The sequence below is a fragment of the Pedobacter aquatilis genome (genome assembly GCF_030409415.1).
In the GTDB taxonomy this organism is placed as follows: Bacteria; Bacteroidota; Bacteroidia; order Sphingobacteriales; family Sphingobacteriaceae; genus Pedobacter; species Pedobacter aquatilis.
In genome coordinates this window covers 1-57,671 of sequence record NZ_JAUFPW010000015.1, presented here as the reverse complement: position 1 = coordinate 57,671, position 57,671 = coordinate 1, and the positions used below count along the sequence as shown (strand labels likewise).

The 57,671-nt window shown below is 35.6% G+C and carries 47 protein-coding genes (1 of these 47 running past the window's edge); 26 read left to right on the top strand and 21 right to left on the bottom strand.

All coding sequences use genetic code 11. From position 1 onward, the window contains the following. The 4 genes from QWY86_RS08885 to QWY86_RS08870 all read left to right on the top strand — a co-directional run. A protein-coding gene (locus QWY86_RS08885; protein ID WP_290241030.1) for an OmpH/Skp family outer membrane protein crosses the window boundary here: on the top strand, positions 1 to 218 show its 3' portion. 313 nt of this gene lie to the left of the window's left edge; 218 of the gene's 531 nt are visible here — the last part of the coding sequence; the start codon falls outside the window, past its left edge; the stop codon is at positions 216 to 218. Positions 219 to 276: 58 nt separating this feature from the next. Next, positions 277 to 855 carry an OmpH/Skp family outer membrane protein gene (locus tag QWY86_RS08880; RefSeq protein ID WP_290241028.1) on the top strand — a complete coding sequence of 193 codons (579 nt, stop codon included), beginning with the start codon at positions 277 to 279 and terminating at the stop codon, positions 853 to 855. A 207-nt stretch (positions 856 to 1,062) separates the two neighbouring features. Then, positions 1,063 to 1,881 carry a glutamate racemase gene (murI, locus tag QWY86_RS08875; protein ID WP_290241026.1) on the top strand — a complete coding sequence of 273 codons (819 nt, stop codon included), beginning with the start codon at positions 1,063 to 1,065 and terminating at the stop codon, positions 1,879 to 1,881. 130 nt (positions 1,882 to 2,011) lie between these two features. Continuing rightward, positions 2,012 to 3,913: an amidophosphoribosyltransferase gene (locus tag QWY86_RS08870; protein WP_290241024.1), complete on the top strand. Its 1,902-nt coding sequence runs from the start codon at positions 2,012 to 2,014 to the stop codon at positions 3,911 to 3,913. 536 nt (positions 3,914 to 4,449) lie between these two features. Here the strand turns inward: QWY86_RS08870 and QWY86_RS08865 are convergent. After that, the gene (locus QWY86_RS08865) at positions 4,450 to 5,085 is read right to left on the bottom strand and encodes a LysE family translocator (RefSeq protein ID WP_290241022.1); all 636 of its coding nucleotides are present in this window, start codon (positions 5,083 to 5,085) and stop codon (positions 4,450 to 4,452) included. Positions 5,086 to 5,228: 143 nt separating this feature from the next. Here QWY86_RS08865 and QWY86_RS08860 point away from each other — a divergent pair, with 143 nt between their 5' ends. The 5 genes from QWY86_RS08860 (at position 5,229) to QWY86_RS08840 (ending at position 11,336) form a co-directional block, all read left to right on the top strand. Further along, the gene (locus QWY86_RS08860; RefSeq protein WP_290241020.1) at positions 5,229 to 6,662 is read left to right on the top strand and encodes an MFS transporter; all 1,434 of its coding nucleotides are present in this window, start codon (positions 5,229 to 5,231) and stop codon (positions 6,660 to 6,662) included. Positions 6,663 to 6,724: 62 nt separating this feature from the next. Continuing rightward, complete coding sequence (locus QWY86_RS08855; protein WP_290241017.1) at positions 6,725 to 7,183, top strand: deoxycytidylate deaminase; 459 nt, start codon at positions 6,725 to 6,727, stop codon at positions 7,181 to 7,183. 75 nt (positions 7,184 to 7,258) lie between these two features. After that, the gene (guaA, locus tag QWY86_RS08850) at positions 7,259 to 8,791 is read left to right on the top strand and encodes a glutamine-hydrolyzing GMP synthase (protein ID WP_290241015.1); all 1,533 of its coding nucleotides are present in this window, start codon (positions 7,259 to 7,261) and stop codon (positions 8,789 to 8,791) included. A 145-nt stretch (positions 8,792 to 8,936) separates the two neighbouring features. Continuing rightward, positions 8,937 to 10,154, top strand: a complete 1,218-nt coding sequence (locus QWY86_RS08845; RefSeq protein WP_290241013.1) for an ABC transporter substrate-binding protein — start codon at positions 8,937 to 8,939, stop codon at positions 10,152 to 10,154. An 18-nt stretch (positions 10,155 to 10,172) separates the two neighbouring features. Next, positions 10,173 to 11,336, top strand: coding sequence for an RsmB/NOP family class I SAM-dependent RNA methyltransferase (locus QWY86_RS08840; RefSeq protein ID WP_290241011.1), 1,164 nt, complete (start codon positions 10,173 to 10,175; stop codon positions 11,334 to 11,336). A 204-nt stretch (positions 11,337 to 11,540) separates the two neighbouring features. On the opposite strand, the gene QWY86_RS08835 is transcribed toward QWY86_RS08840, so the two are convergent. The 4 genes from QWY86_RS08835 to QWY86_RS08820 all read right to left on the bottom strand — a co-directional run bounded on the left by QWY86_RS08835 (position 11,541) and on the right by QWY86_RS08820 (position 17,453). Then, positions 11,541 to 12,107: a MarC family protein gene (locus QWY86_RS08835; protein WP_290241223.1), complete on the bottom strand. Its 567-nt coding sequence runs from the start codon at positions 12,105 to 12,107 to the stop codon at positions 11,541 to 11,543. A gap of 70 nt (positions 12,108 to 12,177) precedes the next feature. Continuing rightward, complete coding sequence (locus QWY86_RS08830; protein WP_290241010.1) at positions 12,178 to 13,512, bottom strand: putative porin; 1,335 nt, start codon at positions 13,510 to 13,512, stop codon at positions 12,178 to 12,180. Between the two features lie 97 nt (positions 13,513 to 13,609). Further along, positions 13,610 to 15,067, bottom strand: a complete 1,458-nt coding sequence (locus QWY86_RS08825) for an amino acid permease (protein WP_290241007.1) — start codon at positions 15,065 to 15,067, stop codon at positions 13,610 to 13,612. A 127-nt stretch (positions 15,068 to 15,194) separates the two neighbouring features. Then, a complete protein-coding gene (locus QWY86_RS08820) occupies positions 15,195 to 17,453 on the bottom strand; it encodes a sodium-translocating pyrophosphatase (protein ID WP_290241005.1) in 2,259 nt (752 codons plus the stop codon). 274 nt (positions 17,454 to 17,727) lie between these two features. On the opposite strand from QWY86_RS08820, the gene QWY86_RS08815 reads away from it, so the two are divergent. The 5 genes from QWY86_RS08815 (at position 17,728) to QWY86_RS08795 (ending at position 24,408) form a co-directional block, all read left to right on the top strand. Beyond that, positions 17,728 to 19,164: an APC family permease gene (locus tag QWY86_RS08815; RefSeq protein ID WP_290241003.1), complete on the top strand. Its 1,437-nt coding sequence runs from the start codon at positions 17,728 to 17,730 to the stop codon at positions 19,162 to 19,164. 846 nt (positions 19,165 to 20,010) lie between these two features. Next, complete coding sequence (mnmL, locus tag QWY86_RS08810) at positions 20,011 to 20,958, top strand: tRNA modification radical SAM protein MnmL/YtqA (RefSeq protein WP_290241001.1); 948 nt, start codon at positions 20,011 to 20,013, stop codon at positions 20,956 to 20,958. A 344-nt stretch (positions 20,959 to 21,302) separates the two neighbouring features. Next, complete coding sequence (locus QWY86_RS08805) at positions 21,303 to 22,706, top strand: ammonium transporter (protein ID WP_290240999.1); 1,404 nt, start codon at positions 21,303 to 21,305, stop codon at positions 22,704 to 22,706. A gap of 41 nt (positions 22,707 to 22,747) precedes the next feature. Beyond that, positions 22,748 to 23,764: a porin gene (locus QWY86_RS08800; protein WP_290240997.1), complete on the top strand. Its 1,017-nt coding sequence runs from the start codon at positions 22,748 to 22,750 to the stop codon at positions 23,762 to 23,764. A 68-nt stretch (positions 23,765 to 23,832) separates the two neighbouring features. Next, on the top strand, positions 23,833 to 24,408 hold the full coding sequence (locus QWY86_RS08795; protein WP_290240996.1) for a DUF4468 domain-containing protein: 576 nt from the start codon (positions 23,833 to 23,835) through the stop codon (positions 24,406 to 24,408). Here QWY86_RS08795 and QWY86_RS08790 read toward each other — a convergent pair. The 3 genes from QWY86_RS08790 to QWY86_RS08780 are packed head-to-tail and all read right to left on the bottom strand — an operon-like array spanning position 24,395 to position 25,963. Continuing rightward, positions 24,395 to 24,880, bottom strand: coding sequence for an SRPBCC family protein (locus QWY86_RS08790; protein ID WP_290240994.1), 486 nt, complete (start codon positions 24,878 to 24,880; stop codon positions 24,395 to 24,397). The two genes, QWY86_RS08795 and QWY86_RS08790, sit on opposite strands and share 14 nt — an antisense overlap. Positions 24,881 to 24,910: 30 nt before the next feature. Then, on the bottom strand, positions 24,911 to 25,441 hold the full coding sequence (locus QWY86_RS08785; RefSeq protein WP_290240993.1) for a TlpA family protein disulfide reductase: 531 nt from the start codon (positions 25,439 to 25,441) through the stop codon (positions 24,911 to 24,913). 48 nt (positions 25,442 to 25,489) lie between these two features. Further along, positions 25,490 to 25,963 carry a ribonuclease H-like YkuK family protein gene (locus QWY86_RS08780; protein WP_290240991.1) on the bottom strand — a complete coding sequence of 158 codons (474 nt, stop codon included), beginning with the start codon at positions 25,961 to 25,963 and terminating at the stop codon, positions 25,490 to 25,492. A gap of 217 nt (positions 25,964 to 26,180) precedes the next feature. Here QWY86_RS08780 and QWY86_RS08775 point away from each other — a divergent pair, with 217 nt between their 5' ends. The 6 genes from QWY86_RS08775 (at position 26,181) to QWY86_RS08750 (ending at position 30,101) form a co-directional block, all read left to right on the top strand. Then, positions 26,181 to 26,390, top strand: a complete 210-nt coding sequence (locus QWY86_RS08775) for a hypothetical protein (protein WP_290240989.1) — start codon at positions 26,181 to 26,183, stop codon at positions 26,388 to 26,390. Positions 26,391 to 26,420: 30 nt separating this feature from the next. Further along, complete coding sequence (locus QWY86_RS08770; protein ID WP_435406631.1) at positions 26,421 to 27,875, top strand: DEAD/DEAH box helicase; 1,455 nt, start codon at positions 26,421 to 26,423, stop codon at positions 27,873 to 27,875. A 60-nt stretch (positions 27,876 to 27,935) separates the two neighbouring features. Next, positions 27,936 to 28,166: a DUF1456 family protein gene (locus QWY86_RS08765; RefSeq protein WP_123205800.1), complete on the top strand. Its 231-nt coding sequence runs from the start codon at positions 27,936 to 27,938 to the stop codon at positions 28,164 to 28,166. A gap of 79 nt (positions 28,167 to 28,245) precedes the next feature. Then, positions 28,246 to 28,950 carry a GDSL-type esterase/lipase family protein gene (locus tag QWY86_RS08760; protein ID WP_290240979.1) on the top strand — a complete coding sequence of 235 codons (705 nt, stop codon included), beginning with the start codon at positions 28,246 to 28,248 and terminating at the stop codon, positions 28,948 to 28,950. Between the two features lie 399 nt (positions 28,951 to 29,349). Further along, positions 29,350 to 29,697 carry a hypothetical protein gene (locus QWY86_RS08755; protein ID WP_290240977.1) on the top strand — a complete coding sequence of 116 codons (348 nt, stop codon included), beginning with the start codon at positions 29,350 to 29,352 and terminating at the stop codon, positions 29,695 to 29,697. 20 nt (positions 29,698 to 29,717) lie between these two features. Next, positions 29,718 to 30,101 carry a hypothetical protein gene (locus QWY86_RS08750; protein WP_290240975.1) on the top strand — a complete coding sequence of 128 codons (384 nt, stop codon included), beginning with the start codon at positions 29,718 to 29,720 and terminating at the stop codon, positions 30,099 to 30,101. 44 nt (positions 30,102 to 30,145) lie between these two features. On the opposite strand, the gene ettA is transcribed toward QWY86_RS08750, so the two are convergent. The 3 genes from ettA to QWY86_RS08735 form a co-directional block, all read right to left on the bottom strand. Beyond that, on the bottom strand, positions 30,146 to 31,825 hold the full coding sequence (gene ettA, locus QWY86_RS08745) for an energy-dependent translational throttle protein EttA (protein WP_290240973.1): 1,680 nt from the start codon (positions 31,823 to 31,825) through the stop codon (positions 30,146 to 30,148). Positions 31,826 to 31,970: 145 nt separating this feature from the next. Continuing rightward, positions 31,971 to 33,398, bottom strand: coding sequence for a fimbrillin family protein (locus tag QWY86_RS08740; RefSeq protein WP_290240972.1), 1,428 nt, complete (start codon positions 33,396 to 33,398; stop codon positions 31,971 to 31,973). A 26-nt stretch (positions 33,399 to 33,424) separates the two neighbouring features. Then, a complete protein-coding gene (locus QWY86_RS08735) occupies positions 33,425 to 35,074 on the bottom strand; it encodes a fimbrillin family protein (RefSeq protein WP_290240970.1) in 1,650 nt (549 codons plus the stop codon). Between the two features lie 514 nt (positions 35,075 to 35,588). Between QWY86_RS08735 and QWY86_RS08730 the strand changes: the two genes are divergently transcribed. The 6 genes from QWY86_RS08730 (at position 35,589) to QWY86_RS08705 (ending at position 44,408) form a co-directional block, all read left to right on the top strand. Continuing rightward, positions 35,589 to 36,716: a clostripain-related cysteine peptidase gene (locus tag QWY86_RS08730; RefSeq protein WP_290240969.1), complete on the top strand. Its 1,128-nt coding sequence runs from the start codon at positions 35,589 to 35,591 to the stop codon at positions 36,714 to 36,716. Positions 36,717 to 36,804: 88 nt separating this feature from the next. Continuing rightward, positions 36,805 to 39,465: a glycoside hydrolase family 78 protein gene (locus QWY86_RS08725; protein WP_290240966.1), complete on the top strand. Its 2,661-nt coding sequence runs from the start codon at positions 36,805 to 36,807 to the stop codon at positions 39,463 to 39,465. A 279-nt stretch (positions 39,466 to 39,744) separates the two neighbouring features. Then, complete coding sequence (locus QWY86_RS08720) at positions 39,745 to 40,239, top strand: EamA family transporter (RefSeq protein ID WP_290240964.1); 495 nt, start codon at positions 39,745 to 39,747, stop codon at positions 40,237 to 40,239. Beyond that, entirely contained in the window at positions 40,229 to 40,618 is a 390-nt protein-coding gene (locus QWY86_RS08715; protein WP_290240961.1) for an EamA family transporter, read from the top strand. Before QWY86_RS08720 ends, QWY86_RS08715 begins: the two co-directional genes overlap by 11 nt. Positions 40,619 to 41,214: 596 nt before the next feature. Beyond that, positions 41,215 to 43,761, top strand: coding sequence for an ATP-dependent Clp protease ATP-binding subunit (locus QWY86_RS08710; protein ID WP_290240959.1), 2,547 nt, complete (start codon positions 41,215 to 41,217; stop codon positions 43,759 to 43,761). A 125-nt stretch (positions 43,762 to 43,886) separates the two neighbouring features. Next, entirely contained in the window at positions 43,887 to 44,408 is a 522-nt protein-coding gene (locus QWY86_RS08705; protein ID WP_290240957.1) for a CAP domain-containing protein, read from the top strand. On the opposite strand, the gene QWY86_RS08700 is transcribed toward QWY86_RS08705, so the two are convergent. The 10 genes from QWY86_RS08700 to QWY86_RS08655 form a co-directional block, all read right to left on the bottom strand. After that, a complete protein-coding gene (locus tag QWY86_RS08700; protein WP_290240955.1) occupies positions 44,409 to 45,473 on the bottom strand; it encodes a PA0069 family radical SAM protein in 1,065 nt (354 codons plus the stop codon). It lies immediately after the preceding gene. 60 nt (positions 45,474 to 45,533) lie between these two features. Further along, a complete protein-coding gene (locus QWY86_RS08695; RefSeq protein WP_290240952.1) occupies positions 45,534 to 46,787 on the bottom strand; it encodes a carboxypeptidase-like regulatory domain-containing protein in 1,254 nt (417 codons plus the stop codon). 63 nt (positions 46,788 to 46,850) lie between these two features. After that, positions 46,851 to 48,086, bottom strand: a complete 1,236-nt coding sequence (locus tag QWY86_RS08690; protein ID WP_290240951.1) for a carboxypeptidase-like regulatory domain-containing protein — start codon at positions 48,084 to 48,086, stop codon at positions 46,851 to 46,853. Between the two features lie 57 nt (positions 48,087 to 48,143). Continuing rightward, positions 48,144 to 49,796: a DNA repair protein RecN gene (recN, locus tag QWY86_RS08685; RefSeq protein ID WP_290240949.1), complete on the bottom strand. Its 1,653-nt coding sequence runs from the start codon at positions 49,794 to 49,796 to the stop codon at positions 48,144 to 48,146. Between the two features lie 100 nt (positions 49,797 to 49,896). Further along, positions 49,897 to 51,789 (bottom strand): M56 family metallopeptidase, encoded by a 1,893-nt coding sequence (locus QWY86_RS08680; RefSeq protein ID WP_290240947.1) that lies wholly within the window; start codon positions 51,787 to 51,789, stop codon positions 49,897 to 49,899. Between the two features lie 87 nt (positions 51,790 to 51,876). Further along, entirely contained in the window at positions 51,877 to 52,248 is a 372-nt protein-coding gene (locus QWY86_RS08675; protein WP_290240945.1) for a BlaI/MecI/CopY family transcriptional regulator, read from the bottom strand. Between the two features lie 300 nt (positions 52,249 to 52,548). Continuing rightward, the gene (gene porD, locus QWY86_RS08670) at positions 52,549 to 53,442 is read right to left on the bottom strand and encodes a type IX secretion system protein PorD (RefSeq protein ID WP_290240943.1); all 894 of its coding nucleotides are present in this window, start codon (positions 53,440 to 53,442) and stop codon (positions 52,549 to 52,551) included. After that, positions 53,439 to 54,635, bottom strand: a complete 1,197-nt coding sequence (coaBC, locus tag QWY86_RS08665) for a bifunctional phosphopantothenoylcysteine decarboxylase/phosphopantothenate--cysteine ligase CoaBC (RefSeq protein WP_290240941.1) — start codon at positions 54,633 to 54,635, stop codon at positions 53,439 to 53,441. The genes porD and coaBC overlap by 4 nt, the downstream gene beginning before the upstream one ends. Positions 54,636 to 54,736: 101 nt before the next feature. Beyond that, a complete protein-coding gene (locus QWY86_RS08660) occupies positions 54,737 to 55,063 on the bottom strand; it encodes a DNA-directed RNA polymerase subunit omega (protein ID WP_290240939.1) in 327 nt (108 codons plus the stop codon). Positions 55,064 to 55,066: 3 nt separating this feature from the next. Continuing rightward, complete coding sequence (locus QWY86_RS08655) at positions 55,067 to 56,014, bottom strand: outer membrane protein assembly factor BamD (RefSeq protein WP_290240937.1); 948 nt, start codon at positions 56,012 to 56,014, stop codon at positions 55,067 to 55,069. Between the last annotated feature and the right edge of the window lie 1,657 nt (positions 56,015 to 57,671).

The following is a 57,671-nucleotide window of genomic DNA, read 5'->3' as shown; positions in this document are numbered from 1 at the left end:
CTGACGGAGATTTGTTTCAAAGTCGCATTAAGTTAATCAAACCTATTCAGGATAAAGTAGCTGATGTGATTAAGCAAATTGCCAAAGCAAAATTTTTAGATTTCATTTTCGACAAAAGCAGTGAAGCTACTATGATGATTTATGCAAGTAGCAGTTATGATGTAAGTAATGATGTAATTGTAAAATTGGGCTACAAACCAGGGGCTGTAAAAAATTAGTATATTCGCCCTCGAAAAAAAAGGAAAAACAATTAAAAAAATAAAAAGTAAAATAGAAATGAGAAAGTTAATTAACGTATTCTTTGTAGCAGCAGGTTTATTGTTTACAGCGAATATGGCAAATGCACAGCAAAAGATTGGTCACGTAAATTCAGAAGAGGTATTTGCAAACTTACCTGAATCTAAAACAGCAGAAACTACTTTACAAAACTTAAGTAAAACTAAGCAAGCTGAAATAGATGTGATGATTAAAGAATATCAATCTAAATTGACAGCTGCACAAGCTAAAGAAAAAACACGTAGCGAGGCTAACAAAGAAACAGTAGATAAAGAATTACAAACTGCTGCAACAGAATTGCAAGATTTACAAAAACGTATTGGTGATGCTCAAACTAAAGCTCAACAAGATTTAGGTACTAAACAAGCAGAATTAATTCAGCCAATTAATACTAAAGTAGCTAGTGCAGTAAATTCTGTAGCTAAAGAAAAAGGTTTAGCTTATGTATTTGATACAGCAAATGGACAAGGTGGTAACAACTTAATTTTCTGGGATGGTGGCGAAGATATTACTGCTGCTGTAAAAACTAAATTAGGTATTTCTGCAACTGCAGCAAAACCAGCTGCTCCCAAAAAATAATCTTTAGTGAAGAGCCATTAGTCTCTTAGCTTAAAGTATCGAACGGAACTAGGTTTAACTTAGTTCCGTTTTTTTGTTTAAGTTGGGATGTTTAAATGTTAAAAGTCTGAAAGTTCATGATTTCAACCTTCAAACCTTTTAACTTTACAACTGCTAAATTTTAAAAAACCTTTTAACTTTACAGTTTTCCAACATTTAAACTTTATCATGCAGCAATCATCACCAATAGGTATTTTCGATTCAGGATATGGGGGTTTAACGGTCTTTCGTTCGATAGCAGAAAAGCTACCAGAATACGATTATATTTATTTAGGTGATAATGCCCGTTCCCCTTACGGCGACCATTCTTTTGATACAATCTATCGGTATACTCTAGAGTGCGTTGAATGGTTATTTGCCAAGGGTTGTAAACTGGTTATTTTGGCATGTAATACAGCTTCTGCTAAAGCTTTAAGAACGATTCAGCAAAAGGATTTGCCTGCAAAATATCCAGATAGGAGAGTATTAGGTGTAATTCGTCCCACGGCAGAGGTTATTGACGCATATACAACAAGTAAGAACGTTGGTGTAATGGGTACTCGAGGAACAATAAATTCAGAATCTTACCTGTTAGAAATTAATAAATTTTTTCCAGATGTAAAGGTTTTTCAGCAAGCCTGCCCAATGTGGGTTCCATTAATCGAGAATAATGAACACTTGCAAACCGGAGCAGATTTTTTTGTAAAAGAATATGCAGATGCTTTGATGGCGCAATCTAGCGAGATTGATTGTGTTTTATTGGCCTGTACACATTATCCGTTACTTATGCCAAAGCTAAGGGCTATTTTTCCTGATTATATTAATATTTTAACACAGGGTGAAATTGTAGCTGAAAGCCTTGCAGATTATTTGAGTAGGCATCCTGAAATGGAAGAGAGACTTGGGAGAAGCAAACAAAGGCAATTTTACACCAGCGGTGATTGTACTGTATTCAATAAAAATGCTTCAATATTTTTTGGTGAGGAATTGAAATCAGATAAAATGTAGCATAAAGTGATTTCTATAAATCGTAGTATTAAATAGTTAATCCAAATTAACTCCTTTGTGACAAAAGAAAACATTTTTGTTTAGGTTGTGAGTATTTAAAAGGATAACTTTGCGGCTTCAAACCCACACAATGAGTGATCAGATAAAACACGAATGCGGAATCGCTTTTATTCGCCTGTTAAAACCACTTTCTTACTACCAGCAAAAGTACGGTACAGCACTTTACGGCCTTAACAAATTATACCTTTTAATGGAAAAACAGCATAACCGAGGCCAGGATGGCGCAGGTATTGCAACCATTAAACTGGATATGAAACCCGGCAGTAGATACATCAGCCGATATCGGAGCATGGCTTCGAACGCGGTTGCAGATATTTTTGAATATGTACAAAACAAGTTTGTTGATATTCAGGAAAATACACCCGAACTAATGCAGGATACAGAGTGGCTCAAAAACAACGTTAGCTTTATTGGCGAGGTGTTATTGGGCCATTTGCGTTATGGTACACATGGTAAAAACAGTATCGAAAATTGCCATCCTTTTTTAAGGCAAAACAACTGGATGACACGTAACCTTGTTATTGCCGGTAACTTCAACATGACTAATGTTGATGAATTACTGGAGCAATTGTACGAGTTGGGTCAGCATCCAAAAGAAAAAGCAGATACCGTAACGGTTTTAGAAAAAATCGGTCACTTCCTTGATGATGAAAATCAAGACCTTTTTGATAAATATAAAAAAGAAGGACACGATAACATTGCCATCACGCATAAAATTTCTGATAATTTAGATGTAGCCAATATTCTTCGTCGCTCGGCTAAAACCTGGGATGGCGGCTATTCTATTTGTGGTATGGTTGGTAACGGCGATTCTTTCATTATGAGAGACCCGGCTGGTATTCGTCCGGCTTATTATTACTACGATGATGAGATTGTAGTAGCAGCTTCTGAAAGACCGGCATTACAAACTGCTTTCAACATTCAGTTTAAAGATGTTAAGGAAATTGACCCGGGTCATGCTTTAATCATCAAGAAAAACGGCGAGGTAAGTATGGAGCAATTCCGTGAACCTACTGAGCGTTTATCTTGTTCTTTCGAACGTATTTACTTTTCAAAAGGTAGCGATGTAGAAATTTACCGCGAACGCAAGCAACTTGGTCGTTTATTAAGCGATAAAATTCTTCAGGCCGTAAACTACGATTTAAAAAATACAGTGTTTTCTTTCATACCCAATACGGCAGAAGTTGCCTTTTTTGGTATGGTAGATGGTGTTCAGCAATATGTTCGCAGACATCAGAAAGATATTCTTTTGCATAAAAAGGAAGAATTATCAGATGAGCAGCTTGAAGAATTATTATCGTTAGCACCAAGGGTTGAGAAGCTTGCGGTTAAAGATGTTAAGCTTCGTACTTTTATTACGCAAGATGCGGATAGAAGTGAAATGGTTGCCCACGTTTATGATACTACTTACGGAATTATCAATAATCATCAGGATACTTTAGTAGCGCTCGATGATTCAATCGTAAGAGGTACTACGCTTAAGCAAAGCATCATCAAAATCGTTGATAGGTTGCATCCTAAGAAAATTATTATTGTTTCTTCTGCTCCTCAAATCCGTTACCCGGATTGTTATGGTATAGATATGAGTAGGATGGGGCAGTTTGTGGCTTTTGATGCAGCAATACAATTGCTAACCGAACGTGGCATGTGGCAGGTAATAGAAGATGTTTACGCAAAATGTAAAGCTTCCTTATTGTTGCCTAAAGAAGAAATTGTAAACCATGTAAAGGAAATCTATAAGCCTTTTACACCTGAAGAAATTTCTGCAAAAATTGCCCAGATTATTACGCCCAAAGGCACGGTTGCTGAGGTTGAAGTGATTTACCAAAGCTTGGAAAACCTGCACGAGGCTTGTCCGAAAAATAAAGGCGATTGGTATTTCTCTGGTAATTATCCAACACCGGGCGGTAATAAAGTTGTAAACAAGGCTTTTATCAATTGGAAAGAAGGAAATAATCAAAGAGCTTACTAAGCTTTTAAATCTATAAATTATTATAGGGTGAAGACGAAAGTTTTTGCCCTTTTTAGTTTTGCAGCCCGGCTTTTTGGCACATTTCCGTCATTGCGAGGCACGAAGCAATCTTAAAGCGTTATATTAAAAACCCAGGGTTGTAAGATTGCTTCGTACCTCGCAATGACGACCGCACTTAGCTTCTTGCACAAGCTTAAGCTAAATAGCCCCGACAAAGCGGAAAGCCCACAATGTAGCATAGCGAAATGAGGACTTGAAGCGATGGCGGGATTATCGAAACCGATTTGTACAGGTTTTGCGCTTCAAATAAATATGTTTCTTCTAATTTAGGTGGTTGCTGGTGTTTGGCAACAAAACCTATGGTTGTAAGATTGTTTCGTACCTCGCAATGACAATAGAGTTAGTTTCATGCATAAACTGGATATAAGTTTTGTACATCAGCAAATGGCAAAGAAAATGATGATTACCCCGGCAATTTTGATCTCGTTCTCTTGCCCAAATTCGAAGTATAGTGACTCGTGTTGACAGTACAATTTTTAAACGTAGTAATGAAAATATGTTTTTATAATTAGCCACGAGGCAAAAATAATAATAATTACACCCGCAACTTTATTTAATTTGGTAAGCGAATTTTCGTTTATTCGGTATCTTAATTTACTCGAATAAAAGCATTTAAAGCCATCTACGGTAAGTTGTGTAATCATAGCGATGATACAGCAAACTAACATCTCATTTAGTTTATTATTTAGTTTTATTGAAATTATGCCACTTACAACTATCCAAAACATAAGTGTTGATGGCGTTAAGATGCACATTAAGAAACCTTTTATTACGTAACCCCGTTTACTGATTTTTTGGATTGCATTATCCTGGTATTGAACTCTGGTTTTAGCCACTAAATAATAAATGCCAACGGCAAGTAAAAACACGCCGCCAATTATACCCACGTACTTATCAAATTTATCAATATTGGCTTGGTAATTAAAAAATTGGCTACCATATAACACAATACCTATTAAAATGATGTCACTAATAATTACCCCAGATGCTAAAGAAAAGCCAGCTTTGAAGCCCCTTTCTATACTGGTTTTAATCATTGCAAAAAATACCGGCCCTGTTAAAAACGATGAAATTATCCCTGCCCCTATACCTAACAATATGGCTTCAAACATGCATTCTGTTGTTTATGAATATGCGAATATGCAATTTAAAGCTTAACAAATCAACTTTAATTTTGTTACAGGTGTTGTTTCAAAATAACCGTTTTTTAATTTTTTTTTATTTAAGTTTAGCCCCACTAAAACTAAATTTAAAAATGAGCAAAGAACAAGTACAAACCAAGTGGGGGCAATTTATACCCTTGGTTACCGTTTTCTTTTTTTGGGGCTTTGTGGCCGCAAGTAATGATATTTTAATACCCGTTTTCAAAAAGGCTTTCGATTTATCTCAGGCCGAAAGTCAGCTGGTTTCATTAGCATTTTATATTGCTTATACAGTTGGAGCCTTAATTTACAACGGAATTTCTGTTTTAATGAAACAGGATATCGTAAATAAATTAGGCTATAAAAATTCATTAGCATTAGGTTTGGTTATTTCGGCTGTTGGTACCTTGTTATTTTACCCTGCTGCAAATACCGGTTCATTTGCATTAATGCTTTCAGGATTATTTATAGTTGCTTTAGGATTTTCGCTACAGCAAACGGTTGCTAATCCTTTAGCAATAGCATTAGGGCCAATTAATACTGGTTCACAGCGTTTAACTTTAGCAGGTGGTATTAATAACTTCGGTACTACTATCGGACCACTTATTGTAAGTTTTGCAATTTTCGGTTCGGCTGCAAATGCAAGTTCGAATATTAGCATTGAAAGTGTTAAAGTACCTTATTTGATATTGGGTGTAGCATTTATCGCTGTTGCAATTTTCTTAAAATTATCTTCATTACCAGATAGACCAGCTTTGGTAGAGGCAACAACCGAAGAAGTTGGTGCAAAAGGCTCTGCTTTAAAATACCCTCAATTAGTGTTAGGTATGATTGCCATTTTTGTATACGTTGGGGTTGAGGTATCTACAGCTAGCAACTTACCTGCTTACATGGAAAAGGATTTGGGTTTTGCTCTGCATGATATTGCACCCTATATTTCACTTTATTGGGCAAGTATGATGATTGGTAGATGGACAGGGGCTGTTGAAGCTTTTACAGATAATGTAGGTACACAGAAGATTTTAAGATTTGTTGCACCATATTTAGCATTCGGCATTTTCCTTGCTGTTAATGCAATTGCTGACCATGATTTAGCTCCATTTTATGTTTACGGACTTATTATTTTAGTCTTGATAATTGCAGATATGGCTAGTAAAGGAAACCCTGCAAGAATGCTACTAATCTTTTCTGCTATTGGAATTTTAGCCTTGTTAATCGGAATGTTTACAACCGGAATGGTAAGCGTTTACGCGATTACAAGTGTAGGTTTATTTTGTAGTACATTATGGCCTTGTATTTTTACATTAGCCGTTAGTGGTTTAGGTAAACACACCAGTCAGGGTAGTAGTTTCCTTATTATGATGATTATGGGCGGAGGTATTATCAGCTGGCTTCAAGGAGCGGTTTCTGAATTTACAGGCATCCAATACAGTTATATTGTAGGTATTATTTGTTTCGCTTATTTAGCTTTCTATGCATGGAAAGTGAGCGGTATTTTAAGGTCGCAGGGCATTAGTTTTGATAAAAAACTTTCTGGCGGTCATTAAAATTAATAAAGTATTTTTGCAGCCACAAGAGCTTTAGCTTTTGTGGCTTTTTAATTTTAAGCATGACTAAAAAACCAAGTTTCGATTCTATATTTATGAATCTTGCTACTGAACTGGCAACTCGTTCGCATTGCGTACGTGCGCACGTTGGTGCAGTTTTAACTAAAGATACCCGTATAATTTCTATAGGATATAATGGTCCGCCGGCAGGTACACACAATTGTGATGAAGAATGGCCGGAGCATGGCTGCGCAAGAGATAGTAAGGGCAGTTGTTCTTTAGCCTTGCATGCCGAAGAAAATGCAATTCTTTACGCCTCTAAAAACGGTTCTAAAATTGAGGGTTGTACCTTGTACACAACCTTGTCTCCATGTATTGCTTGTGCAAGATTAATATTGTCTTCCGGAATAAAACTGGTTTATTATTCAAAATCTTATGCCGCTTATAAAGGTTTGCCAAGCGATGAAGGTGTTGATTTTTTAAGGAAATTTGGTGTAGAAGTGAAGTTAATATCGGGCTAGAAAGAATATTCAAAATAATGGTTTTTCTTTAATCTTTTGGCTTTTAGCTTTCAGCTTAAAATCCTATCTTTGCCCATGCAAGAAAAAATCATTATCGTCGATTTTGGTTCGCAGTTTACACAACTCATAGCCCGTAGAGTTCGCGAACTAAATATTTACTGTGAAATATATCCATTTAATAATCTTCCTGAAATTAGTAGTGCTGATGTAAAAGGTGTTATCTTTTCTGGTAGCCCATATTCTGTTCGTCAGGAAGATGCACCACAGGTAGATTTAACAAAATTCCATTTAAAATTTCCTTTATTGGCGGTTTGTTATGGCGCTCAATACATTGCTCAACAATCTGGTGGCGATGTGCAGGCTTCTTCTACAAGAGAATATGGTCGTGCAAATTTGAGTTTTGTAAATCAAGAGAATAAATTATTTAAAGGCATTAACATCGATTCTCAAGTATGGATGAGCCATGGGGATACCATTACTCAAATACCGGAAAATGCAGAATTGATTGCAAGTACCGAGAGTGTTAAAGTTGCCGCTTATCATATCAAAGATTCTGATACTTATGCTATCCAATTCCACCCGGAAGTTACGCACAGTATCGATGGTAAAGTTTTGTTAGAAAACTTCCTGGTTGATATTTGTGGCTGTAGCCAGGATTGGACTTCAACAGCATTTATCGATATAACGATTGCAGAATTGCAACAAACTTTAGGTAATGATAAGGTTGTTTTAGGGTTATCGGGTGGGGTTGATAGTAGTGTAGCTGCGGTTTTGTTGCATAAAGCAATTGGTGCAAACTTACATTGTATTTTTGTAGATAATGGCTTATTACGTAAAGATGAATATGCGCAGGTGCTTGAGCAATACAAGCATATGGGCTTAAATATCAAAGGTATTGATGCTAAAGATCGTTTTTTAAGTCAGCTTGCAGGTTTAACCGATCCTGAATTAAAACGTAAAGCCATTGGTCGCGTTTTTATTGAAGTTTTTGATGATGCAGCCCATGAAGTTACTGGTGTAAACTGGTTAGGTCAGGGAACAATTTATCCAGATGTAATCGAATCTATTTCTGTAAATGGCCCATCTGCTACAATTAAATCTCATCATAATGTTGGTGGTTTGCCAGATTTTATGAAATTAAAGGTCGTTGAGCCATTAAAAACATTATTTAAAGACGAAGTTCGCCGAGTTGGTAAAGCTTTAGGCATTGATGATGTAATTCTAGGTCGCCATCCTTTCCCTGGGCCAGGTTTGGGTATTCGTATTTTAGGCGAGGTTACAGCAGAAAAAGTTGCGATATTACAAGAAGCTGATGCGATTTATATGCATGAATTAAAAGCTGCTGGTTTATATGATAAAATCTGGCAAGCAGGTTCAATATTCTTGCCAGTGCAATCTGTAGGCGTAATGGGCGATGAACGTACTTACGAGAACGTAATTGCGCTTCGTGCTGTGGAATCCGTAGATGGTATGACAGCGGATTGGTGCCATTTACCATATCCCGTTTTGGCTAAAATCTCTAACGAAATTATTAATAAAGTTAAAGGCATTAATAGAGTTGTATACGACATCAGCTCGAAACCGCCTGCAACTATCGAGTGGGAATAGCATTCGGTTTAGTTACCTGTTAAGGATTATGAGTTTTACTGGAATTGGCTATCAAATTCTCAATTTCAGTTTAAGCTGAATTAAATGTACATTATGCTAGTAAGGTGGAATAAACTTTGCTAGCATATTTTGTTAAAATGTAATTATGGTTTTAAAATATAGGTATTGGTTTCTGGTTTTTTTTATTGTAGCATTTTCAGCCTGTTCTCCAAAAATACGGACAGCAAAAACTGAAACAGAAAAAAAGACAGAACAGGAAAAAACACCTGATAAAAAGACCGTAAAAAAAATATCTACAGCAAATATTTCATTACTCGTTCCATTTAATCTTGATAATGTTAAGTTAAAATCAATGAGCAAGGCTGATGTTGAAAAATATGCCATGCCAATTGATTTTTATCAGGGTTTTAAAATGGGTGTAGATTCAATCGCATCATCGGGCATAAATTTTAACCTCGGCGTTTACGATACGCAAGATGACAATACTCATATTGGTTCGATTTTTAAAAATGAGCAGTTTAGAAAAAGTAATTTGGTTATTGGTCCGGTTTTTCCTGATGGATTAAAATACATTACCAATTACGCTAAGCTTAATAATGTAAATATTGTTTCGCCACTAGCAGCTTCACAGCCTTCAGATTTTAACAATCCGAATCTCATATCGATTGTAAACAATATTGATTTACACGCCAGAAAAATAGCCGCATACATTAGTAAAAATGCAAACCCTGCCAATACAATTGTTGTTATTATTAACACTAAAAAAACTGAAGATGAGGCTTTTGCTTCTCCAATTCGAGAATATTTGAAAAGTCAGCTAAATGGTAAATTAATTGTTCAAGAATATGCTTCTGCCTTCGCATTTGAAACCAAAATGATTAAAGGTAAGCAGTATGCTTTAGTTGTTGCTTCATCAGATAGAGCATTTGTGTTGCCAACAATTGAAAAATTATACAAGTTGAAAAACTTGCCAACTGGTGGTTATGCAATAAATCTATTCGGTCATCCGCTTTGGAGTAAACAAAACTATCCAACAGATAAATTGCAGAACATGAATACCATAATTAGTTCTTCTTATAAGATAGATTATAAAAGTTCTAACGTAATTAACTTTATCAAAAGATACAGGGCTAAATACGGTTTCGAACCAGGAGAATATGCATTCAAAGGATTCGATATTGGGTATTATTTTAGTAAACTTCTTTCAAATTATGGCGAAGATTACCTTGAATATTTAACGAAAGAAAAATATAAAGGTTTGCATAATAATTTCTCATTTATTCATGATGCACAATATGGTTATATCAATACTAGCCTGATGTTGCTTCGATATAAAAATTTTGCTTTAGATGTTGTTGAGTAAAATTTAACCTAAAATTGCATGCGAGTAGAACATCAAATTAAAGCATTCGAACAAATCTTATCAAGCTATGATGGTGCAATACCATTACATCGATTTTTACCTTCATATTTTAAGCAAAATAAACAGATGGGTTCATCTGACAGGAGGTGGGCAACCAGACATTTATATAGCTTTTTTAGATTAGGAAAGGCCCTGCCGAAGCTAAATAATGAATTGCGTTTAAGCATTTCGGATTTTCTTTGTCACGATATGTTGAGCTTAATTGTAGAAAAGAACTTGCCAAATTTGGTAGCGTTTGTAGGTAAACCGCTAGAGGAAAAGATTGCTTTAATTAGTACGCAATTCCCTGAATTTGATGTTGCTGAGGTTTATCCTTTTCAAGAAGATTTATCTGAAAACATAAATAAGGAAAAATTTAATAGGTCATTTTTTATTCAACCTGATTTATTTATAAGAGTTAAAAAGGGAGATTTAGCGCAAATAAGTAATCAACTCAATGCTGCCGGTATTAGTTTTGAAACTATTACTGATACAGCAATTGCCTTAGCCAATGGAACTAAATTGGAAACTGCGCTCACAGAAGGAAAATATCAGGTTCAGGATTTATCTTCACAACGTACTGGCCTATATTTTAAACCACAAAAGTGGGATAAATGGTGGGATTGCTGTGCTGCATCGGGTGGTAAAACTTTGCTTTTGCACAGCTTGGAACCAGTTTTAGATTTATTAGTTACCGATTTAAGAGAAAGCATCCTTACAAATCTTGATGAGCGTTTTGCACTTGCATGTATAAGAAAGTATCATAAAAAGGAATTGGATTTACTAAAGAATAACGACCAGATTTTACATCACTATACTTTTGACGGGATTATTTTAGATGCGCCTTGTTCGGGTTCTGGTACATGGGGCAGAACGCCGGAAATGTTAACGTATTTCAACCCTAAAAAGATTAGTCAATTTGCCTCAATGCAAAAGGCGATTGTAACGAATGTTGTTAAATACTTAAAACCAGGAAAACCACTCATTTACATTACTTGTTCTGCATTTTCTGCTGAAAACGAAGAAGTTATTAAATACATTACCGATAATTTACCACTAACTCTGGAATCAATGGAGTTGATACAAGGTTATGAAAATAAGGCAGATACAATGTTTGTGGCAAGGCTAATTAAGAAAGATTAGAATTAATGACTTTTCTAAAAAAAAACGCAATGGATTTAAATTCCTAAGAATGCTCTATCTTAGATTTGAGACTTTTTCTGATGTATTTTATAACTTCAACAATTATTGAAAGTACACCAATTATTAACGTATATTCCTCAAAGCCGTTCATTTTTTAGCCTTTCTCTTTAGATAAATATACTTATTTTTTGTTACACAAAAGAATTATAATCCGGTATTATTTCTAAATAATTTAATCGCTATTGCGAGAAGAATAACGCCAAAGGCTTTCCGTAAAATGTTTAAACCTGATTTGCCAAATAACTTTTCTAATCGATTAGTGTTTTTCAATACGAAATAAACGAAAAGGATATTTAATAAAATGCCCACCAAAATATTCTGTGTTTGGTATTCTGTTTTTAGGGATAATAAGGTAGTCATTGTCCCAGCTCCTGCAATTAATGGAAAAGCTAGCGGAACAATTGATACGGTTTCAGGTGCTTCTTCTTTAAAAATAGTTAAGCCTAATACCATTTCCATTGCAATAAAGAAAATTACAAAAGATCCGGCAATCGCAAATGATTCTACATCAAGCCCAATAACTTTTAGCAATGATTCTCCAACAAAGAGAAATAATATCATTAATCCGGCAGCAACTAAAGAGGCCTTTTCTGATTGGATATGCCCCGCCTTTCTGCGCAGTTCTATTATTACAGGTATAGAGCCCAAAATATCGATAATGGCAAAAAGTACCATTGTCGTGGTTAAAATCTGATTTAAATCGAACTTCATAAAATCAAGTTTCATGCGGAGTAATTTTGGTCAAAGTTAGAGCATTTTGTGGTAACGCTATATTAATTATCTAAAAATAAAACTGTGTGCGCAAGGTTAGCACATTGTCTTTTCTATCGTTTTGGTAACCCATGATTTGTGTTGATTCGTTTTTAATCATATCATAATAAAGCACAGCCTTAAAATGAGGGTTAAAATGATGCAAAAAACCAACCCCAAATGTGTCAAATCTAACATCAGCAGGAGATAATCCTTGTAAAGGATTCACTTCCATACCTTTTACTTTTGAGTTTGGATCATAATAATCATATTTTAAAATCAACTGGTTATCAGTACTATTTAAGGTTTGTACAAAGGTTACGTAAGCACCAGTAAAATTTCTGGTGTAATAGGGTAGTGCTTTAGAGTTATTATCAACAGGGAAAGAACCCGGAGTTGTAGAAGTAGTTGCTGTTCCGGTTTGTAAACCTGATATAATTTCAGCTCTTAATTCTGATTTCCAACTTTCTAAAGTAGATGCCAATTGTAAATCTGCACCATAATACCTTCTTGGAGCAACAGCATTTATGGTATTTACTGATGAATCTTTAACCATCGACCATAAATTATTTACGTTTTCCATTTTATAACTTACAGGCAAACGATGGTTTAAGCCACCTTGTAATGTACTAACTCCACCAGCAATAGATAGGGGAATGCTTTTTATCACATAGGGCTTATGGCTTAATCTAAAAATGAAATCTTTGCTATTATCAAATTCTGCTGGACCGGCTAAACCCTGGCCATTGTAAATTCCTAAATCTAAAACAATATTTTTCAGCTTTGCATCCTTCCATCTTGGATTTAATGTGAATGTTACGCCTAGGTCGCGTTCGGTTTTCATTAATATTTGCGACATTCTTCCGCGTTCTGGTGCTTCCCGAACTGAGGATGATAATTGAAGTTCGTTCCCAAACGGGCGACCAGAAAGTCCGAGTGTTACGTATAAAATTTTCCACTTATTCTCATAATACCTGCCCCAAAAATCCCGAATAGCAACTCCTTGTTCTGTTCCATCAAACTGAAGTACAAAATAGGTTGATGGTGCACCTTCTTCGGTTAGCATCATATAATCGGCTCTTAACCTCCCTCTTCTTAGGCGAAAGCGATTGCTTGTATTTTCTCCAAAATTACCACCTTGATATTCAGACAAAGCTCCATTTGATTGTGCTACCTGAAACTGTGGTTGTAAATATCCACTAAAAGAAAGTGAGCCATATTTTTTTGAAATGACCAGTAAGTGATTTACTACAGTAGAATCCATTACATCGTTAATCGTTCTTTGTGCAAATGCTCCTATTGAAAATAGTAGACCAATAGTAGCAAATAATAGAAAGCGTAAGCCAAAAATTAAGCGATGATTCATTATAAACTTTTTTGCAAAGGTATAGCAAAATAATCCGTAAAGAAATTATTAGCTATAAAAAAGCCCCGCAGTTTGCGAGGCTTAAAATTTGTTTAAATTATAATTGTGGTTTAGGTGGGTCAGTTGGTTCTACAACTATTCCTTTATTTCCTAAAACCGAATTTTTCTTACCGTAGAAGAAGTAGATAGCTACACCTAATCCCATCCAAATTGCAAGTCTGATCCAGGCTTCAATTGGTAATGATGACATTAAATAAACGCATACAATTACACCCATAATTGGTACAAATGGAACCCAAGGTGTTCTGAATGGACGATGTCTGTCTGGGTCGGTTCTGCGTAATAACATTACACCGATACAAACTAATGAGAAAGCAAACAATGTACCGATTGAAACCATGTGGCCTAAATCAGTAACTGGAACAAAACCAGCAAAAATACTCACAAATACCATGAAAAATAAGTTAGTTTTAAATGGTGTTCTGAATGTACTGTGTATGCTGCTGAAGAACTTTGGTAATAAACCATCCTTAGACATTGTATAGAATACACGTGATTGACCCATTAGCATTACCAGGATTACTGAAGTGTAACCCGCAAGAATTGCTATGATTAAGCCCATTTGTAACCAGCTATATCCGGTAACTTTAAATGCTGTAGCAGCAGGAGAAGCATCACCTTTAAATACTGAGAAAGGTACTAAGCCTGTCATTACGTGTGCGAACAAAACATAAAGAATTGTACATACAACCAATGAACCTAAAATACCAATCGGCATACCTTTTTGAGGGTTTTTAGCTTCCTGTGCTGCGGTAGAAACTGCATCAAACCCGATAAATGCGAAGAATACTAAAGCAGCACCGGCTGCAATTCCTGAAATACCAAATTCACCTTTAACACCAGTATTTTCTGGGATGTAAGGCGTGTGGTTTGCAGGATTAATAAATTTCCAGCCAAGTGCGATGAAAATAATTACAACCGCTACTTTCACAATAACTAAGATATTGTTAAGGCTTGCTGATTCTTTTGTACCTCTGATTAACATTAAAGATAACAGGGAGACAATAACAACAGCAGGAAGGTTTATACCTCCACCATCAACTTCAGCAAATGATTTTGTTAAATAGAGCGGCATTTCCATACCAAATTCATGTAATAATTTATTAAAGTATCCAGACCATGAAACACCTACGGTTGCGGCGCCCAATGCATATTCCAGCACTAAATCCCAACCGATAACCCAAGCCATAAACTCGCCCATGGTTGCATAAGAATAGGTGTAAGCACTACCAGCCACAGGAATCATTGATGCAAATTCTGCATAACATAAGCCTGCAAAAGCACAGCCCACTGCAGCTAACACAAATGATAAAGTTACTGCAGGACCAGCGTGATCAGCTGCTGCAATACCAGTTAAAGAGAATAAACCTGCGCCAATAATCGCTCCGATACCGAGCGCAACAAGGCTTGTACTGCTCAGCGTACGTTTGAGTGTGCCTTCACCACTTTCAGCAGATTCTGCTATAAGCACATCAATAGGCTTTTTAAGATTCATAGTTTGTTTAGTATTTTGTTTGTTGATTTATGATAATAAGCGGTAAACCTAAATAAAAATTACCAAAAAATAAAAGGGATTCTTTTATAAATCCCTTTTGATTGTGATTATATCTATGATTTTACAACTATCGACTTAACGTATCTGTTGTATTTATTAAAGTGTCTGTAACCGTATTACCTGATGCATCTGTTTTTTGCTCAATTCTAATCTCTTTACGAACTTCCTGTCTCGATTCTATTGCTCCTGCCTTAACCGCTATATAAGGTGCAATTACTAATGAAACAATCGACATTAATTTAATCAAAATGTTCATCGATGGGCCAGAAGTATCTTTAAACGGATCGCCAACGGTATCTCCAGTTACCGAAGCCTTATGTGGTTCTGATTTCTTGTAGTGCATTTCACCATTAATCATCACGCCTTGCTCGAATGATTTCTTAGCATTATCCCACGCACCACCTGCATTACTTTGAAAAATACCCATCAAAACACCCGTTACGGTAACACCAGCTAATAATCCACCTAAAACCTCCGGGCCAAAAGTGAAACCTATAATTACCGGAGTGATTAACGCAATGGCTCCCGGCATCATCATTTCGCGGATAGATGCTTTAGTGGAAATGGCAACGCATTTCTCATATTCAGGTTTAGCTTTATATTCCATAATTCCGGGAATTTCTCTGAATTGGCGACGAACTTCCTGAACCATGTCCATTGCGGCCTTACCAACCGCCTGGATACAAAGTGCAGAAAAGATAAACGGTATCATGCCGCCTACAAACAAACCGGCTAATACAGGTGCCTTATAAATATCAATTGCGGTAATACCAGCAATACCTACAAAAGCAGCAAACAATGCCAATGATGTTAATGCAGCCGATGCGATTGCAAAGCCTTTTCCTGTTGCTGCGGTGGTGTTTCCAACAGCATCCAGATTATCGGTACGTTCACGAACTTCCGGAGGTAACTGGCTCATTTCTGCAATACCACCTGCGTTATCGGCAATTGGTCCGAAAGCATCAATCGCTAATTGCATTGCAGTAGTTGCCATCATGCCAGCAGCTGCAATTGCAACGCCATACAAACCAGCAAAGTGATAAGAAGCCATAATTCCGCCTGCCAAAACTAAAATTGGAATTACTGTAGATTTCATCCCTACGGATAAACCTGCGATAATATTTGTAGCATGACCTGTAGAAGATTGTTGTATAATAGAGTTAACCGGACCTTTACCCATTGCCGTAAAATATTCAGTAACCACACTCATTATTGTTCCAACAACTAATCCAACAATTATCGCATAAAATACATTCATGCTCGAAAACTCGTAGCCACGAAGGCTTAAAGTTTCTGGTAACATCCACTTCACAATGAAAAATGATGCAACAGCAGTTATAACTATCGATGACCAGTTGCCAAGATTTAAGGCATTCTGAACATTTGATTTTTCATCTTTAATGGTTACAAACCAGGTTCCGATAATGGAGAAGATGATACCTAAACCACATATCACCATTGGTAGCAGGATGGGAGACATTCCTCCAAATTTATCTGTAACCGTAATTTCTTGGCCGAGAACCATTGTTGCTAAAATTGTAGCCACATAAGAACCAAACAAATCGGCACCCATTCCGGCAACATCACCAACATTATCGCCAACGTTATCTGCAATAGTAGCCGGGTTACGAACATCATCTTCAGGTATGCCAGCTTCTACCTTACCTACTAAATCTGCACCAACGTCAGCCGCTTTGGTATAAATACCGCCACCAACACGGGCAAATAACGCAATGGATTCCGCACCTAATGAAAAGCCTGTTAAAACTTCAATGGCTGTTTTCATATTTAAAACACTTACTGTTCCATCCGTTCCGATTACATCAAAATAAGAAAGGAACACGATAAATAAGCCGCCCAAACCTAAAACAGCTAAGCCCGCAACGCCTAATCCCATTACCGTACCACCAGTAAATGATACTTTCAGTGCTTGTTTAAGGCTGGTTCTTGCGGCCTGTGTGGTTCTAACATTTGCTTTAGTAGCAGCCTTCATTCCAATATATCCTGCGGTAGCAGAAAAAACAGCACCTATAATAAATGAAATGGATATTATCCAGCTCGAGTGCATTGCTATACCGTTAATTTCAGTAATCGTTCCTGAATAGGCTAACAGAGCGGCGGTGAAAACAACAAAAATACTGAGTACCCTCCATTCGGCTTTTAAAAAAGCCATTGCGCCATCGGCAATGTAGCCGGCAAGTTCTTGCATGTTTTTATCGCCCGCATCTTGCTTGCTCACCCATGCGCTTTTAATCATCATTACAATAATTCCAATTAGCCCTAAAGCCGGAACAGCATAAATTAAATTGTTTTGTAGAAAATCCATAGTTAATATTTGGTTTTTGATTTGTTGATTCAATATTTGCTTACTCATATATATAAGTATGGTTAGTACTTAAATCGCAAATACTTAATCGTTTAGTTTTGGTTATTAGTTTAGCAATATAATAAAATAATTTTCTACTAATTGCTAGTGCGCTCAAATTTAATTAGACATTAACTATTTTTTTGTTCCATTAAAATAATACAATCTAATAGCCTTGCGAATTAGATTTTTTAAATAAATTAGCCGCAACTAAACCCACAAAAACAAACTAAACATGGAAAAACTCGAGGGAAAAGAACCTGTTAAAAAGAAGCTTGGTCTTTTTGATGCCGCAATGCTTGTAATGGGTTCGATGATTGGCAGTGGAATTTTTATCGTGAGTGCCGATATCATGAGAAATTTAGGTTCTGGTTATTGGCTAATTGTAGTTTGGGTAATTACAGGTGTAATGACGGTTGCTGCTGCAATTTCTTATGGAGAATTATCTGCTATTTTCCCAAAAGCTGGCGGACAATATACATACCTGAAAGAAATTTTCGGAAAAATGATGGGTTTTCTTTACGGTTGGGGTATGTTTACCGTTATCCAAACCGGAACCATTGCGGCTGTTGCAGTGGCATTTGGAAAGTTTACAGCGTATTTAATCCCTGCCTTGAATGATGCTGCGCCAATTTTTCAGAGCGGTAGTTATAAAATTACCTGGATACAGATTTTGGCTATTGGCGTTATATTACTGCTTACTTATATAAATACTAAAGGAGTAGAAAGCGGTAAATGGCTGCAGAATATTTTCACAGGTTCAAAAATTGTTGCCCTGCTTGGTTTAATCATCTTAGGTTTTCTTTTGGTTAAGAATAACTTTTGGTCGGATAATATGGCTTTTGGCTGGAACGCTTTTAACAACCTTAAAACAGACATTGGCGGCAGCTTTACTAAATCTGGTTGGGAATCGATTTCTGGAATGACGGTAATGGGCGGAATTGCGGCTGCAATGGTTGGTTCCGTATTTTCTAGCGTAGCCTGGGAAAACGTAACCTTCGTGTCTGGAGAAATTGAAAATCCAAAGAAGAACGTTGTTCGTGCAATGGTGTTAGGTACTTCGGCTGTGATGATACTTTATTTGCTAATTAACTTTGTTTACCTGAATAGTTTAAATAGAGATGGAATTGCATTTGCCATAAACGATAGGGTTGCCGTTGTGGTGTCCGAACAGATTTTTGGAAGCGGCATCGGTACAATTGTAATCGCCATTTTAGTAATGATTTCTACTTTTGGTTGCGTTAACGGAATTGTTTTAGCTGGTTCCAGGGTATTTCAAACCATGGCCAAAGATGGTATGTTTTTCAAAGCAGCTGTCGAAAATAACAAAAACGGTGTCCCTGCAAAATCACTTTGGATGCAGGGGATTTGGGCTTCAGTGTTATGTTTAAGCGGTCAATACGGAAATCTTTTGGATATGATTTCGTTTGTTATCGTGCTGTTTTACATGATTACCGTTTTTGGCGTTATATATTTAAGACTAAAAAAGCCAGATTTAGAGCGACCATACAAAACTTGGTTATATCCAGTAACACCTATTATTTATTTAGTAATTGGTGCCGCATTCTGTATTTTACTGCTTATTTATAAACAGCAATATACCTGGCCCGGGCTTGTAATTGTTTTGCTTGGTGTGCCGGTTTACTTATTTATTAATAGGAAAAGCGCATAGCATTAAATCTGTAATGTAATACTTATATATAGGGAGTAAATTATTTGCTCCTTTTTTTTGTGCCTAAAATAATTAGAAAAGCAATGTTCTGTTTTTTATCGGTTATTGCAGCCCCGCCCTTTGCTAAATGCCGAAGAAAAATCGGCATACCGCTGCCGGTCGGGTTTATTTAATTCGGGTTATTGCAATAAGGTTAGGTTTAGTTTTCACAGTATTAAACTTACGAAGTCTCCCTTCGAGTGCGCTATTTAGACTTCGTAAGTTTAAATCCTCCCCGTGCCCACCAATGTCATTAACTTAACGGAAACACCTGTCATTCTGAGCCTGTCGAAGACTTTTTTTTGCGGATAAAATGTAAAATATTTGTCTTTCAACAAGCTACCATTGACGTTTTTACAGCGGTCGTCATTGCGAAGCTGGGTTTGTGTGAGCTGAAGCAATCTTATTTTGGTTATTCTTTAAATGGGATTGCTTCGTACCTCGCAATGACGAGCGCCTTAGAAAAGTCAATTATATTTACTTTTATACAATTAATTAAAGCTTATGATTACAATATTCTTTCATTTTATTCTTAAGTTAATGACATTGCCCTGCCCCTCCAAAGGGGGAATTGCATGATGCATAAATTCAACGTTAAAAAAGTTTTTAAACCCGGTTTCTTGCAAATCACTTCGTTTTTAAACCCGGCAGACGCGGATACCGGCCTGTGCGTAAGGCCTGCAGGCGTATGAGCAAATGACGGGACTAACATTCTTTGTTGCTTCATCATTTGCTTTTCAAAATCATATATACTTCAAATAATTTGTTTTTAAATAAACCCCGATTCTTATTTGTATTTTTGCAGCAATGGGAACACAGGTAGATTTAGGTATTAAAGGATATAAAAATTACGGCACACACTTACGTGAAAAATATAACGGACAGCGTGTGTTTAAGGTAATTGTTGATGGTGGTTTTACTTGTCCGAACCGTGATGGTAGTAAAGGTTATGGTGGTTGTACCTATTGTAATGTAGATTCATTTACGCCAGAGCCATCCAGAAAAAATCCTGCAATTAAAGATCAGCTTGCTGAGGGTATGGCTAGAGCAAAAAAATCTTACCGTGCTGATAAATTTATTGTTTACTTCCAGCCGAATACAAATACTTATGCGCCAGTGCATTATTTAAAGATGATGTATGATGAAGCACTCTCTATAAATACCGAAGATATTGTTGGTTTTGCAGTTGGTACACGTCCGGATTGTATTGATGCTGAAAAGGTTGCTTTACTGGAAAGTTATACGGATAGGTTTGATGTTGATTTGGAAATGGGTATGGAATCTATTTACGATGAAACTTTAGAGCAAATTAACAGAGGTTGTAGTCACGGAGAGTTTGTTGAGGCTGTAAAACTTCTGGAAAACGCTAAGCTTGATTTATGCGTTCATACCATTTTTGGTTTTCCATGGGAGACCAGGGAAATGATGAAAGGTTATATTCATGAAATAAACCGCTTTCCACAGATAAAATTTGTAAAATTCCATCATTTACATATTGTAGAAGGTTCTATAATGGGTGTTAAATATAAAAAACAACCTTTTAAGCTATTTACGCTTGAAGAATATACGGATTTACTTTGCGAGCTGATTCCATTACTTAGACCAGACATCGTAATTCAAAGACTTTTTGGCATTTCTGACTGGGATTTATTAATTGCGCCTAATTGGGGCTTAAATAAATCGGCAATTCAAACTTATATGGATAAAGAAATAGAAAAAAGAGGAGTTGTTCAAGGCTCTGAATATTTGGGTTAAATTCTAAAAATTTATATTTTATTTACAAAAGTCTGCAAAATTTGTGGGCTTTTTTTGTTTTTGGCAAGTTTGTAATGCTAATTTTTTATATAATACTGTTAAAATCCTATAATTGAGTCAAATCTTGCGTTTTTGTTTTTCATAAAATTGGTTGGTAAATTTTGCTATTTTTTCTTTTTATTCTATTTTTTGCATTAAAATTTGATTGTTTTTATAAAAATTATCGATTTTTTATATAATTATTTAATTTAATAGTGTAAAAATTACAATATGTTGTATTTTTATCGAAACAATTATGAAAATAATATAATATTTATTCAACCAAACAAAATAAACTTAAAACTATGGCTAAAATTTTAGTAAAACAGTACGCACCATTTGTGATTCTTATGATTTTCGCAATATTGGCTCTATTTGTTCCGCTACTTCCCAACTTCGATGAAGGAAAATATAGCGGACCAGACATCGCTTTCATTTTAATTGCCGCTGCTTTAGTATTTTTAATGACACCAGGGCTTGCATTTTTCTACGGCGGTATGGTTCACCGTAAAAATGTTTTATCAACAATGATTAAAAGTGTTGTAGCCGCCGGTGTTATCACTGTATTATGGATTGTTGTAGGTTTCAGTTTAGCTTTTGGAGATACAATCGGTGGTTTTATCGGAGATCCATCTACATTTTTCTTCTTTAAGGGCGTAAATTCTGGCGCTCCGCATTTACAAGGTGGTGCTGATTTAACTATTCCGCTTTCATTATTTGCCGTATTCCAATTGATGTTTGCTATTATAACACCTGGTTTAGTTGTTGGTGCGGTTGCAGAACGTATCCGTTTTACATCATACATCTTATTCATTGTTTTGTTTGCGATTTTTGTTTATTCGCCATTAGCACACTGGACTTGGCATCCTCAAGGTTTCTTGTTAAAAATGGGTGTATTGGATTTTGCAGGCGGTACAGTAGTTCACATTTCTGCTGGTATGGCTGCATTAGCTGGTGCATTGGTTTTAAAACGTAGAAAATCTCACTTAGAGCATAAAGAAGTTCCACCAGCAAATATTCCTTACGTATTAATTGGTACAGGTTTATTATGGTTCGGTTGGTTCGGTTTTAATGCTGGTTCTGCATTAGGTGCCGGAAGTTTAGCTGTTTCTGCATTCCTAACCACAAATACTGCTGCGGGTGCTGCAGGTTTATCTTGGATGTTTTTTGATGTAGCAAGAGGTAAAAAACCTTCAGTTTTGGGTTTTTGTATTGGAGCAGTTGTTGGTTTAGTTGCCATCACACCAGGTGCAGGTTTCGTAAGTATTCCATCAAGTATTTTTATTGGTGTAATTGCTGCAGTTATTTCAAACCTCGTAGTTTCTTGGAAACAAAAGACAAGCCTTGATGATACATTAGACGTTTTCCCTTGTCACGGTGTTGGTGGTATTGTTGGTATGTTATTAACAGGTGTTTTTGCAACTAAAACCGTTAATGCAGCCGGAGCAGATGGTTTATTATATGGTAACGCAGAATTTTTCATTACACAATTAAAGGGTGCTGTTATTGTTATTGCCTTCAGTTTTGTTGTATCATTTGTAATCTTCAAATTGGTTAACTTGATTAATCCAATCAGAGTATCTGATGAAGAAGAAGAAATGGGACTTGATGCTTCACAACATAACGAAAAATACAGTCAGGGAACATTATTGGTAGATGAAAAAGCTGCATATGTAACCTCGCATGCGCCTATTCAGGAAGCTCTATAAGCAAAATTAAATTATATCTAAACTCAATTCATAGCTCAAACATGAAAAAATTATTATCAGCCATATTTGGTATGGCATGCACTACGTGTGCCCTGGCTCAAGAGGCGCCCACGTCACCATTAGAATTTTCTGGTTCAGTAGATACGTACTATAAATACGATTTTGCAAAGATGCCTAACATTCCAACTTCCTTTGTTTCCGACCATAATTCGGTTTCTTTGGGGATGTTAGATTTGGTGTTGAAGAAGAAAACAGGAAAGGCATCATTTGTAGGTGAGATTTCTTTCGGTCCACGCGGTCAGTCGCAATCTATACCAGATGCAGCTGATGGCGGTTCATCATTCCATATCCAAAACTTATATGTGAACTACGATTTCTCGGATAAGTTTGCAATGACAGCTGGTTACATGGGCACATTTATCGGTTATGAAGTCATTTCTCCGGTTGGAAACTTCAACTATTCAACTTCGTATTTATTTACAAATGGTCCGTTCCAAAATGCAGGTATCAAGGCAACCTATAAATTTTCTGATAAAGTTAGTTTGATGGCTGGTTTGTTTAACGATTGGAATTTGTACAGTGCAACACGTGGCGTATCGAGTGTTGGTGGTCAGTTAATGATAGCACCAGTTGAAGGTTGGACCGCATACATTAATGCTTTAACGGGCGCTGACCCGTATGGTTACGGAACAATTGTAGATTTAACAACTTCTTACCAAATTACCAAAGCGTTTAAATTAGGATTAAATGCAGCTAATTACGATATGGCCGATGATGCAGGTGGTTACGCAGGTGTTGCCTTATATCCACAAGTTGCTGTTGCTGACGCTGTAACTTTAGGTTTAAGAGGTGAATATTTTAAAAATAAAGACGTTGGCGCAACACCAGGAACTGCTTACACTGCTGTAACTTTAACGGCTAACATTAAATCTGGTGGTTTAACTTTTATTCCAGAAGTTAGATTAGACCATAACGGCGATAAACCATTTATGAACAAAACAGGTGGTGCTGCGCCAAACGCAGGTCAGTTTTCATTAGCAGCAGTTTACGCATTTTAAAGAATAGTTTCTCTCCATATAATGCCGCCGGTTAATTTAAGCCGGCGGCTTTTTATTATCTTTATTTTATGATGAAATATAGCCTACTTTTATTTTTTACTTTTTTATCGCTTTGCGGATTTACGCAACAAAAACAATTTACATTAGATGAGCGTGGAAAATATGTTTACTATGAAGTAGTTGGTACGAAGATAAACAGAGACAGCTTGGTTTTGAGAGCTGAAAATTTCATAAAGCTGAATAAAAAATCTTTTATAAAATCTATTTTAACGGATAGTTCTATAACATCGGAGGGTAAAATGATTGTTGATAAAACCATTTTGGTTGCCTCGCATCCAAGCGGTGAAGTTAATTACACGTTTAATTTCGAAGCAAGAAATGACAAGTACCGATATTGGATTACAGACTTGGAGTATATTCCATACAATAGAGATAGGTATGGTAATTATGTGCCGACAACAACTATCGCAACACCTTTAGAAAAAACGCCAGGTAAATTATCTGCCGGTGCTTGGAAAGATATTGTGGAAAGCGTTTATGTAAAAGCAGAAAAATTAGGTGAGAATTTCAAAAAAGTACTAGCAACAAGTCAGGTAAAAACGCTAATTAAGAAAACCGAAAGTATTTCTACTAAAAAATGGTAGCGTATTCGACCGAACCAAAAAGCTCTTCTACTTTTTTATACCTAAAATTAAATATTTCTTTAACTTTTTTCGATACCATGATTTCGTTGGCAATTGTGCCGATAAAGCTATAGCCAATAGCGTAGTGAAGAATATCATACATCAAAACGCCGCCTTCAATCTCCTCAAAATGGTGGTTATGATGCCAAAATGCAAACGGGCCAAAACGCTGCTCGTCTATAAAATACTCTTTTTCTTTAACATGAGTAATTTCTGTCATCCAGTTGAGTTTAATTCCAAATAATGGCGCCACTTTATAAGTAATAATCATTCCTGGATACATTTTTTCGTTCTTCTTAATCGGAGAAGTAACATCAAATGTCATGCTTTCTGGAGTAATTTCAGATAAGTTTTGAGGTGATGAAAAGAAATCCCATGCTTTATCTAAACTAACTGGAATTTTCTGAGTGAATTCTAAACGGTACGTTTTCAATTTTAAATTTATAGCACAACAGCTGAAAAGCTATTTTGTTGTTTTTGTTGCCAATTTCTCGTTAATTAATTTTACTAAGCCGTTAAATTCTTTTTCTTCGAAACCGATGCTCTGGTAAATAATTTTTCCTGTTTCATCAATAAGTATATTTCTTGGAATAGACTGCTTGGCGAATTTATTGAAAATGCTTCTGTCTAAATCTGGCAGAATTGGAAATGTAAATTCCTTTTTTACTTTATATGGAATAAGTTTATCCCAACCTTCTTGCCTACCGAAAACAAAGAAAGCAAAGTTTTTATCTTCTTTATGTTTATCCCAAATTTCCTTTTGCGCAAGTGGCAGTTCTACATTACAAGGTGGGCACCAGGTGGCAAATAGATTTATAAGAATCAACTTTCCTTTGTAATCAGTAATATTTACCGTTTTACCTTTTTCAATTTCAAAACTAAACGAAGGTGCATTGTCTCCAATTTTAGTATAGCTATCCTTATCAACCTCACTTTGAGCAAAAGCGGTAGCTGTAATCAATATATAAAACAAAGAGATAAGTATCTTTTTCATAAAGAGATTTTATGATCTAAAGATACTTTTAATCTGTAGTAATCCCAACTAGTGAACCATTTTATCGGCACAGGTAGAACTGGCAAAAGCTTCTGGTTTTGCCTTAAATATGAAACCCATACTTAATATATAACCCATTGCATCATTTAGTGCTTTGTTTGATTTGAATGATGGATTTGTGTTGATATCTGCATGAACCTCCAAACCAACATCGTAAACATCGAGTAAATCGCAAATAGAATAGGCCGTTTCGATAGATTTTTGAACTTCCATCAGCATTCTTTCTTTTATGCTTACTTGTTGAGCTGATTTTTCCTGATGGATGTACATGAAGCCACCATGATGCTCTCTTAGCAAAACAATTACCGTAGCAAAGTCGGTTACTAACCCTTTAACTTGAGAATCGGTTCCAATACAAACTTTTAATTTGTAACCATTTTCGGTTTCTCTAATAATTGCTTGTTCTACTTCTTCAAGGATTGAAGATTGAATTACTTCGCCACTAAATTTCTTCCAGGTCATAGTTGTGGTTTTTTGAGGTTAACAAATGGTAATCGGGTTTTTATAAAAATAGGGGCTAAACGTTAAATTTGTATTAATTATAGATTGTTTAATTGCTAACAAATTATTAGTTATCAACAAGTTAAGTATTTTTTATGGACTGTTCTGTAAATTTTAGCAACAATTTCATTTTAATAAACGTTACATTTATATAACAACATTATAAAATCTTATTGCCATGAAAGCAGAACTTATTCAGGAATTGCAATTATTACAACAAAGTAGGGCCAATAAATTTACAGATGATTTAACTGACCGAATATTATCATCAGTTGATGCTGTTAACGAGAAAGTTTTAAGCTCAATGTCGAAAAGGGGGCAAATGCTCATGCTACTTGAAAAGAAATTAAGCTTTTCCGTAATCAGAAGATTAAAGCGGATTTTCTAAAATTCATAATTGTAGTTACCGAAAATGTAAATGCTTATCTTTGGCGTAATGGTAGAACACGCATTAAAAAGATTAAACATTACGGCCTTGAATGAGATGCAGAAAGCATCTTTGGAAGCTGCAAAATCAGATAAAGATATTGTATTAATTGCGCCAACCGGCTCAGGTAAAACGCTTGCCTTCTTATTGCCATTACTATTAAAGCTTAAGGCAGATGTTAAAGGTGTGCAGGCGCTGGTACTTGTACCTTCTAGAGAATTAGCCTTACAAATTGAGCAGGTTTTTAAGCAAATGACTACAGCTTTTAAAGTAAACTGCTGTTATGGAGGTCATGCCGTTCGCATCGAAAAAAATAATCTTGCGCATCCCCCGACCGTTTTAATCGGTACGCCTGGAAGAATTGCTTATCATATAGATCATCAAAACTTCGATGAATCTTTTGTTGAAACCTTAATTCTTGATGAATTTGATAAATCGCTTGAGTTTGGTTTTGAACAGGATATGTCTTACATCATCGGTTCGTTGTTATCGTTGAACCAAAGAATTCTTACTTCAGCAACAAAAATGGAAGAGATTCCTTCTTTTGTAAAAATAGCTAATCCGGTAGAAATTGATTTCTCGAAAGATGTTAAGGCCAAGCCAGATTTAAAGTTATTAAAGGTTGTTGCCCCAACTGCTGCTGATAAACTCGATGTTTTATTTAAATTATTGAGTAAAATTGGTAATAAGAATACGCTGGTTTTTTGTAACCATCGAGAAACGGTAGATAGAATTAGTGATTTACTTTTTGAACAAGGTTTGGAGCATGATGTTTTTCATGGCGGTATGGAACAATTCAATAGAGAAAAAGCCTTGCTAAAGTTTAGAAATGGTAGTCATAAAATTTTAGTTACCACTGATTTAGCTGCCCGTGGCTTAGATATTCCAGAGGTTGAGCATATTGTACATTATCAACTCCCATATACTGAAGATGCCTATATTCACCGAAACGGCCGCACAGCTAGAATGAATGCGAAGGGAACCGCTTATGCGGTACTAACAGATGATGAGCATTATAAATATTTACCTGAGGATATTAAGGAAGAAAAACTTAGGGATAAATATAAAATACCAGAAGCGAGTGAATGGGTGACCTTGTACATCGCAAACGGCAAGAAAGATAAGATTAATAAGATTGATATTGTTGGTTTGTTTTTGCAAAAGGGTGGTTTAGCTAAAGAAGATTTGGGTTTAATAGAAGTAAAAGATACCGCCAGTTATGTTGCCGTTAAAAGGGATAAAGTTGATAAACTTTTAAAAGTTTTAATTGGCGAAAAAATAAAAGGTAAAAAACTGAAGCTAGAGGTGGCGAGTTNGTTGGTTCATTGGTTCATTGGTTCATTGGTTCATTGGTTCATTGGTTCATTGGTTCATTGGTTCATTGGTTCATTGGTTCATTGGTTCATTGAAAATTTAGACCAACAAGTTAAGCAGATTTATTTTTAATTTTGAGCTTTAAATTCAATCATTCAAAATTCAATAATTTTCTCATTCAATAATTTAAACATGAGCAATAACGATATATTAAAGAAATTAAGAGTAGCACTTTCGCTAAAAACAGAAGACATTATTACCATTTGTGATTTGGTAGGTTTTAAGGTTACAAAAGCTGAATTAGGTGATATTTTCCGTAATGACGACCACGAAAATTTTAAACCTTGTGGCGACCAGATCCTTCGTAATTTTTTAAATGGTTTGGTTATCTATAAAAGAGGACCAAGAGAAGAGAAGAAATAGATTTTAAATATTCTATATCTTAAAGAATTAAATTTTTAATGCTGGACTTGTTGAAGCAATTCGAAATAAATCATCTTTAATGAAAATAAAATTATCCCTATTCCTGCTACTTATTGGCGCAAATATTTCAATGGCTCAAACTGCAAAAGAAGATTTTTCTGATGATTGGGCAAGACTAAGCAAATATCAAAAAGAAAATGATTCTATAGGTTTACCAAAAAAAGGAGAGAAGCGAGTTGTTTTTTTAGGCAGCTCTATTTTTGAATTTTGGAAGCAAAAAGACCCCGAATACTTTAGTAAAAATGCCTATGTCGATAGAGGAATTAGCGGCCAAATTTCACCTCAACTGCTAATTAGATTCAGGCAAGATGTTATCAACCTAAAACCAAAAGCCGTAATTATATTGGCCGGAAGCAATGATTTGGCTGGTAACAAAGGACATGTTTCTAATAAAACCATTTTGGATAACGTGAAAACCATGACGGAATTGGCCAGAAAACACAATATTAAAGTGATTGTCTGTAAGTATTTGCCGGTTTATGAATATCCCTGGAATAAAAACTTAAAAAATGTAGCTGCCCAAATTATTTCCTTAAATGAAGAAATTGTTGCATATGCAAAAAAAGAGCATTTAACTGTTTTGGATTATTTTACGCCTTTGGTTGATGAAAGAAATGGGCAAAAAGCAGAATATACAACTGATGGTGTTCATCCAAATTTGGCAGGTTACAAAGTAATGGAAGTTGTAACAAATGAAGCAATAAGGAAAACAATAGGTTATTAAGTCGCACAAAAAGAAATAAGGCTGTCTTGCAATAAAACTCCCGGAAGCTATAACAATTAAATTTGCCGTTTTCGTCATGCTCAGCTTGACTGGGCATCCTAATGCCTTTAAGGCAATATTTCATGTCTTTTCTATCTTCTTAAGATTCCCATTTTCATCGGAATGACGACCTTTCAAAATATAGTTCTATAATAAATCATTAGTATTAAATTTTAAAATATATTTTTTATTTCAAAATATATTTTCAATAATATTTGAAAGTTCTATAACTAATATTTATTTTTACATCATGAAATTGATACTACCAGAAAAAATAACTACAGCAGCATTTTAATCGATTAAAAAATTTGACTAATTGTTTCATTTTTTTCTGAAAGTTTTATAAGCAATCTTAATGTTATGAATTATAATATCACAGGCTATTTTATTTTCATCATAATTATTGTTTTGATTATAGTTTTTGTAGGGAAAATCTGCTATAGAAATGGAAATATTTTTGTAGCCGAGCTAATTCCCGAACATTTGGATATGTGCCAGCAGATTAATAAAGCCTTGCTGGTTGCATATTACCTGGTAAACATTGGCTATTGCGCAATAACACTTATCGGCTGGGAAGAGGTAAAATCAGGACTTCAGCTAATTGAAGTTTTATCAATTAAAGTTGCAACCATTGTTTGCATACTTTCCATACTTCACTATTTAAATATTTTCGTGCTTACAACTAATATCAATAAATTAATTAAATAACAGTTTTTAAACCTTTCATAATGGAAACAACCAAAATTTTAATCGGCTACGCAGTTTATTTACCAACAGCACTTTTTTTAACCTTTTACGTTTCAAAAACGCTTTTCAGGAATAGTAAAGTTTATATGCTAGATATTTTTAAGGGTAGAGAAGTAATCGCAAATGCAACAAATAAACTTTTTGAAACGGGTTTTTACTTATTAAACCTGGGTTTTGCCTTATTAATTATGAAAATTACGGCATATGAAAATAACTATCAAACTTTAATTGAAGCACTAAGCTCTAAAATAGGAGGGTTTTCAATTTATCTAGGTATAATGCTTTTCTTCAATTTATATTTTTTCTTTAGAGGAAAACGAAAAGCAAGCGAGCATACCAAACCAGTAATTGCACCAGTTGCTTAAGATAACCATTAAAAAAAACTCCCGATGAAAATCGGGAGTTTTTTTTAATCAAGTGTTTTATATCTAATTCGTTTTGGCGTAACATCACCCAAACGTTTCTTTCTGTTTTCTTCGTAATCAGAATAATTTCCTTCGAAGAAATAAACTTCAGAATTTCCTTCGAAAGCAAGAATGTGCGTACATATTCTATCTAAAAACCATCTATCGTGACTAATAACTACTGCGCAACCACCAAAGTTTTCCAAGGCCTCTTCTAACGCACGTAATGTATTTACGTCAATATCATTCGTTGGCTCATCCAGTAAAAGTACGTTTGCACCTTTCTTTAATGTAATTGCCAAATGAACACGATTACGCTCACCACCCGATAAAATGCCAACTTTTTTCTGCTGGTCGCCACCATTAAAGTTAAATTTTGACACATAAGCACGTCCGTTTACAGCTTTATTGCCCAATTGAATATTATCCAATCCATCGGTAATGTTTTCGTAAACGGTTTTATCAGCATCCAAATCATTATGCATTTGGTCTACATAACCCAATTCTACTGTTTCACCAACACGGAAAGTTCCGTTATCTGCTTCTTCTTGTCCGGTAATTAAACGGAAGAGTGTTGTTTTACCAGCACCATTTGGCCCAATAATTCCTACAATTCCGGCAGGCGGAAGTGAAAAGTTTAAGTTGTCAAACAGAACTTTATCACCATAAGCTTTTGTTACATTTGTTGCCTCAATTACGACATTACCCAATCTTGGTCCGGCAGGAATGAAAAGTTCTAATTTGTCTTCTCTTTCTCTTCCATCTTCTGATGCCAGTTTATCGTAATTTGCCAAACGAGCTTTAGATTTTGCGTGGCGGGCTTTTGGAGCCATGCGCACCCATTCCAATTCACGCTCCAAAGTTTTCTGACGTTTGCTCTCCGTTTTTTCTTCTTGAGACAAGCGCTTAGCTTTCTGATCTAACCAACTACTATAATTTCCTTTCCATGGAATACCTTCACCGCGATCTAATTCTAAAATCCATCCGGCAACGTTATCTAAGAAATATCTATCGTGGGTTACTGCAATAACGGTTCCTTCGTAATTCTGTAAAAATTGCTCTAACCAATCGATACTTTCGGCATCCAAGTGGTTGGTTGGCTCATCCAATAATAAAACATCAGGATGTTGTAAAAGCAATCGGCACATCGCTACACGGCGGCGCTCACCACCAGAAAGTACACCAATTTTGGTTTCCGGGTCAGGGCAACGTAAAGCATCCATTGCTCTTTCCAGTTTCGAATCAATTTCCCAGGCACCTAATGCATCAATTTTATCTTGAAGCTCGCCTTGTCTGGTCATTAGTTTGTCCATTGCATCAGGGTCAGAATAGTTTTCTTCTAAACCAAATGCTTCGTTAACTTCTTCGTACTCTTTTAAAATAGCCGTAACTTCTGCAACACCTTCTTCAACAACTTCCCGAACTGTTTTTTCAGGATCTAATATTGGCTCTTGGGCTAAATAACCTACAGAATATCCTGGCGAAAACACAACTTCTCCCTGATATGATTTATCTAAACCAGCAATAATTTTTAGTAAGGATGATTTACCAGAACCATTTAAACCGATAACACCGATTTTTGCTCCGTAAAAAAATGATAAGTAGATATTTTTTAAAACCTGTTTTTGTGGTGGGTAAATCTTATTTACACCAGCCATTGAAAATATGATTTTTTCGTCAGACATAATTAATAGTATATGCTGCAAAGATGCTTAAAATGAAAGATAGATTAAAAGGAATTTCTTATTTAAAACACCCGACAAGAATAAACAACAAAAAAGGTGCGTTCCAATTAAGAACACACCTTTTTCAATAAGGATGATTATTGAATTAGTTTACACCAATAATTACAACGTTATCTAAACGCATACCTAAATTATTTGCAGTTGAAGCGCCGAAGAATTCGATAGTATTAACCGCTTGTGCAGGGATATTGCTCAACTCAATAGTAGAGAATTTGTTGTTATCAGCAAAACCCACCGGGCGACTTGGAACAGTTACCGCTACGCCATTTACTTTAACCGTAATTACGTTAAAATCTGAAGAAGAACTTGCAGATGAAGCGTTTGGTGCTAAATCATATTTAAGTTTCAATTTGGTAAAACCAGTAACTGCGATGTTTTCGATTTTTAAAGAAGCATCTTTAGCAGCAGGTAACCAAGCATGGATGTTATCAGGGAAAGCACTGATTGTTCTTAAATCTGTAGCACCGTAGCTATCACTGAAAGTGAAAGAAGGGTTAGCCCAACCAGAATATGCACTGATTTTTGGTCTTGCACTTGCAGCACCTACACCAAAAGTTTCTGTGTAAAGCACTTGCTCAGATGGCGGTGTTACAACTTCTTTATCCTGATCTACAGTATATGAACCAGATGGAACGTTATTCCAGTTTGTAATTACAGCTGTTAAAGCAACTGCAACCGGCTCATTTGTAGGGCTGTTTTTAAGTTCAACCTCATAAGTGTATTTTTTACCTTGCTCAAATTTACTTCCTACTGGTAATGTTAATTTGAATTTTCCTGCCGGAAGTGAGAACGTTACTACTTTACCACTAGCATCAGCTGTTGGAACAACAATCGCTTCAGCTAATACTGAGCCAGTTTTTGCTGAAGTTTTTGCAGGTACATCAACAACTTGAGAAGCACCAGATAAAATACCAGTCGCTAAATCGAAGTTTGCTTTTGTGTTTAAACCAGCTAAAGCAACAGTTAAATCAGTTAAGTTAGCAACACCAGTTCCGTTTTTTACCGTGAACTCAACTTTAGATAATTGGTGAGTAAATACAAGATTTGCAGTTGTGCTGGTTTTGCTTAATCCAGTTGCATTGTTAGCGTACAATAAATCTATTGCGCTTTGGCTGCTTTGGTTTGTTACATCAACTGAATAAATATTTCCAGGAATAGATGATTTAAACGGATAGTAAGCAACAAAATCTACTGTACTGCCATCAGTAGGGTAAAAAATTGTTTGGTCTGTAGTTGATGGTTTAAATTCGCCATCACCTGTTGTGTTATAGTTTTTATTTGTAGCTGTAGCATTTGTTAAACCAGTGCCGGTTTTCATAAATACACCAATTGCATCACTGGTTTCCCAAGTATCGTTAACAGCTTTAGTTTTAATTTGGCCATTAATTGATGATGAAAACTTAACCGCATTGCCATTTTGGCCTGGTACTTCTGGTGTAGTTTCTTTTTTGCAAGAGCTGCTCAATACAAACAGCGAAATTGCTGTTGCGAATAAAATGTTCTGATTTCTCATTTTTTTAAATAGTATTTCGGTTTAATTTATTTCCAGATGGTATTATCAATTGTTGATTTCACTTCGCTAGAAAGTTTAGGGAAGAAAGTGTATCCCGTTTCTTTTTCTAAATCGCTAACGCTTACACGGTAAGTGTTGTAGTTATTTCCTGATGGGATTACTTGGTTGTTGATTCTGAAACCAATTGTATAGTAAGTATTACCTTTTTTCATCGCTAAAGCTTTGTAGTAATATTTAGGAATTGCAGAACCTTTAGAATAAGTAATGTTTGCGTCAGTTGCAGTTTTAATTTCTGCACCGGTTACTACGTAAAGTGTATCACTTTGTGCAGTCCAGGTTCTAACTTGTTGCTCTAAATTATTCCAGATGCCTTGGTTCATTGATGAAACCTGAGCACTCATGTTTGAATAATAGAATGTAGTGGCATTTAAATCTCTTGTGGCTGTACGATCGCCGCTTGGAATTTGATGACCTCTATCATAACCATTACCGAAAGAACTGCTTAAATCAACTTGTCCGCTTTGCGGGATTTTTGGATCAAATGCCCAGGCATCACTACGGCCAGAGCTACCGATATAAGAGGCATGTAGCGGATAAGCTACCCAATAAGCCATTTTATATTTCTTATCGTAAAGCATTGCATAGTTTCTAACACCAGTTCTGCCCGGAAAATCATGAGAAACAAATACTGTGTTTTCATCAGTATTAATTAGAGGCATTTCCATGTAACCAGACATTGTTGGCGGCGTTACGATAACCGTTTCCTGATCTAAGCTGTAGTTTCCAGATGGAACATCATTCCAGTTGGTGATGATTGCTTTTAAAGATACAGCAACACCAGGAGTACCAATGCCTTCGCCTTTTAACTCAATCTCGTAGCTGTATTTTTTACCTTGCTCAAACTTAGTTCCCGCAGGTAAAGCCCAAGTGAAAGTTTTAGTGCCCAAAGTAAAAATTACTTTCGTTGCAGTTTCATCAGTTGTTGGTAAAAGGATAGCTTCTGATACAGTTACACCATTTTTTACACTGGTTCTTGCTAATACATTTGCAACCTGAGTACTTGTGCCTAATGTTCCGGTAGCTAAATTGAAAGCAGCAATAGTTTTAACACCATCAATGTTGGTTGATAAACCATTCAAATCTACTACGCCTGTACCATTTTTAACATTGATTTCAATTTTTGATAATTGGTGAGCAAAAACAAGATTTGCATTTGTACTTGTTTTGCTTAAACCAGTTGCATTGTTTGCATACAATAAATCGATGGCTGGCTGGTTACTTTGATTGTTAACATCAACCGGGTAGCTATTCGAAGCAAGCGTTTGCTTGTAAGGATAGTAAGCAATAAAGTCTACAGCTTTACCATCTTCAGGATAATAAATGGTTTGATCTGCAGCAGTTGGTTTAAAGGCTCCATCGCCAGTAGTTAAATACGATTTATTATCTGCAAGAATGTTTGTTAAACCATTACCGGTTTTCATAAACACACCAATTGCATCATTTGCGCTCCAGCTGTTATCAAATGCTTTCGTTTTTATTTGCCCATTAATTGATGATGAAAACTGTACAGCTGTACGGCTTTCATTGCCAACTTCCGGTGTATTATCTTTTCGACACGAAGCGCCCAAAAGTACAAGCATAGCCATTGAAGTAATTTGTAAATTTTTAATTTTCATACTAAATATTTATTGTTTTAAAATTTGTTTTGGAGGAGAAATTCTTTCGGCAGAATTATTTGTAAAACGTCTTATTTATTTTACGGATTTGTTATATTTTGCGAGCGGTTCGAGTGATTTGATTAAATTTCTCTACAAAGAAAGGGCTAAAATGTACGCTGTTGATTAAGCGAAAGAAAAGCTTATGTTAACATTTCCGTAAATAAAAATTAAAGCATAACACTTAATTAATATGATTTTTTGTAAACGTTTTTGCTGGTTTCAGATGGAATATCAGCCATGAAATTTAATATTCAGTTAGCTTTTGTTTTTAACTTTTTGATTATCAGTTTTATTGCGGTTTTGGATGATGTGTTACCTGATTTGGTTCACAGACCTGTAAGTTGTGAATTAAGGCAAAGTGATTTTAGCTTGAGGTGATGTTTACGATGTACCACATTTAGGAATGGTTAACAACAATCTATTTTATAAGTATTTTTGACGAAGTAAATCAACATAAAAATCAAATTTGGCAATGCGTTCTGTTTTAAAATCGCTGCTCTTAGTAGCATTTATATTACTACATTTTTCATGTAAAAAAACTGTCGATGTTGTGCCAGACAAGCAGGTTGTAAAGAAGATGGTTTTGGTTTATATGGAGGCTAACAACGATTTAAGGTACGATGCTTTAAACAGCATCAACATGATGGAAAAAGGAGCGGCAGATTTGGATGGTGCTTTATTGGTTTACATTAAAACCAGTAGTGTGCGTTCTTACCTTTTGAAAATTAAGTTTGATAATGATGCAAATAAAATTGTTAGCGATACCGTAAAAACATTTGAGAACAGCCCGGCATCAGATGCTGAGTTTTTGAAGGATGTAGTTAAGTATGCGCAACAAGAATATCCGGCAGAAAGTTACGGATTGGTATTATGGTCGCATGCTACGGCTTGGGCACCAGCAAGCACCGGAATCAAAACCAAATCCTTCGGAAGAGATACGGGAAAGGAAATCGATATTATTGATTTGAAGAATGCGCTACCCAATAACCTCGAATTTATAATTTTTGATGCTTGTTCTATGGGTGGAGTAGAGGTGTTATATGAGTTTAAAGATAAAGCGAAGTACATCATTGCTTCTCCTGCCGAAACCATTGCCGAAAGTTTTCCCTATCAAAATATAACATCCTTGCTTTTCAAAACGTCAGACCAATTGCCCAATGTTGCCAAAGCTTACTATGATTATTATAATGCTTATCAGGATGACAGACAATCGGCAACAGTAGTTTTAATTAAAACAAGTGAGCTAGTTTCTTTAGCTGCCGAAATGAAATCGCTAATGACGAAATCCAAAAAGTATGGTGACAAGTTCCTGAGCGAAAATATTCAGCGATTGGATTTCACATATAATTTTCCAGTAGCTACTTATGATTTTGGAGATTTTCTACAACATAATTTTAATCCCACAGATTTAACTTCAATAAATGCTCAGCTTAGCAAAACCATATTATATAAGGCTTCTACCTCTAATTTTATCGGCGTTCCCATCAAAAAGTTTTCTGGTTTAACTAATTATATTCCTTTTGCTGGAGATGTAAACCTAACATATTATAAAAAATTGCAATGGTATAATGCCAGTGGTTTTAATATTTTGTTTGATTAATTGTGCTTGTTTCAATAATGTAGGTGATTAATAAATAGTGATTTAGCGATATTATTAATATTTTGCAATGTAAATCATTCATGTAATTATGAGCCACTACTTCAAATTCATTTCATGTATTCTGTATATCAGTTTAGTGCTAACTTTTAGCCAATCTTTCGGGCAAAAATTATCTACTTATGATTTAACAGTTGATATGTTGGATAATCCTTTGAGTATTGATAACCCTAAACCAGGCTTTAGTTGGAAAATCAATTCTAGCATAAAAAATACACTACAGCGCAATTACGAAATTCGTATTTCAAATACATCTTCATTTAAAAATATAATATGGCAGCAGTCTAATAAAAGCGATCAATCTGCCTTTGTTCGATATGCTGGTCAAAACCTTAAATCTAAAACAAAATACTATTGGCAAGTACGTATTAAGGATAATCACGGAAATACTTCAGCTTGGTCTGCAATAAAACATTTTCAAACCGGATTGAAACCTGAAGATTGGCTGGCGAAATGGATAACTGTTGAGGGAAAGGACACATCATCGATAAGTCCGCTATTGCGTAAAGAATTTATGCTCACAAAGGATGTAAAATCTGCAACTGCTTATATAACAGCAAAAGGATTGTATCTGGCAAATTTAAATGGCGCAAGAATTAGCAACGATTACTTTACTCCGGGTTGGACCAGTTACAAAAAGCACATTCAATATCAGGTATATCCGATTGGTAAAACTTTAAAAAAAGGGCAAAATGTTGTTGCTGTTACCTTAGGCGATGGCTGGTATAAAGGAAGAATTGGTTTCTCAAACCAGAGTAGATTTTATGGCGATACCAGAGCGTTGCTTTTACAAATTGAGGTTGAATATACTGACGGAACCAGTGAAACAATTATTAGCGACGATAGCTGGAAAAGTGTAAACGGACCAATATTGGCTTCGAGTATTTATGATGGTGAAACTTACGATGCCCGAAAAGAATTATCGGGATGGGACAATGTTAATTTTAAAGAATCTGATGGCTGGAAACCTGTACGTATAATTGAGCAAGGCACAGAAAAATTAATTGGTATGAGTGGCCCAACTGTTTCTAAACACGAGGAATTTAAAGCATTAAAAATTTTTAAAACACCACTTGGCGAAACTGTTATAGATTTTGGACAAAATATGGTAGGATGGGTAAAGATGGTGGCTCAAGGCAATTCTGGAACTAAAATTACCTTGAGCCATGCCGAAGTTTTAGATAAAAATGGCAACTTCTATACAACTAATCTTCGGTCTGCAAAACAACAGAATAACTATATACTTAAAGGTGATGGTGTTGAAACCTTTGAGCCGCATTTTAGTTTTCAAGGGTTTAGATATGTTAAAGTAGATGGATATCCGGGCGAATTAAAGCCTGAAAATTTTACAGCTATTGCAGTTTACTCCAATATGCAGTCGACCGGGAAATTCACCACTTCAAATCCCTTGCTAAACCAATTACAACATAACATAGAGTGGGGCCAAAAAGGAAATTTTGTTGATGTTCCTACCGATTGTCCTCAGCGAGATGAACGTTTGGGCTGGACGGGCGATGCGCAAGCTTTTGCAAACACAGCAGCTTATAATATGGATGTTTCTGCTTTCTTTACAAAATGGCTAAAAGATGTCAGTGCAGACCAACTTCCAAATGGGAGTGTACCATATGTTATACCAAATGTGCTCAACGAAAGAGATGCGGGTTCTGCGGGTTGGGCTGATGCCGCAACAATTATTCCATGGACTATGTATTCGTCTTATGGAGATAAGAACATCCTTGAAACACAATATCAAAGCATGCAAAAATGGGTAGATTATATCACGAGCCAATCAAAGGATAATTTATGGAATAGCGGCTCTCACTTTGGCGACTGGCTTTTTTACCGTCCGAATGATGATAACGATGGACGAGCTGCGGTTACGGATAAATACATGATTGCCCAAACCTTTTATGCAAATTCAGTTCAGCTTTTAATTAATACTTCAAAGGTTTTGGGTAAAACAGAAGCAGTAAAAAAATATACTGAACTTTTGGGTAAAGTTAAAAATGCCTATGTGCAAGAATATATGACACCAACAGGAAAGCTGGTTTCTAATACCCAAACCGCTTATGTTTTAGCATTACAGTTTGATATGCTTCCAGAAAATCTTCGTCAACAGGCAGCAAAGCGTTTGGTTGATAATATTAAAAGTTATGGAAATCATCTAACAACTGGATTTTTAGGCACTCCATATTTATGTCATGTATTGAGCAGATTTGGTTATCAGGATGTATCCTATAATTTGCTTTTACAAGAAACTTATCCATCATGGCTTTACCCGGTTAAAATGGGTGCAACTACAATTTGGGAAAGATGGGATGGGTTAAAGCAAGATGGCACTTTCCAAACCGCAGATATGAATTCTTTTAATCACTACGCTTATGGGGCAATCGGCGATTGGATGTATAAAAATATTGTCGGCATAAATTTAATTGAAGAATACCCTGGATATAAGATTTTTGAGGTTGCTCCAAAACCTGGTGGTAAATTAACAAGTGCTACTGGAGAACTGGAAACCGTTTATGGTAAAATAAAATCCTCATGGAAAATTTCTAATGGCATATTTAATTTAGAGGTAACAGTTCCCCTAAACACGAGCGCAATAATTACAATGCCTGGAAGCGACAAAAAAGAAAGGGTAGGCTCAGGGAATTATAGTTTTACATCAAAGTTTAAAGGTATTATCAATTAACTGAAAGACAGGGCGATTATTGCAATCCATATTACGCAAAAAAAGGAACCAGCATAAACCATTTGCATGTTTTGTTTAATATTCTTTTTGATATAAGCAGAATATATTAACCATCCTATAAAGGCAACAAAATAAAGCGGAGCAGCAAGTAGTAGCATATAATTATATTTACTCAAATATAATTATATATTTTAGTTAAGATAGAACATTGTTAATTTTTGTGTGCCGCATGCAATTCTGAAAAGCTAAACAGTACTTTTGCAGAAATATCCTTTTTTAATGAAAAATAAAGCTTCCTTCTCGCTACCTCCGGTTCCGGCAGTGTTACTATCCATAATCAGTGTACAAGGTGGTGCAGCTATAGCAAAGGGAATTTTTCCGGTTTTGGGTCCTGCATCTACCTCTGCATTAAGAATCGTTTTATCGGCAATAATTTTATTTATTTATAATCGGCCAAGTTTAAAAAATTTAACTAACGCCCAATGGAAGGCCGTTTCCTTATATGGCTTAACCTTGGGCGCCATGAACCTGATATTTTATTTTGCAATTTCCAGAATACCGCTGGGTTTAGGCGTAACGCTTGAATTTATTGGACCATTGGTTTTAGCAATTGCAGGCTCTAAAAGAATTTTAGATTTTTTATGGGTGATTTTGGCAGGAGCAGGAATAGCACTTATTGCACCTTGGAGTGGAAGTGGAGTTGATTTAATTGGGCGCTTTCCTTGCCTTACTGGCTGGTGCATTTTGGGCTGGCTATATTGTAATGGGTGGTAAGATTTCAAAAATAATGGATGGAGGAAAAGCGGTAACTATTGGGATGCTTTTTGCATCGGCATTGGTTTTACCTGTTGCGCTTTTCGATGGGTTAATTGAGAAGGTTACCCCCGCATTTTTACTTTCTGGTTTAGCGCTAGCCTTATTATCAAGTGCAATACCATTTACTTTAGAAATGAATGCGCTGAGGAAAATTCCGGCCAAAACTTTCAGTATTTTAATGAGCTTAGAACCGGCTGCGGCTGCGTTATCCGGTTTGATATTTTTGCATGAGTACCTTTCCCTTTACGAGTGGCTTGCAGTTGTTTTGGTAGTTATAGCAAGTGGAGGTGCAACATTAACTGCAAAAAAGCAAGCGCACTCGGTGGCTGAGTGTTAATATTTTGACAAGCAGTGCCATCTAAACCTGATATAGCAAAAATCCTTTTAAAAATTGCAGCAACTTCTTTCATGTTGCAGGTTTGAAGTTTTTAAAAGATTGCAGCTTTAGCGGGACTGACTTTTATAGCAGTAATATCACTGCTTTTCTAAAACAAAAACAACCGTAGCAGGGTTATTTTCGTATAATAGTTACACAACCTATATTTTTTGTTTGCAGCAATTTAGTTTATGTGTTAAATGATGTCAGGTTGCTTTTATATTTCTGTCAAAATTTGTAAATTGCATAAGCATAATGCTACAATTTGTCAGTAAAATAATCGCTGAAAATCCTTTACAATAAACCGACAAAATGAATTAATCTAAGGGAATTGACATTTTTTTCCTTTTAAAGCCTGCAAAAACAGTTTGTTAATCAGATTTATTTACATAATTGCTAATTGATTTGACTAATGGGCTGCCACAATTTTTTGGTATGGAAGCTCATACATGGTTTTATCAACTTGTATGGCGCAATTGTTGATAAAATAAACAAATCAGCAGTACTCTTTTATAATTTATTTTATAGTTTAGGGGCGAGCTGTTAAGAAAGGTATTATGGAAGCAAAATTTTCACCACAGGTTAAAGATGTAATCTCTTTTAGTAGGGAGGAAGCGCTCCGCTTAGGGCATGATTACATTGGAACCGAACATTTATTATTAGGCCTCATCCGCGAAGGCGATGGTATGGCTATCAAGATTTTACGATCGTTAGGAGTAGATACCGGTAAATTACGTCGCTCAATTGAAGATGCTGTTCGAGGCACTTCGAGTGTTACAGTAAATTTGGGCAATATTCCATTAACTAAACAGGCAGAAAAAGTTTTAAAAATTACTTACTTAGAAGCTAAGATATTTAAAAGCGATTTAATTGGCACTGAGCATTTATTATTATCAGTTTTGAGGGACGACGATAACATTGCCTCACAGATACTGTTGCAGTATGGTGTTACTTACGATGTTTTTAAACAAGAAGTTGAAGTAAATAAGAATGGTTTCAGAGACGATATTTCAAACAGCGCATCAACTGGTGGCGATGATGATTATCGTGAAGAAGAAAGCTTTAGCGCACCTAAGAAAGTTTCGGATATTAAATCGAAAACTCCGGTATTGGATAACTTTGGTCGTGATTTAACTAAGGCTGCAGAAGAAGGTCGGTTAGACCCAATTGTTGGTCGTGAGAAAGAAATTGAGCGTGTTTCGCAAATTTTATCTCGTAGAAAAAAGAACAACCCCATTTTAATTGGAGAGCCGGGTGTAGGTAAATCTGCAATTGCCGAGGGCCTGGCCTTACGCATTGTTCAACGTAAAGTATCTCGTGTGCTTTTTGGCAAGCGTGTCGTTACATTAGATTTAGCTTCACTTGTTGCCGGTACTAAATATCGCGGTCAGTTCGAGGAACGTATGAAAGCCGTAATGAACGAGCTTGAAAAATCTACAGATGTAATTTTATTTATTGATGAGATTCATACAATTGTTGGCGCTGGTGGTGCTTCTGGTTCATTAGATGCATCGAACATGTTCAAGCCTGCATTAGCGAGGGGCGAAATTCAATGTATTGGTGCAACAACTTTAGATGAGTATCGTCAATACATTGAGAAAGATGGTGCTTTGGATCGTCGTTTTCAAAAAGTGATGGTTGAGCCGGCTACGCCTGATGAAACTGTTGAAATTTTAACAAGAATTAAAGATAAGTATGAAGAGCATCATGGTGTAACTTACACAGATGAAGCAATTCAAGCGTGCGTAACTTTAACTTCTAGATATATTTCAGACCGATTCTTGCCAGATAAAGCGATTGATGCATTAGATGAAGCAGGTTCTAGAGTTCATTTAACGAACATTCATGTTCCTCAAAATATAATTGATATTGAGGCAAAAATTGAAGATATCAAATTAGAGAAAAACAAGGTTGTTCGCAGTCAGAAATATGAAGAAGCTGCGAAATTACGCGATACGGAGAAAAATTTAATTGAAGAATTAGATAAAGCTAAGGCAGAATGGGAAGCGGAAACTAAAACCAAGCGTTATGAGGTTTCTGAAGATAATGTTGCTGAAGTTGTCGCAATGATGACGGGTATTCCGGTGCAACGTGTTGGCCAAACCGATAGTGCTAAGCTATTGAACATGTACGATAAAGTTGCTGAGAAAATTATTGGTCAGGATGATGCGATTAAGAAATTAACCAAAGCTATTCAACGTACAAGAGCCGGATTAAAAGACCCTAAAAAACCAATTGGTTCTTTCATTTTCTTAGGTCCTACCGGTGTTGGTAAAACAGAATTAGCCAAAGAACTTGCTCGTTTTATGTTTGATAGTGATGATTCGCTGATTCAAATTGACATGAGTGAATATATGGAGAAATTTGCGGTTTCACGTTTAGTTGGAGCGCCTCCAGGATACGTAGGTTATGAAGAAGGCGGACAATTAACCGAAAAAGTTAGAAGAAAACCTTATGCTGTAATCTTATTAGATGAGATTGAGAAAGCACATCCTGATGTATTTAACATCTTATTACAGGTTTTAGATGAAGGTCAGTTAACGGATAGTTTAGGTCGTAAAGTCGATTTTAGAAATACAATCATCATTATGACTTCGAACATTGGTGCTCGTCAGTTGAAAGATTTTGGTCAAGGTGTTGGTTTCTCTACTTCGGCAAAAACTAATCAAGCAGAATCTCACAGTCGCGGAGTAATCGAAAGTGCATTAAAACGTGCTTTTGCTCCCGAGTTTTTAAACCGTGTTGATGATGTTGTAGTATTCAACAGTTTAGGCAGAGAAGAAATTTTCAGAATTATTGATATTGAACTTAAAGCTTTGTTTGGTAGAGTTCATACTTTAGGGTATGAAATTACTTTAACTGATAATGCTAAAGATTATATTGCAGATAAAGGATTTGATAGTAATTTCGGTGCACGTCCGTTAAAACGAGCCATCCAGAAATATTTAGAAGATCCTATTGCTGAAGAAATCCTTAAAGGTGAATTAACCGAAGGTGATGTTTTAGAAATCGATTATGATAAAGAAACAGAGCTTATTTCTGTGAACCACAAAAAAGGTGGAAAGAAAAAGGAAGAACCAAAAGAAGAAGATTCTTCTAACTAAATAGAGGAAGCCCCGAAATATCGGGGCTTTTTTTTGCGTTATTTTTTTTGTAATAAATTTATTGCGGTTGCGTTATTAGTTCGTTTAAAAACATAGTAATAACTAAAGCTGAATCAATCATCCCAATGAGAAAACTTTTAAGTTTAGTTCTTCTTTCTGCTGCTCCGTTCATCATATCCTGCGAAAAGAATTCAAAAATTCTACCAGAAAAGGAGGTTATACCTGTAAATCCCGGAACTTTAGTTTCTACAGGATTAAATAATGAACTACTGCTAAAATTAGTTAATGATGTCCGAACTAAAGGATGTAATTGCGGTACAACGGTTATGCCGCCAGTTGCAGCGCTAACCTGGAATAATTTATTAGCTGCTGCAGCACTGACGCACAGTAAGGATATGAATACTAATAATTATTTTAGCCATACTTCTTTAGACGGAAAAAATCCTGGAGATAGAATTACTGCTAGTGGTTATAAATGGATGAGTTATGGAGAAAACATTGCGGCAGGGCAACCAAATGAGCAAGCTGTTTTTGATGCATGGCTGAGTAGTGAAGGCCATTGCAAAAATATTATGAATGCAAATTTTAGGGATATGGGCGTAGCGAAAGATGGTCGTTACTGGACTCAGGAATTTGGAAGGCAGTAACTAAAACAGGCTAATTTGCGAGCCAGGAACTTTAAACAAGCTATGATCCAGTTTAATATCTCTAGTATTTAATCCGTTTAGCCTGCAATGTAGCCTAAAATTGTCCCTAATCAATTGTGCAATATTTCCATCTCCTCGCATTCGGTCTCCAAATCGGCTGTCGTTAACATTTCCGCCATGGCAACTCTTAATCATATGCCAAACTTTGTCAAACCTATCGGGAAAGTTTTTACGTAGCCAATCTTCGAAGATTTGCCCGATAGCACCGTTAAGTCTAACAAGAGTATATCCGGCACGAATTGCTCCGGCATTTGCAACAGCTTTTAAAACTGCAGGTATTTCATGGTCGCTCAAACCAGGTACTAAAGGCGCAACCATTACACCAACCGGGATGCCTGCTTTGCTCAACTCCTCCACAACTTTTAATCTTTGTTTGGCTGTAGCCGTTCTAGGCTCCATTGCAAGGCGTAGCTTATCGTTTAAACTGTTAATAGAAGAATAAACCATACAAAGATTGAGCTTTGCCATTTCTTGCAAAATATCAAGGTCACGCAAAATTAGTGAGTTTTTAGTAATCATGCCGATAGGTTGTTTGTAAGCCAATGCGATTTCTAATAACTGGCGGGTAAGTCTAAATTTTCTTTCAGCAGGCTGATAACAATCAGTATTTCCTGATAACGAAATCGTTGTTGCATCCCAGCCTTTGCGTTCTAAAAATTTTTTGAAGAGGGCAGGAGCATCCTTTTTTACTATAATTTTTCGCTCAAAATCTAAACCTGCACTATAACCCCAATATTGGTGTGCATTTCTGGCGTAGCAATAAGTGCAACCGTGCTCACAACCCTGGTATGGATTTAAAGAATAAGCCATGCCAACGTCTGGGCTTTCAACTTTATTTACAATTGTTTTAGAATGCTCGAAAATGAAGGATGTTTTGCGATCACTTTCTTCCCAATCATCAATGCCCTCATTGTGCTCCTTTACATAACTATCTTTTAAAAATTTATTATGGGGATTAAATTGTGCACCACGACCTCTAAAATACTGCTCTTCTTCATTCATCATAGCATAAAAATACTAATATCTTTAGCATTATTTATCCATGTGAATAATTTATTACTAGAATTATCTTCTCGAAATTGGGATATAATCCATCGGTACCATGTCGCCAACCTTTTCATAGGCCCAATAACCTTCGTATAACATAGAGCGAGAATCGTAAACACTTCCATTTGCATAAAAGCGAACTGGGCCATCTGTTAATTTAACAACAGAAATCTCATGTTCTGGAATATCTAATGGTCTGAAAACCCAAAAACCAGTATTAGAATAAGTCAAAGATTCCTTTTCTTTGGTGTATTGAACGCAAAGCGCATCAGTATAATTTATCCATTTTAAATTATCATTATAGAAACGTACTAAAGTATCAGGATTAACTTCGGCTCTGCTAAATTTATCAATGAAACGAGGCATTTCTTTTTGCTTCGTCCAAAATTCTAATAAGCCTGCATCAATTTTGCCGGCTTCTTTTCTGATGCCTGTTTTCTCTGGCAATGTTCTGATTTTTATTAAATTCTCATTAATATAGTTTTCAGGGTATCGGTTTGGGTTAGGCGTTTGTACAATTTTATTGATAATGAAACCTTCTTCTTTGCTCTTATTTTCGTAAAGAGAGCGAAAAAAATGTTGTGATGAACCGTAATAGGCAATTTCTCTGGCTTCTATATATTTTTTCTTTTTTGCTGGTGATGATTTAAATTCTTCAAAAAACGGGTGCCCAGAAAAGTAAATGATGTGCGTTCTACTATTATACTCAAAATAATCAAGCATATATTTGAGTTTGTAACCTAGCGCCTTATTTTCTACAATCAAAAATTCTGTGGTTTTTACAGTAAGCAAGCTTTTAGTTATATCAAAATCGACATGTAAAACTTGCGGATTTAGTATCTTGCATTGCTTGGAGTTTGGTGTAGTACCAATGAAATACTCCGTAAATTGTTTAATGTATTTTTGCCTGTTTGGGTCAGCCCGGATGGTCACTTCGTTAAGCAAAACTGTATTTTCTTTCAATATTAAATCTACCCTTACTGATTTTTCTTCGATAATTACCGACTTTGAATAGGGGAGATAGCCCACCATTTGCACAAGAATATTGTAGCTACCTGGTTTTAGATTTGGTAATGAGAAATTCCCATCATTATCTGCAACGGTGGCAATTTTGTAGCCACTCAAATAAATGCCCGCACCAGGTAAACCGCCTTGATCGTCCTTAACTTTACCACTTATAGAAAAAGTATTTTGAGCTAAAATTCCCGAAGAAAAAAATAATATAAAAAGTAAAGTAGCAGCGCTTTTATACATGGATGCTAATGTAGCCAAATGGAAGAGGATTTATAAAAATAACTTTTCCAGTTTAACAATTTTAACATTTAAAATAACTTTCTATTTACTCTTTTTTTGTGGTAAATAATCTAATGGAACACTATCGGCAATTTTCTCCCAGCTCCAGTATCCCTCAAAAAGCATAGAGCGTGGGTTATATGTACCTCCATTTTGATAAAAATATATTGGTGCAACAAGCAAATTTATTAATGATATTTGATAGTCGGGCATGGTTAAAGGCCGAGATATTGACATGCCAATCCGGTTTGCATAAATAGGATCTTCTTTTTCCTTAGTATATACGACATATAGTACATCAGTAAAATTGATTGATTTAATGCTTTCATTAAAGGTTTTAACTAGGGTATCCGGTAACACTTCTTGTTGATTTAAAATAGCAATTTGCTTAGAACGGTTTTTTTGCTTATGCCAATAATTCAATGAATCCGCATCCGTTTGATATAATTTTAATTTACCAGCGGTAGCTGAGGCATTAAGTCTGAATTTCTTAATTTTTGTATTTATCAAACTATCTGATGGTCGCGTTTTATCTGTTTGCCTAATAAGTTTATGAATGATAAACCCTTCTTCTTTCGAATTTCCATTATAAAGACTGGTTAAAAAGTGATTGCTTGAGCCATAGTAGGCAATTTCTCTTTTTGTAATCCAACGCTTCATCTGGCCTTTACTTCCTTTTAAATCTTCATAGTAAGGGTAACCTTCGTAATAAATTATGTTCGTTTTATTATCCCATTCAAAAAGATTAATCTGATATTTTAATCTGTAGCCTAAAGCTTTGTTTTCGACAATTAAAAACTGATTGGTTTTTACCGTAAGTTTCGAATCATCTTTACTATAATCTATGATTAAAACATTGGGGTTGATGATTTTACATTGAGCCGCATTTGGTGTAGTGCCAATGAAAAAATCGGTAAACATCCTGATGTAGCCAGCTCGGTTTGGATCTGGTTTTATGGTAACCTCATCCAGTTGCATGGCATCCTCTTCCAACTCAACATCGAGTTTTGTTGCTTTATCTTCTATAAGAATATTTTTTGCAACTGTTTTATATCCAATAATTTGGAAAAGAATATCATAGTTACCAGGTTTCAATCCCAAGGTGTAAGCACCATTATTATTTGCAACGGTTGCAATTTTGTAACCACTAACAAAAACCCCGGCTCCAGGCAAAACCTCACCGCGTTTATCTTTTATTACTCCAGAAAGTACAACATTTTGCGCAAAAGCAACAATAGTCAATAGATTAAGGGCAAATATTAGAAACAATCTTCTCATTAAAACAAATATAAACTAATTTATTAGTTTAAAAAGTAACAATAATGATTAGAAATGTTACCCCAAAAGCTCTTTTGCATTTTCTATGGCTGAAGCTCCAGGATTTTTGCCGCTAAGCATTTCCGCAATTGCATCCACTCTTTCTTCTTGTTTTAATTTTCTAATTCCTGTGGTAGTTTTTCCAGCATCATCTGCTTTGTAAACGAAATAATGCGATTTGCCTCTTGCAGCAATTTGAGGTAAATGTGTTATCGAAATTACCTGCATATTCTCTCCAAGTATTGAAATTACTTCTCCAACCTTTAGTGCTGTTTCTCCAGAAATACCAGTATCAATTTCATCAAATATAATGGTTGGCAAGGCGGTATGTTTAGCCAATAATGCCTTAATGGAAAGCATTAAGCGAGAAAGTTCTCCACCAGAAGCAACTTTGTTTACTGGGGCAGGTGCTTGTCCGGCATTTGCAGAAAACAGCAAACTAATCTCATCTAATCCATCTTTTGATAATTCTGTAAGTGGTGTTTGTGTTAAAACTAGTTTTGCATTGGGCATACCTACTTGCTTTAAAGTTGCCTCTGTTTTAGTTTGTACTAATTTAATTGCCTTCTCACGATTTTGGCTTAATTCCTTTGCCTGTTTTGTTAAATTTATCTTGAGTAATTCAATTTGCTTTGATAGTTTTTCTATCTGCTCATCAGATGATAAAAGTTGATTTAAATTTTGCTCCAATTGGTCTTTTAGTGCAATTAACTCAAGGTTGCTATCTAACCTATGTTTTTGCTGTAAAGAATATAATAAATCTAAACGCTGGTTAATGATATCCAATCGCTCAGAACTATGAATTGTATTATTTTCAATTATCGATATTTCGTCTGCAACATCTTTTATTTCAATTAGGCTAGATTTTAGTCTTTCATATAGCAAATTAATAGAAGAATCAAACTTTTCTACAGTTTGTAACTGCATCTGAGCTTCTTTTAAAATTAAAATCGCCGATGGCTCTGCCTCAGTCAATAAAGCATTCGCATTCATCAATGCCCGCTTGATCGTTTCTGCATGGGTCAGTTTTTCTAACTCCATCTCCAAATCTTCTTGCTCACTGGGCTGCAAGTTAGCCTGCTCTAATTCATTAAAAAGAAATTGCTCATAATCTTGCTTATTTCTCGCTTCGTTAGCTCCTTCGGTCAATTTTTTGAGCAGGGCTGAATCTTTTTTATAAGTCTTAAAACCTAATCGGTATTCGGCTAATAATGTATTATGATTTGACAATGAATCAACCATCAATAACTGAAAATCTGCATTATTGATTTCTTGCGTGGCATGTTGGGAATGAATATCTATTAGCTTCTCGCCAATTTGCTTTAATATGGATAAATTTACCGGCGTATCATTTATAAAAGAACGGGATTTTCCATCGATTGATATTTCACGTCTTAATATGCTTTCTTTAAAGAAATCTAGGTCATTTTCGTCGAAACTTTCTTTCAGTTGCTCATCCGCCAATAAAAATGTACCTTCTATTACGCACTTTTTATCCTGGTTAAAAAAATATTTGCTTTCGGCCCGCTGACCTAAAATTAAAGATAAAGCACCAAGTATAATTGATTTTCCAGCACCTGTTTCACCAGTTATTATATTCAAACCTTTATCAAACTCGATGTCAAGGCTATCAATTAATGCGTAATTACGGATAGATAGTTTTTGTAGCATAGCTAATGCGAAAATACTAAAAAAGTTATTTTAACAATAGCCTAAAATAAAAACAGCGAAGATAATTCTTCGCTGTTTACAGATATTATTTATTTGGTTTTTAGTTTTTTTCTGTGCGCTCTCGTCTTTCAAGGCTTTCTTTCTTTTCTTGTTTCTCTACCAATTCTTTAACTTCCTTCTCAAACTTTTGTTTAAGCTTTTTATACTCATCAGATTCTCTAACGCTTTTAGATGGCTGGTTATCGCGATAAATTATCCTTCCACCATTTGGAGATGAAAATTCATAACGATAAATCCGTGATAAAGAATCTTTTTTAATGCGAGATAGCGGCGTTAATTTCTTACCATCATATTTAAGTACCCTTTCTTGCAAGGCATCAAGTTCGGCTCTGAATTCTGGCGTACTAAATTGCGCAGACATATCTTCTCCCATCTTTTTCCATTTTGCTTGCGCTTCAGGCGAGTTATATTCTTTTGCAATGTCTTCACCAAATTTTTTCCACTTGGCTTGAGCTTCTGGCGATGAATATTCTTTTGCCAAGTCTTCACTAAGTTTTTTCCATTTGGCTTGTGCCTCCGGCGAAGAAAATTCTTTAGTCATTTGCTCACCCATTTTTCTCCATTTGGCTTGGGCTTCTGGAGAGGAAAATTCTCTGGCGATATCTTCTCCATATTTTTTCCATTTCAATTTTGCTTCTGGCGATGAAAACTCACGATGAATTTTAGCTGCGAACAACGAATCTTTAAATTTGAAAGCAGAATCTCCTCTGTAAATAATTGCTCTTCTTCCACCAAAAAGTTCATCATCATAAAAATCTTTTCTCAAGCTATCCGGCATTTCTTTTACTGAATTGTATTCGGTTCTTTTTCCATTAGCATCAACCGTTACAATTCTAATTTTACGTTTTTTAGTCGTATCGTTGAGCACAACTGCGTTGGTGCTGAAATGATTAGCGGTTATCGTTTCAATTTTTTTGGTTACTTTTTTAGTTTCTTTCTTAACAGGATTTATCCATGCAATAGAGAATAGGCAGGCAACACCTAATGTTAAGGCAGCCATTTGCTGTTTTGCGTTTAAATAATTGGTTTTCATATTTGTGATTCTCTTAATACGTTGATACAAGTTTTGAGTTTTTCCGGTAGCAGCTAATGCATAAGCCGGACTATTTTTATCCTTTAATAATTCTAATTTTAATAAGGCATGTGCATAATTCAAAGGCTTGCCTGTCAGCTTTAATACTAAATCATCACAAGCATGTTCACGTTCTATATGTATAAATCTGCCTGCCATCCAAACAAATGGATTAAAGAATAAAAAAGTTTCTATAGCCGTTTTTATAAGGTTTAATAAAAAGTCATTTCTGCGAATGTGTGAAAGCTCATGAATTAAAATGGCTTCAACCTGGTCATTGTCTAATTCATTAATTAACGCAACTGGAAATAATACCATAGGTTTTAAGTAACCGATAACCAATGGTACATTTACGATGGATGATAAATGGAACTTTATAGTTTTACTGATTTTGAGATTAGCGGTAACTTTTTGGAAAATATCATTCCAGTCATTAGGAACTATGCTCAAGTTGTCCTTTTTAAAGCGTGCCAACTGATTATAGCCTTTAACGATAACGAGTATTTGTAACAAAATGCCCATTACATAAAACACTACAACGACCGGAAAGTATTGCTCTATTTTTGTACTAAAGTTTTCCGGTACATTATTAATATAGGCATATGTATTAACATTTTGTACGTTATTAATTGTCCTGGAAATTGGTAAATTCTTTAGGAGTATATCTATTAGATTATAAATGAAACAACCAAACATTAATAGGATTGAGCCAAATGCTAAATTGTGTTTGTATTTAGCGGCAAGCTTAGGCAGGCTAAGTAAAACAATAAATAAAACACCATAAATAAGCGCACTTTGCCAAAGCGAATTTAAAATGCTCCATCCAAAAGCTTTAATAAATTGAGGTAATAAAGTTTCCATGTTAATTGCTCTAATTTTAAAAATCAGTTACTTTTTATTTTTTTATACTAACCCAGGTTCTCAAGAGTTTTCTCTAACGACTAACGACTACTTAAGGCTATCCAAGTATTTTTTTATTTCGTCTAATTCTTCACTTGTTGCAGAATGATTTCCTAATGCCTGCATAACCAACCTTGCAGCTGAACCATTAAACACATTATCAATCATTTTATTTACCAATTGCTTTTCTGTTCTATCTTGATTAACAATGGCTTTATAGATGTGCGTTTTTTGATTAGTATCTCTTTCTACCATTCCTTTTTCGTGCATAATTTGCATAAGTTTTAGGGTAGTAGTGTAGCCAGAATCTTTTTTATTTAAAGCCTCATGCACTTCTCTTACAGTACAAAGGCCTTTTTGCCAGAGCACTTGTAAAATTTCCATTTCACCTTCTGTTGGTTTGATGTTGTTATTATTCATATGTTACAGTTGTACGAACTATTTCGTAATCAAATGTACGAAGATATTCGTATTATCAAAATTATTTAACAGATTTTTAACAAAAGCTATTTCTACTATATGACGCAGTTTGTATGAAAACGTTGCACTATTATTTAAAATTTGAGCAGGAGGGAAGGAAGTTTTATTTACTGAAGTATCTTCTTTAAACCTGATTGCAGCGAATACCGGCCATGCGGATAAGGCCTGCAGGCGTATAAGCGTAAAGCAGGACTAACAATAATATGAAATGCCGTATTTGCTTTACAAGAAATTATAAAACTAGTTTGCTTTTAGCCCTTCGTATTTGCCAATGTTGGCTGGGTCTATTTCTGAAAGTAAGTTGTAGGCTTTTAAACGTTCCTGGGTATTCAACTTTGCAAGTACATTTGTAATTTCCTCAGCTTTTGCAGCAAAATATACATTTGGGAAAATTGAACCTAACTTTTGCTTGTCCATTTTTTGCAGCTCGGTAAGTGCAGAAACAATTGGCATTAAGCCTTTATCGTCATTAGTCAGTTGGTCTAAACCTTTGAAATGATAATTATAAATAAAATTTCGTAATTCGCTGAAAATAGGATTTAGGGCATTTTCATTAAACCAGAAACGGTTACGCAAGCCATCGGCTGCTCGCCAACCTGTATTACCCGAAACCTGGGCCAGATTTATTATGTTTTGTGCTTTTTTAAAGTAAACATTGCCACCCATTTTACCAAAGCTGTCTTTATCTAACCCGATAATGGTATAAGCATAATAGGTTAATAAAGCACTAATGTTTGATATGTAATTCTGATCTGAAAAATCGATTGTTGAGCCGTCATTGTAGCTGAAATCGAAATTTTTATCGCTCATATTAAGCAAGGTGCTGTTATAAGTCGAATTAAATACAGGTCGGCTGCTTTGAATCTGAGCTTCTGCTGTATAGCCAGAACCACCATCCCAGGATGTTATCGTAATTACAAAATTGCAATCTATTCTTTCTTGCGCTTTATAGGTTTCGGTAGTGAACTTATTATTGTTTAAAAATTCTCTTAATGTTCTTTGCAGTATGTCTAGCTGTTGCTTGTTTATATTCGAAACTTGCGGAGCCAATAGCTGTACACGAGCGTTAAGCTCTTGTGCATATAATTTTCCGAAACTAAGGATGAACAATAAACAAACAAGTCTTTTTATCATTTAATGAGTTTTAAGATTTCACTACAAATATCTTTTGCAACCTCTGCTTTTGATTTTACCTCAAACGCAGTTTTTTGAAGTGCCTTATTAAAAATAGTAATTTTATTTGTATCTGATTTGAAACCAGCGCCTTTATCATTTAAAGAATTTAGAATCACCAGATCAAGATTTTTTTTCTCCAGTTTCCCTTTTGCATAATTTTCCTCGTCATTTGTTTCTAAAGCAAAGCCAACCAAAATTTGGTTTTGCGTTTTTACTACGCCAAGCGATGCCAAAATATCGGTCGTCTTTTCTAATTCTAGATTAAATTCACTTTCCGATTTTTTAATCTTTTGAGTAGAAATATTTTTGGGTTTATAATCAGCAACTGCTGCACACATTACTGTAATATCGGTTTCGGCGAAGATTGCTGTACAGGCATTAAGCATATCTGCTGCGCTTACAACATCAATTCGCTTTAATAGTTGTGCAGCTTTTTGAGCGGTTGGTCCGGCAATTAGCGTTACATCTGCACCCATTTTGCTTAACTCATCTGCAATGGCAAAACCCATTTTGCCTGATGAATGGTTGCCAATGAAACGAACCGGATCTATAGCTTCGAAAGTTGGTCCGGCGGTTACCATTACTTTTTTGCCATAAAAAGGCATTCCGCGTTTCAGCGAATCATTTAAAAAATTAACAATTTCTTCCGGTTCAGCCATTCGGCCTTCACCATATAATCCGCTGGCCAGTTCGCCACTTTCAGGAGCAATTACAATGTTACCAAAGCTTTTAATTTTCGAAATATTACCCTGTGTAGTTTCGTGTTTCCACATGTCTAAATCCATCGCTGGCGCCACGTAAACCGGGCATTTTGCAGATAGGTAAACAGCGGTTAAAAGATTATCGCAAATTCCGGTAGCAAGTTTTGCAAGGGTATTGGCACTGGTAGGGGCAATGATAATTAAATCTGCCCATAAACCTAGCTCAACGTGGTTACTCCAAACACCGGTTTCTTCCTCAAAATATTGAGTGTAAACTGGATTTTTAGAAAGTGTTGCCAGGGTTAATGGTGTAATGAAGTTACCACCATCTGGAGTTAAGATAACCTTAACGTTTGCACCAGCTTTAACCAAAAGCCTAACCAAAAAGGCCGACTTATAAGCTGCAATACTGCCACAAACGCCAAGTATTATATTTTTATTTTTAAGCATAGAGCAATGTGCGGTGAGCATAAAGCAAAGTGCATAGATCTTAATGCTAAGAAAGCTAAGCTCCAAGCTAGAAACTCCAACCTCTATGCGCTATGCTAATCTTATTTTTGTTCTTTAGCCGGATTTCTGTGGTAAACTTTCTCGTTTAAAAATTCATCCATAGCAACTAAAACTGGTTTCGGCATACGCTCGTAATGCTTACTGATTTCGATTTGCTCACGGTTTTCGAAAATCTCCTCAAGATTATCATTGCTCGAAGCAAATTCCGCTAATTTACCATGCAATTCTTCTTTCATATTGTTCGAAATCTGATTTGCTCTTTTAGCAATCACAACTAATGATTCATAAAGATTATCAGTAGTTCTGTCTAAATCGTGTACATTTCTGGTAACCGTAGTATTCGGAACAGCAGGTTTGTTAGTATTCATGTATTACTTGTTTTTAATATTCGTATTATCTGCGTTAGTTGGTTTTTGAGAAACGGTATCTTTTACTTTACCTGTTCTCTTAAGCATTTCCATATATTTAGCCTGGTCGGCAGCATACATAGCCATTTCAGCTTTGTTTTGCTTAATTCCATTTTCAATATCCGATTTTAATTGCTTAGCATCGTTAATGAATTTGCTTTGCGGGTATTTCTCTGTAAATTCTTCATATAAAGATGTAGCCTCATTGTATCTGTCTTCCTGGCGAATTGGAATACTGGTTTTAGCATACATATATTGTGCCTTAATCATTAAGAAATCCATTTCTTCCGCATATTTAATATCCGGATAATCTCTCTGTGCGTTTTTTAAAGCAATCACAGCGGCCCTGTAGTTTTCTACATTACTCGGACCAGTAGTTAAGTAAAGTTTTGCATTTTCAAAAACTTTATCTTCCAGCTTGGTTCTCAATACGCCAATGTATTTTGCAGCAGCAGCAGCACGTTCACTAGTTGGGTATAAGTTTATAAATAACTGCAGTGCATCAATTGCTTTATAAGTGTTTTCCTGGTCTAAAGAAAAAACAGGCGATTCTAAATAGTAGCAATATGCCGCCATATAACGAGCCTCTTCAGCATTAGGGCTTGCCGGATAGGTATCTGCGAAACTTTTAAATTGATATCTAGCAGTAGTGTAATCCTGCAATTTAAATAAGGTATTGGCATAATAATAAGCAACTCCTACAGCTTCTTCTCGACCACGGTATTTTTGAGCTAATTCTTCAAAAAGCACCAACGCTTTACTATAATCACGCTTATTATATAATCTAATGGCCTCCTCATTTTTCTTTTTAACATCGTTACTGGCACGTAACTTTTCAAAACGACTCTTACAACCCGCCATACCTAAAGCGGCAATAAATACTAAAATAAATAAGTGTTTAACTTTAAACATTCTGCAAAGATAATTAATAATACGATAACATCAATATAAAACAATTGGCCGCTAAGCTACTTATTGCTTTTCAGTACATATATATAGTTAACAATTTTTAACATAACTACGTTCTATTTTAGGTAGTCGTATATTATTAGTAAATCAGGCTTCGGTTTTCATATGAACGTTCGTCCCGTTTTCCATTCCAAATCCTCGTTTCGCTTTGCTGCACTTGCGGGTTTTCCATTTCACCCGGGTTTATTTTACGCAGGTTTACAGCACTAGAGCTTGCTAATTGTTTAAATGTTTTAAGGTTTAAAGGTTTTGAATTTGAAAGAAGCCCCGCTAATTAGCTGTTTTAAGATGCCTTAAATGGTAAAAGTGGTTAGTCTTATCGTGTTGTTGTATTGTTTGAAAGTTTGAAAGCTGAAATGTTTTGAGCTTAAGCATTGAACAATCTGCTAAACTTTTGTGTGCTTTGAATTTCCATAATCTTTAGAAAATCCCATCTTCTACCGCATGGGTTTTATTGCACTTTCTAGGTACCTTGTTCGAGACTTCTTCGAGAAATGGGTGCTTTTTTCGAACAAGCTTCGAAGAAGCTCCGAAGAAAGTGCATTATTTTTATCTGTTTTGCTCCTCTGGCTGATATTATTTGAAGGTTGTATTGTTTGAAAGTTTGAAAGTTGAAATGTTTGAACATTGGTTATTGCATTCTACTAAGGTATCTTAGGTGGTAAAAGTGGTTATCTTTTAGAGTTGTTGTATAGTTGGAAAGTTTAAATGTTTGAATTTGGTTATTGCAGATTCTGCTTAGCTGTTCTAAGATGCCTTAGATGGTAAAAAGTCGTTAGCATTACATTTTTGTTCTATTGTTTGAATGTTTGAATGTTTGAATGTTTGAAAGTTGGAATGTTTTGAAGTTTGAACATTGGTTATTGCATTCTACCAAGGTGTCTTAGGTGGTAAAAAACCTTTTAACAAACAAAAAATCCTTTTCAATTTGCGTTTTTTATCTGCGGGCATCTGCGGGAAACCCTTAAAAACGCCTGTGCATCGAAATAAACAACTCCTATAAACGTCAGAAAAACCACTCCAAACAAACTACGCGGCTAAAAAGTTTTGATTCAACATGATTTTTTCTCCTTGAAATCCATGTAGTTAGGGATAGACTAACAAATAAAAGCTTTGCCTACTTTGTGCACACGGATAATTTTTCTACTTTTGCAACCCGCTTCGGAGGAAGAGGGGTTAAGAAATGAGAAGCTGAAAACACCGGAAATTATTTTAAAATAAAATTTGGTGATTGAAAAAAGTTTTCTACTTTTGCAACCCGCTTCGGAAGGAAGCGATGCTATTAAAACAGCGGTATTGAAGAGTGGGATTTGGAATAAGAAACGGACGAAAAAATAAATTAAATTTTATTTGGAAGTTAAAAAAAGATTCCTACCTTTGCACTCCCAACGGAAACGAAGGGAATGAAAAACCAGAACGGCGGATGCCGGGAAGGGGATAAACAAGATTGAAATAAACGAAAAACGGGCAACGAAAGACGAAACAGACTTTCAGCGTTAATTTGAGTTTAAAGATATATAAATGAGGCCGCCGCGAGGTACCGAGCCGAATAAGTTCTTAAAAGAGATGTCAATGTAGCGCAAGCGGGGTAATGAAGTAC

Coding starts and splice junctions, on each gene's coding strand:
- QWY86_RS08750 (WP_290240975.1), top strand. CDS start 29,718: ATGGAAACAACCAAAATTTTAATCGGCTACGCAGTTTATTTACCAACA.
- QWY86_RS08835 (WP_290241223.1), bottom strand. CDS start 12,107: ATGAAGTTCGATTTAAATCAGATTTTAACCACGACAATGGTACTTTTT.
- QWY86_RS08740 (WP_290240972.1), bottom strand. CDS start 33,398: ATGAGAAATCAGAACATTTTATTCGCAACAGCAATTTCGCTGTTTGTA.
- QWY86_RS08785 (WP_290240993.1), bottom strand. CDS start 25,441: ATGAAAAAGATACTTATCTCTTTGTTTTATATATTGATTACAGCTACC.
- QWY86_RS08870 (WP_290241024.1), top strand. CDS start 2,012: ATGAGTGATCAGATAAAACACGAATGCGGAATCGCTTTTATTCGCCTG.
- QWY86_RS08855 (WP_290241017.1), top strand. CDS start 6,725: ATGACTAAAAAACCAAGTTTCGATTCTATATTTATGAATCTTGCTACT.
- QWY86_RS08845 (WP_290241013.1), top strand. CDS start 8,937: ATGGTTTTAAAATATAGGTATTGGTTTCTGGTTTTTTTTATTGTAGCA.
- QWY86_RS08760 (WP_290240979.1), top strand. CDS start 28,246: ATGAAAATAAAATTATCCCTATTCCTGCTACTTATTGGCGCAAATATT.
- QWY86_RS08700 (WP_290240955.1), bottom strand. CDS start 45,473: ATGATGAATGAAGAAGAGCAGTATTTTAGAGGTCGTGGTGCACAATTT.
- mnmL (WP_290241001.1), top strand. CDS start 20,011: ATGGGAACACAGGTAGATTTAGGTATTAAAGGATATAAAAATTACGGC.
- QWY86_RS08660 (WP_290240939.1), bottom strand. CDS start 55,063: ATGAATACTAACAAACCTGCTGTTCCGAATACTACGGTTACCAGAAAT.
- QWY86_RS08775 (WP_290240989.1), top strand. CDS start 26,181: ATGAAAGCAGAACTTATTCAGGAATTGCAATTATTACAACAAAGTAGG.
- QWY86_RS08840 (WP_290241011.1), top strand. CDS start 10,173: ATGCGAGTAGAACATCAAATTAAAGCATTCGAACAAATCTTATCAAGC.
- QWY86_RS08715 (WP_290240961.1), top strand. CDS start 40,229: ATGGGTGGTAAGATTTCAAAAATAATGGATGGAGGAAAAGCGGTAACT.
- QWY86_RS08805 (WP_290240999.1), top strand. CDS start 21,303: ATGGCTAAAATTTTAGTAAAACAGTACGCACCATTTGTGATTCTTATG.
- QWY86_RS08765 (WP_123205800.1), top strand. CDS start 27,936: ATGAGCAATAACGATATATTAAAGAAATTAAGAGTAGCACTTTCGCTA.
- porD (WP_290240943.1), bottom strand. CDS start 53,442: ATGATAAAAAGACTTGTTTGTTTATTGTTCATCCTTAGTTTCGGAAAA.
- QWY86_RS08710 (WP_290240959.1), top strand. CDS start 41,215: ATGGAAGCAAAATTTTCACCACAGGTTAAAGATGTAATCTCTTTTAGT.
- QWY86_RS08880 (WP_290241028.1), top strand. CDS start 277: ATGAGAAAGTTAATTAACGTATTCTTTGTAGCAGCAGGTTTATTGTTT.
- QWY86_RS08755 (WP_290240977.1), top strand. CDS start 29,350: ATGAATTATAATATCACAGGCTATTTTATTTTCATCATAATTATTGTT.
- murI (WP_290241026.1), top strand. CDS start 1,063: ATGCAGCAATCATCACCAATAGGTATTTTCGATTCAGGATATGGGGGT.
- QWY86_RS08675 (WP_290240945.1), bottom strand. CDS start 52,248: ATGAATAATAACAACATCAAACCAACAGAAGGTGAAATGGAAATTTTA.
- QWY86_RS08690 (WP_290240951.1), bottom strand. CDS start 48,086: ATGAGAAGATTGTTTCTAATATTTGCCCTTAATCTATTGACTATTGTT.
- QWY86_RS08730 (WP_290240969.1), top strand. CDS start 35,589: ATGCGTTCTGTTTTAAAATCGCTGCTCTTAGTAGCATTTATATTACTA.
- QWY86_RS08815 (WP_290241003.1), top strand. CDS start 17,728: ATGGAAAAACTCGAGGGAAAAGAACCTGTTAAAAAGAAGCTTGGTCTT.
- QWY86_RS08795 (WP_290240996.1), top strand. CDS start 23,833: ATGATGAAATATAGCCTACTTTTATTTTTTACTTTTTTATCGCTTTGC.
- QWY86_RS08860 (WP_290241020.1), top strand. CDS start 5,229: ATGAGCAAAGAACAAGTACAAACCAAGTGGGGGCAATTTATACCCTTG.
- QWY86_RS08800 (WP_290240997.1), top strand. CDS start 22,748: ATGAAAAAATTATTATCAGCCATATTTGGTATGGCATGCACTACGTGT.
- QWY86_RS08655 (WP_290240937.1), bottom strand. CDS start 56,014: ATGTTTAAAGTTAAACACTTATTTATTTTAGTATTTATTGCCGCTTTA.
- coaBC (WP_290240941.1), bottom strand. CDS start 54,635: ATGCTTAAAAATAAAAATATAATACTTGGCGTTTGTGGCAGTATTGCA.
- QWY86_RS08780 (WP_290240991.1), bottom strand. CDS start 25,963: ATGACCTGGAAGAAATTTAGTGGCGAAGTAATTCAATCTTCAATCCTT.
- guaA (WP_290241015.1), top strand. CDS start 7,259: ATGCAAGAAAAAATCATTATCGTCGATTTTGGTTCGCAGTTTACACAA.
- QWY86_RS08705 (WP_290240957.1), top strand. CDS start 43,887: ATGAGAAAACTTTTAAGTTTAGTTCTTCTTTCTGCTGCTCCGTTCATC.
- QWY86_RS08680 (WP_290240947.1), bottom strand. CDS start 51,789: ATGGAAACTTTATTACCTCAATTTATTAAAGCTTTTGGATGGAGCATT.
- ettA (WP_290240973.1), bottom strand. CDS start 31,825: ATGTCTGACGAAAAAATCATATTTTCAATGGCTGGTGTAAATAAGATT.
- recN (WP_290240949.1), bottom strand. CDS start 49,796: ATGCTACAAAAACTATCTATCCGTAATTACGCATTAATTGATAGCCTT.
- QWY86_RS08720 (WP_290240964.1), top strand. CDS start 39,745: ATGAAAAATAAAGCTTCCTTCTCGCTACCTCCGGTTCCGGCAGTGTTA.
- QWY86_RS08865 (WP_290241022.1), bottom strand. CDS start 5,085: ATGTTTGAAGCCATATTGTTAGGTATAGGGGCAGGGATAATTTCATCG.
- QWY86_RS08725 (WP_290240966.1), top strand. CDS start 36,805: ATGAGCCACTACTTCAAATTCATTTCATGTATTCTGTATATCAGTTTA.
- QWY86_RS08825 (WP_290241007.1), bottom strand. CDS start 15,067: ATGAATCTTAAAAAGCCTATTGATGTGCTTATAGCAGAATCTGCTGAA.
- QWY86_RS08735 (WP_290240970.1), bottom strand. CDS start 35,074: ATGAAAATTAAAAATTTACAAATTACTTCAATGGCTATGCTTGTACTT.
- QWY86_RS08830 (WP_290241010.1), bottom strand. CDS start 13,512: ATGAATCATCGCTTAATTTTTGGCTTACGCTTTCTATTATTTGCTACT.
- QWY86_RS08820 (WP_290241005.1), bottom strand. CDS start 17,453: ATGGATTTTCTACAAAACAATTTAATTTATGCTGTTCCGGCTTTAGGG.